Below are 53,319 nucleotides of genomic sequence, written 5' to 3' on the forward strand. Positions count from 1 at the left end.
GATCGAGCAGCGCAACTCGGCTGTCCCGGTGGAGCGGAAGCCGGAGTGGATCAAGGCCAAGGTCCAGATGGGCCCGGAGTTCGTGGGCCTGAAGAACTTGGTGAAGAAGGAAGGCCTGCACACGGTGTGCGAGGAGGCCGGCTGCCCCAACATCTTTGAGTGCTGGGAGGACAAGGAAGCCACGTTCCTGATCGGCGGCTCTGAATGCACGCGGCGGTGTGATTTCTGCCAGATCGATACCGGCAAACCGTCCCCGGTGGACCGGTTCGAACCCACCAAGGTCGCCCGGTCCGTGCAGTCGATGCAGCTGCGCTACGCCACCGTCACCGGCGTGGCCCGCGATGACCTCGAGGACGAGGGCGTGTGGCTGTACGCCGAAACGGTCCGCAAGATCCACGAGCTGAACCCCGGCACCGGCGTCGAACTGCTGATCCCGGACTTCTCGGGCAAACCCGAGCACATCGCCGCGATCTGCGATTCCCGGCCGGAGGTGTTCGCGCACAACGTCGAGACCGTGCCGCGGATTTTCAAGCGGATCCGGCCCGCGTTCCGCTACGAGCGGTCCCTTGATGTGATCACGCAGGGCCGGAACCTGGGCATGGTGACCAAGTCCAACCTGATCTTGGGCATGGGCGAAACCCGCGAGGAAATCTCCGAAGCCCTCCGGGACCTGCACGAGGCCGGCTGTGACCTGATCACCATCACCCAGTACCTGCGCCCGAGTGAGCGGCACCTGCCGGTGGACCGCTGGGTCAAGCCGCAGGAATTCGTGGACCTCCAGGACGAGGCCACCGAGATCGGCTTCCTCGGCGTCATGTCCGGACCCCTGGTCAGGTCCTCCTACCGGGCCGGCCGGCTCTGGGCCACCGCGATGCGGAAGAAAGGCTGGGAAATCCCCGCCGAACTGGCCCACATTGAGTCCTCCGGCACCACCCGCCAGGAAGCCAGCTCACTCCTGGCCGCCACAGCCTAAGTGTCCCCGCAGGCAGCCCAAACCTGCCGCCCGGCGCCCTGATGTTGAAAGAGGACCAATGACGTTCCCCGTCAGAATCGAAATCATCCCTGCCCAGGGAATCATTGAGCGGGTCCAGGCGCTGGTGCCCAGGACCACCCCGCTCAGCGTGACCTGCCTGCCGCACCATGGCATCGAGCGCACCATGCGCGCCGCCGTGGAGCTGTCCGATGCCGGCTTCAAGGTTATCCCGCACCTCGCCGCCCGCGGCATCCGCACCCGTGCCGAACTGACCGAGATTGTCCGCGGCTGCGACGCGGCCGGCATCCGCGAAGTCTTCGTTATCGGGGGAGACCGGAAACAGCCCGCCGGGATTTATGACTCGGCCCTTCCGGTCCTCAAGGACATCACACAGTACAGCAGCGGGATGATGCGGGCGGGTGTTGCCGGCTACCCGGAAGGCCACCCGTCAATCAGCCCCGTGGACCTGCTGGACGGCCTTTTGGCGAAGCAGCACCTGGCCTCCCACATCGTCACCCAGATGTGCTTCGCCGCAGAAAAGATCCATGACTTCGCGGCGCTGCTGCGCCGCGAAGGCGTCCACCTGCCCGTCTGGGCGGGCGTGGCCGGCTCCGTCCCGCGGACCAGGCTCGTGGCACTGTCCACGCAAATCGGCGTCGGAAGTTCCCTGAAGTTCCTCAGTCGCAAGGGTCCGCTGGCCCGCAAACTCCTGAGCGGCGACCGCTACTCGCCGGACAGCCTGATTGCCGGCCTGGCAACCCAGCCCGGCAACATCGCCGGGATCCACCTTTACAGCTTCAACAGCCTTGACTCCCTGCCCCCTGGCTTCCGGTCGGAGCTGGGGCAGGACATGGACACTAAAGCGTCCGTCCGTCATAGGGAGTGACGTTGACGGGGTGAAGAAATGATGGAAAAACCCATCCGGCTTGATCATCTGGCTGGCAATGACGGCTGACAGGAACCCCGGATGTTCCTCGAGGAGGACTATGTACAAGTGGAAGTCGCGGCATAAGGCGCCACAGGCTCGAAGCAGACGGCGCCTGCGGCTGGAAGCGTGGGCGGTAGGTGCCACCTTCCTTGTCCTGATTACGGTCACCGTTGCGCAGTCGCTGTCCTTCGCGCCCTGAGGCGACGCGGACGGGGGACCCCGGCACAAAGGAAGGCGGACGACGGCGGGACGCCGCCACGAAGGAAGCTGTCGACGGCGGACGTTCCGCCGTCGTCCGCCTTGCCTTAAGCGGTCGGCACATTGACCGCCCGCAGGTAACCGGCAACGATGAGGTATGACTGACTTCGCTGATACCGCCGGTGCCCCTTTTGATGACGATGACAGCGTGGAGGAGGTTGATGGCGTGGAAACTGCGGAAAGCATCGCAGAAGAGGTCAAAGACGAGATCCGCCTGGGCCACGTCCAGGACGACGTAAGCCATGTGCTCGAGGAGCGGTTCGATGAGGCCGGCATCGAGCTTCGGCCCGAAGCCGTGGACGAGCTCGCCGAGGAAATCGAAAAGGACGTCTCGAGCTAGCCAATTTTGCGGGCTGTGCGGGCCTGAAACGGTAGGGAACAACCTGGATTAGTGCGCTGGCCGTGTTGGGCGCATGGCTTTTCGAAGTCATACCGGTGATCCAGGTGGCCCGCACTTGACTTGCTGGAAAACGGAAGCGGGCGACGGCGGGTGGAAACCCGCCGTCGCCCGTCCTCGCTTGGATAAGCTGCTAGTCCTCGTAGGTGTTGGCGATGTAAACATCGCAGGGGGCGTTGTGCGCCACGCTGTTGGCGACGCTGCCGAGGAGCCGGCCAATGCCGCGCATTCTGCGGTTGCCCACCACGATCACCCGCGCGTCGAGGCGGATGGCTTCCTTGATCAGGGCATCAGCCGGTTTGCCCCGGGCAGCGGAGTGCGCGATTTCCAGCCCTTGCGCTGAATTGCCCAGGGCCTTCGCGACGTGTTCGGCGCTGTCGGCGTTCGAGACCCTGACCGTGTCCGAGCCGCTGCCGAAGGTCTCGGCGTTCTCCGTCTCGAAAGCGGTCACCACATGAAGCGACGCACCCAGCGAGGCTGCCAGGTCCCGGGCAGCCTCCGCCGCCTTCCTGGCCGACTCGCTGCCGTCCACTCCTACAACGACTACTCCGCTCATCTTTGCTCCTTCGTCCCTTGTTGCGGCTTACGTTTCCCTGGCCAGTCTAGAGAACTTGAGGCTGAAGACCCTACGGCAGGACTTGAGGTTCGGCCTCAGCACCGTCGTCCAGTGTCCGCCCCTCCGGTAGCCTGTTGGGATGGCGCGTGGAGTGACGGATTTGGGCGCAGAGGGCATCCTGCTGGCCGGAGCAGGCCGTGCCATCCTGCTGCAGCTCGCTGACCCTGCGGTGGGCAGGGGCGTTGCCGAGCACAGCAGCTTCACGGACCGTCCCATCGACAGGCTGACGGGCACACTCACGTACGTCTACGCAGTTGTGTACGGCACGGACGACCAGCTCAAAGAGGTCCGCCGCCGGGTGAACCGGGCCCACGTTCCTGTGCGCCGGGCGGCTGATGAAGATTCCCCGGGCTACAACGCCTACAACGCCGAGCTGCAGCTGTGGGTGACGGCGACGCTTTACGACACTGCCCACACCATCATCGAGAAAATCTACGGACCGCTTGACGACGAATCCGCCGATGCGATGTACCGTGACTACGCAAAAATCGGCACGGCCCTGCAGCTTCCGGAGCGGATGTGGCCAGAGGACCGGGCAGCGTTCCGCCGCTACTGGGATGAGCGCATCCGCACACTGCGCGCCGATGAAAACGCCGTGCGGGTGGGCCGCGGCCTCCTCTACCCGGAGCGCGCGGCTCGCTGGCACCGCGCGGGCATGCCGGCCGCCAGGTTCCTCACGGCCGGGCTCCTTCCGCACCAGCTGCGCCAGGACTTTGGACTGCCCTGGAGCGACCGCCACGAGCGCCGCTTCCACCGCACCATGCACGTCCTGGCCCTGACCTACCCGAAGCTGCCGCAGGGCATCCGGCACTGGTTCAAGAACTACTGCTTGAACCAGTTGGCAACCCAGCAATAGATAAGCCCTCCAAGCAAGATAAGCTTGCTTACTAAATTCGGGTAAGCGGCAGGAGGGCTCAGGAAACATGGTTGCAGCGAAGGATCTGCCGGAAGCCGGGGTGAGCGGCGAAGTTCAGCAGGACCGCTTTGTGGGCGGACAGGACCTCACCCGGTGGAATACCAAACCTGGCCGGCTCCTGGCCTCCACGGTTCAGCGGATCAGCGCACTTTTGGGTTCGCATGCCGCATTGGTCCTCATACTTTCCGCCGGGGCAGCCCTGGCCGTTGCGCTGGCCGCCGTGTTCGCTGAGGTGTATGAATCCGTAGTCGAGGCCGACGGCGTCGCGGGACTGGATCATCCGGTCCTGGACAGTGCCAAAACACTGCGGTCCCCGGCCCTGGACGCTATTATCACCGGCTACACGGACGTCGGCGGGACGGTGGGCATGCCCGTGCTGGCGCTGGCCATCATGATCGGGCTGGCGTTGAAGCGGCGGTCCGTGACACCTGTCATCCTGATGCTGGTTGCCGGGCTGGGGTCCCTTCTGATGACCATCGCCGGCAAGGAGCTGGTGGGCCGCACCAGGCCAGACCTTGCCGACGCGGTTCCGCCGTACGAATACTCGGCGTCATTCCCCAGCGGCCACTCATTGAACTCGGTGGTGATCGCCGGAATCGTGGCGTACCTGATCATCCTCCGCCTCAAGTCCGCCCGCGCCCGCGTCCTGACCGGCGTGGCAGCAGGCATCTTCGCGGTCACCATGGGGCTGAGCCGTGTCTACCTCGGGCACCACTGGCTCACTGATGTCCTGGGCGCCTGGGCGCTCGGAGCGGCCTGGCTGGCACTGGTCATCACCGCCCACCGCCTCTACCTCACCAGCCGGGTGCATCCAGCCTGATCTGCCGTGGCAACGCAGCGCCACGATCCGCAACTCGGGTTAATGTGACTGGAAGGGGAAATGTGATGGATGGGAGAAGCACATGCGCCACGGGTTAGTCGCTGCGGCAGCCATTGGAACCGCCGTCCTGCTGGCAGGCTGCACTGCCGCCCCGCCGCCTCCCACGCCCACCTCCAGCGCTTCCCCCGAACCGGCATCTTCTGCTCCGGCGTCCTCTGCACCGGCAAGTGCACCCGCTCCGGCGGCAGCGGCCCGCATCGGCGGCACGCCGCAGCCGGTGGCCACGGACCTTGACGCTCCGTGGTCGGTGGTCTTCCGGGACGGCACGCCACTGGTCAGCGAGCGGAACAGCGGGCGCATCCTCGAGCTTGCACCGGACGGATCGGCGCGGCCCATCGGAACCGTTGAGGGAGTGGCTGCCAGGGGAGAATCGGGCCTGCTGGGCCTTGCCGTGGGCCGTGAGGGCAGCCTGTTCGTCTATTCCACGGGGTCGGACGGCAACCGGGTCCAGCGCTTCGCCGTCACCGGCGAACCAGGCTCATTGTCGCTGGGCCAGGCTGAGACCCTCCTCGATCGCCTGCCGTCGGCGAGCATCCATGATGGCGGCCGGATCGCCTTTGGCCCTGACGGCATGCTGTACGTCACCGCCGGCGACGCGAGCCAGCGGAACAGCGCCCAGGACCGGGACTCGCTGGCCGGGAAAATCCTGCGGATGACTCCGGACGGTGACGTACCCGCCGACAACCCCTTTCCAGGCTCCCTCGTCTATAGCTACGGGCACCGGAATCCGCAGGGCATAGCGTGGGCGGACGACGGAACCATGTTCGCCACGGAGTTCGGCCAGAACACGTGGGACGAACTGAACATCATTCGACCGGGTGCCAACTACGGCTGGCCCACGGTCGAAGGAATTGCGGGACGGGAAGGCTTTGTTGATCCGGTGCAGCAATGGCAGCCCACCGCCGCAAGTCCCAGCGGCATGGCCCATGCAGGCGGGACCCTCTTCATCGCCAACCTCCGCGGCCAGGTCCTGCGGTCCGTTCCCGTTTCCGACCCCTCCACCGCCACAGAACACTTCGGCCGCGAGTACGGCCGGATCCGTGACGTTACGGTGGCCCCGGGCGGGCAGCTGTGGTTCCTGACCAACAACACGGATGGCCGGGGTGACCCCCGGGCCGGGGATGACCGGATCCTGGAAGTGCCGTTGTCCCAGGGGTAACGGGTCCGGGGCAAGCGGCGGGCCCGATGCTAGTTCCGTGCTCCTGCCAGGGCCAAACCAACAATGTTTTCCGTCACGGCCCAGGATGCGAGGAGCTTGAGGGCCTCGTCGGAGGGGCTGCCCGGAGTGGCCGGGTACACCGTCAGGGAGTGCCCCGGATCTTCTTCCAGGCCGAGGACCTGGTAGTTCAGTTCGAGGAGTCCCGCCACCGGGTGCTGGAAGAACTTGGTGCCGGCGTAGTGGCTGCGGACGTTGTGTGCAGCCCAGCGCGTGCGGAATTCGTCGCTGCGCATGGACAGCTCTCCAATAAGCTCGGCAATGCCCTTGTCGTGCGGATTGCGGCCCGCTTCACGCCGCAGTATGGCCACGTTGGCGTTCGCCGCCCGTTCCCAGTCGGTGTAGAAAGCATGGGAACGGGGGTCCAAAAAGATGAACCGGGAGTGGTTCGCCGGCCTGGCAGTGCTCTTATACATGTCGGAGTACAGGGCGTAACCAAGGGTGTTGGCCGCCACGATATCCATCCTGTTGTTACCGATGAACGCAGGCGCCCCGCTGATGGTGTCCAGGAGGTACTGCAGTTCCGGTCGCACCCGTGACGGAACCGGGGCCGCCGAACGTTTTCGGCCGGACATGTTGGCTGCCCGCGCGAGGTCATAGAGATGGTCGTGCTCAGCGCGGTCCAGCTCGAGGGCCCGCGCGATGGAGTCCAGCACGCTGTCGGAGACGCCGGAGAGATTACCGCGCTCCAGGCGGGTGTAGTAGTCCACGCTGACGCCGGCCAGGCGGGCCACTTCTTCCCGGCGGAGCCCTGGCACGCGGCGCCGCCCGCCGTACGGTTCAATGCCTGCCTGCTCCGGGGTGATACGTCCACGGCGGGTGGACAGAAACTGCCTGACCTCGGATCGGTTATCCATAGGCCAACGTTACGACGAAAGGGGAAGCCCTAAGGGGGTTCTGCCATACCCCGTTTCGGCAGGGCCCTCGCTACGGCTGCCGGTCATCTGTTTGATGTTAATCAACCCTGTAGCATTCAGTTATCCCCCCAAAACCCACAGGAGAACCATGACCACCGTCAAGGCCTACGCATCCCCGTCCGCCACCGAGGACCTTTTTGCCACCACCATCGAGCGCCGGGAAGTTGGAGCCCATGACGTCCTGATCGAGATCAAGTTCGCCGGCATCTGCCACTCGGACATCCACACGGTCCGCGGCGACTGGGGCCCGCAGCAGTATCCGCTGGTCCCCGGCCACGAAATCGCCGGCATCGTCACCGAGGTGGGCGCGGAGGTAAGCAAGCACAAGGTTGGTGACCGGGTCGGTGTCGGCTGCATGGTCAACTCCTGCCGCGAATGCGCCAACTGCCTGAAGGGCGAGGAACAATACTGCCTCAAGGGCAACGTGGGAACCTATGGCGCCGTTGACCGGGACGGGACCATCACCCAGGGCGGCTACTCCACCCACGTCGTCGTCACCGAAGACTTTGTGGTGACCATTCCAGAAGGCCTGGACCTCGACGTCGCCGCACCGCTGCTGTGCGCCGGCATCACCACCTACTCCCCGCTGCACCACTGGGGCGCCGGCCCGGGCAAGAAGGTCGCCGTCGTCGGCCTCGGCGGACTTGGCCACATGGCCGTCAAGATCGCCCACGCCATGGGCGCAGAGGTGACGGTCCTGTCGCAGTCGCTGAAGAAGCAGGAAGACGGCCTGCGCCTGGGCGCCGACTCCTACTTCGCCACCAACGACGAGAACACCTTCACGGAGCTTGCCGGCCACTTCGACCTGATCATCAACACGGTCAGTGCTTCGATCGACATCAGCTCCTACCTGCAGCTGCTGACCCTCGACGGCGCACTGGTCAACGTCGGCGCCCCCGCCGAGCCGCTCCCGGTCAACGCGTTCGCCCTGATCGCCGGCCGCCGCTCCTTCGCCGGTTCGATGATCGGCGGTATCCGCGAAACCCAGGAAATGCTGGACTTCTGCGCCGAGCACGGGATTGGAGCGGAGATCGAGGTTATTCCCGCCGACAAGATCAACGATGCCTACGAGCGCGTCCTCGTCTCGGACGTGCGCTACCGCTTCGTGATCGACACTTCCACCTTCTAATAACAAAACGCATTCGACGGCGGCCGGCTCCCCAAGGGGCGGGCCGCCGTCGGGCTTTAAGCCCCGAAAGCCTTTCTGTTACTGGGCACAACGGTTCGGCGCCAAACTGGCAGCCCCCAGGTCCGGAACCTGCCGGCGGTTCCACAATTGGAGGACAAGTTTCCTGGCCTTTGGAGGGTGACATGCGCAGGTCCGGCGGGCTGCTGCCCGCATTGATTCTGGTTTCTGTCGTACTTGCCGGATGCGGTCCGCAGGCAGGGCCGCCCACCGCGACAAGCACCGCACCCGCGACCTCAGTATCGCCCGGTACCGAGCCCACTGCCCCCAGCTCCGTGGCTTCTTCCTCGCCTCCGGCACCCCCACCCGCCACAGCCCCGCTAGCAACGTCCCCTGCGTTGACCACCCCGCCCACAGTCACTGCCACGAAGGGGGCCTGGTCCACGTTTACGACCGCGGACGGGCAGTTGGCCTTCGACTATCCCTCCGCCTGGAGCGTCCAGGACCCGGCCGGGGAGTTGCCTGAAGGCGGCGGCGCGTTTGCTGAGGTCACTAACGAGGCCGGAAGGCCACTGGCCACGCTGAGGACCAACATGGCAACGGGATCCACCTGCATGGAAAAGTATCCCTACTCAGAGTTTGAGTCCCAGGAACTTCCTGCGTTGGCTCAGGATGGCGCAGCGCCGCGGTACGTCTTTGAAACCCGCGGAGACGCCAACGCTCCCGGCCCCGCTGATACGCCGGCGGCCGCCTACGGCATCACATCCGTTCCCGCTCCCACCGGCGATTCAGCCTGCGCCATGTTCCACTTCTTCACCTGGCCGCCCACCGCGGCGATGTTCGGGGCGTTCTATGACCCCGTGAACAACAGGACGCCGGGTGCTGAATCCCTGCCATACCTGGAACAGGCCCGGAAGTACATGGACACCACCGAATACCAAAACATCAGGCGCATGATCACCTCACTCCGGCCGGCGGGGTAGACACCGCGGGACTGCGGCAACAGGGGACGCCGCCACAGCGGCGGGCAGCGGAAGAGGGGGCGCGTCAGTAGAGGAAGATGTCGATCCACTCGCGGTTGCGGGCGTGGATGAGCACCAGGAACAGCACAAAGTCGAACAGCAGGTGGACGCTGACGATGTAGGACAGCGACTTGGTGATGGTGAAGAGCCGTGCCTGGAGCAGGGCGAACGGGAAGATAAAAAACGGCGCCCAGGAGTGGAAGCCCAACTCCCACAGGAAGGACGTGAAAAGCACTGCCTGGAGCAGGTTTGCCTGCCAGTCGGGAAGGTGCCGGCGGAACAGCGTGAAGGCAGTGCAGATGAAGAAAAGTTCGTCCCAGATTCCCAGCACGTTGGTTCCCAGGAAGAGCCGGGCGATGCCTTCGGGGTCACTGACGGCGGGCCAGTTGGTGTAGACGCCGGTCCGGATCATGTAAACAGGCATCAGGGCGTACCCAATCACCAGCACCGCGGGCAGGTACCACTTCTCGGCTCGGGTCCACGGCTGCCCGGTCCTGACCGGGAAGCGGACGGCATGGTCCTTGGTGATGAACCGCGACACCGCGTAGGGGATGCCGACGGCGAGGATCATCGCAGTGCCCATCACGGCCATGTGCCCGGTACTGATATCGGTGGTGATCGGGACCAGGCTCATGGCGGTCAGTCCCACCCCGATCAAGGCCAGGTCAATAACAAGGCGGCGGCTGAGCATTGCGGCCAGGACCAGGGCGGCAGCCAGGAGGAGGAAGCCCGAGATGCGGTCCTGGCGGGCAAACAGCAAGAAGCCCGACGCCGAGACCAGCGCCGCCGGGATAACGTTCAGTGACGGGCGGGGAAGGGCGGCAGGCGCGGCTTCGCGCGTTTGGGCTTGCGCTGATTGCTGTTTCACAGCGTCGCCAGGAGTCCGGCCGCCTCATCGAGGGCGCCGGGGACGAGAGAAAAGTATGCCCAGGTGCCCCGCTTTTCCCGGTGCAGCAGCCCGGCGTCCACCAGGATTTTCAAGTGGTGTGACACCGTGGGCTGGCCGAGGTCCAGCGGTTCGGTGAGGTCGCACACGCAGGCCTCTCCCGATTTTCCGGCCTTAACGATGGACAGCAGGCGAAGCCGGTTGGGATCGGCCAGCGCCTTGAAAACCAGTGCCCTCTGCTGGGCTTCCTTCGCGCTCAGTGCCGGCTTCTGCGCAGGATTGCAGCAGGCGGGGTCCACCTCGGGCTCGAGGGTTTGCAGGGCTGTCATGCTCCCCATTATGCAACGGATTGACGGCTGTCGATATAGCCCGCCAAGCGCAGCGGGAACCTGTAAACACGCAACGCCCGAACACTCGATGGCCAGCCTGGGCGGCACTGAAAACGGGCGACGGCGGGACATGCCGCCGTCGCCCGTGTTGCTGAGTCGGTGGAACCTAAGCGGAAGCCAGCGCGAGGTCCTCGCGAACGCTCAGGGTAAAGGTGTTCGGTCCGCTGCAGGTGACGGCGATGCGGCACGTGGTGGTGTTGTGGCGTGCTGAGAGGTCGCTCACTGCGGTGTCCAGCGTGTGGTGGAGGGCAGACCTGTCCCAGATCTTCAGGGTCACGGAGTTATTGGTATCGAACGTCATTATTCAACTTCCATTTCGCGGTTCGGCAGCCCGGAGTCATCATTGCCCGGACTGTGTCCTCGTCTATGAGGACGGACTGCAGTGGGAAAGCGCATTCCCGTATTTTCAATGGTGCAGGTTGCCGCGAGGATTGGCAACCTTTGCGGGGGTGGATGTGACCAATTACACGGCTCCTTGAGGGGGTGCCAGGGAAGGTCACCACCCTGCATTTCCATAGTGCCCAGAGCGCGGGAGGCGACTCAACCAATGCGCGTTTTGTTGCAGGTGAGTCTCATCACGTCGCCAAAAGGGGGGCGGCCCATTTGCAGATCAGCGGACACCCGGTGAGGCAGCGGGATCCACCAGCCCTGCCCCTGCCGGCGTGATGGATCCGCCCCAGATGAACCAAGGTAGGGTGGGGAGATCGTTTGGAAGTGGGCGTTATGGAACCGCACACCAAAAACTGAAGCGGTTAAACCCCAACTTCAGGAATGTGCAATGGACGCCTCACCCAATATCGCTGTCGATTCACCCGGCACTGCTGATGCCATCCCTTATTCGGCTGCCTTTCAGGGCGGGATCGCCTCCCGTCTGCAGGACCTCGTCCTGCAGAATGCTGACGCCCAGGACTTTTTCGAGGAACTCGCAGTTTTCTCAGCCTCCCTCCTTGCCCCGCCCGGTGGTGAGGTCATCTGCAACGTCACGGTGGCCCGCCGAAAGAAGCCCCTGACTGTCGCCTCCAGTACGCCGCGAGCGTGCGAAATGGATGAGTTGCAGTATTCCTTCCAGGACGGTCCCTGCCTCCACGCCATGCGAACAGGTGAAACCACCTACGTGGGTGACGTCAGCAGCGAGCGCCGCTGGCCGGAATATGCACGGGCGGTTGCAGCCCACGGCGTCTGCTCACTCCTCTCCGTTCCGCTGGAACTTGAAGGGGACTCCTCCGCTGCCCTGAACATCTACTCCTCGGCCGTGCTTGGTTTCTCGCCAGAGGACATCGCGCGGGCTGAACTGTTTGGGGAACAGTCCGCCAAAACACTCCGGCTGGAGCTGCGCCTGACCCAGTTGAGGGATGCGAAGGAGGACCTGGAGGCGGCAATGAAGTCCAGGACGGCCATCGATGTGGCCGTTGGCGTCATCATGGCGCAAAACCGCTGCAGCCAGGCCAAAGCCATGTCCATCCTGAGGAAAGCGTCGAACAGCCGCAACATCAAACTGAGGGATGTGGCGGTAGGCGTTATCCGGTCCATCACACCGGACCCGCAGTTGCGCACCCACTTTGACGAATAGCAGGCCGGAACGTGGGGGAGGGCTGCCAGTGGACACGCGGACGGCCAGCGCGTAAGTTCTAAGTGGCGGGTGTCACATCATTGTGATGCTCCCCCTCCGGGTCTTGTGCAGGGCCGTCAGGAGAAACCGCTGTAGCAAGACGGCGGACGGATGCACGCCAGCGAAAGAGAGCCATCATGGCTGCCTCGCATTTTTCAACCTTTCTTGCCGAATCCACCATTCCCGATTTTGACACTGACTGCCCCCTGTCCGCAGACTGCCTTTACGGCCTGTATGTCAGCTGGTGCTTCATTCACGGCCTGGAGGCAAAACCGGATGTTGCCTTCCGCGCGGGCATGCACCGGGGGGGAATTGACGTCCACGACAGCAGGCTGCGAATGGTGGGCCCGGCAGCGGCTGACTACATCCTGTCCAGCTACCCGTCAGCTGCCTGATCATGTCCATCCATCCGGAGGGACCGGACCATCGCATCCAGGGGAAGCGGACTGACGGCCGCCCGCTTTGGTGCACGGGGTGCGGCACCGACCTCGACCTGGCCCTGCACTCCATCGCCGCCCTGGACCCGCCCGCGGGCGCGTTTGTGGAAGTTGGTTACTCCTGTGGCTCATGCCGGCGCCACTACCTCCACCGGGCTGACGTCGCTGCTGTTGCCGCAGCGCTGAGCCGGCTCGCGAGCTCCGAGGACGTGCTTGCCTTCGGCGGGCAGTACGTCCATTGTGGTCGCCCGATGCAGAAAACCGGCTCCGAACTCCGCCGGCTCACTGCACCTGCCTTCACTGACCAGGCTATCGAGGACGCGCTTGACGTCTATCTCACAACGCAGGTTTTGCATTGTCCCTGCGGCTTCCAAATGGAGGTGCCCGAATAGCAGGCGGCTCCCATCCCAGTGAATCCATTGGAGGTAATTGGAAGTATCCTGGCCCGGCCATTCCTGGTTCATGTCCGTCCAACCGCTTCCCACTACAGCAGGGACATAGGATAGGCCCATGTGGAATTCATCCGGGAGCGACCCCCTTGAACAGCTTCAGAGCATTCTTGTGGGCACTGAAGATGCCGCCGAGTTCCTCTCCGGACTCTCCAAACTGGCTGCCGCCGCGGTTTCCGAAGCGGCCGGCGACTCAATTGAGTGTGCTGTAACCGTTAAGGTGAGGCGAAAGCCCTCCACTGCCGCGGGCAGCAGCAGCAGGGCAGTCGAGCTGGATCAGCTGGAGCAGGCCGTAGGAGACGGTCCCTGCATCAAAGCGCTGCGGGACATGGCTCCGGTAGTGATTGATGACGTCGCTTCCGATTCGCGGTGGCCGGAGCTGGCTCGGAAATTTGCAGATGCAGGCGTTTACAGTTCCTTGGGAGTGCCCCTGGAAATCAGCAATGGAGCCAGCGCCGCACTGAACTTTTTTGCTTCAAAGCCCAACGTCTTCACGCCGAATGTTTACGACAAAGCCGTTGGCTTTGCTGCTGCCGCCCACAGCACGCTCCTGTTGTCGGTTCGCATCAACTCCGCGGAGGAGCGGGCGGAGGATTTGGAGGCGGCGATGGAAAGCCGCACCGCCATCAATCTGGCATGCGGAGTAATCATGGCACAGAACAGGTGCTCACAGGCGGAAGCGATGGAAATCCTCACCAAGGTCTCCAGTAACCGCAACCGCAAACTTCGGGACGTCGCCACCGAACTGATTGAGCAGCTCTCCGGCAACAGCATCAAGACGCACTTCGACGCGTAGGCCGCCTCCAACAGCCGGTTCTCCTGGTTCAGGTGCACGCTGAGCGGACGGAAACGCGGCATCCTGTTTCGGCCCTGCGGATATCCCAGCAGTTGCCGCTGCCGATTACCTTAAAGTCCCCCCTGCTGCCGTCTGAGAGGACTATTGCTGTGTTTTCATCGACGGCGACAGCCCTGTCCACGAGTCCGGCGGCCACGGCACCCACAGCCCTGCTCAGTGTGCCGGCCTGGGCGGCATGGACGTCCACGGCGAACGGAACAAGCCCCAATCCCGCGCGGATCTCCACGTCATCCAGCTCCTCTGAACACTCCTCCCCGCACACTGCTATGCCCTCAACGCGGTAACCGCCGATGATGCCCCTGGCGGGAGCAATCATGGCCCCTGCGGAAAACCCGAGGTAGGGGACGCCGTCGGCCGCCTTTGCCGCCAGGGCGCCGGCGCATCCGTGCAGCCCTGCCAGGTACTCCGGAGTCAGCCCCCCGCCCACCACCACAGCGTCTGCGTCGCGGAACACTGCGGGATCTGCGGGACTGCCGGCACGGAGCAGGACCGGAGCCACCTCGCAGGACATCAGGGACTGAAGGGGCCCGGCGTAATCCTGCAGCACGCCTTCCGGGTCCCCGCCACGGTGGTGCACCACGATAGCGATCCGGGCCGGCCGTGACTGGCCGCAGCGTCTTCGGATGTCCTCGACGAAGTGCTCAAACACCTCCGGAAAGGAGCGGTAGTCCGGCCCGGCGCCGGCCAGGAAAATACCCATGGGCTACAACATACCCGGTGGCAGGCCGGGCCCCGGGATCAAGGTGCCTGGAGCATTGACACCGGCAACCGTGGAGGACTATCGTACAACCAAATGGTTGTAGATCAGCTCCGTGAAACCGAACTTGACCGTCTTTTCCAGGCGTTCGCTGATTCCACCCGCCGGGACATCGTCCGGCGCGTGACGGTGGGCGAGTACACGGTCTCCGGCCTCGCGGGCCTGTACGCCATGAGTTTCGCCGCAGTCCAGAAGCATGTTGCGGTGTTGGAGCGCGCCTCCCTGGTGACAAAGGAAAAGCGCGGAAGGGAGCAGATCGTGCGGGGAAATCATGAAGGACTGCGGAAAGCCCGGCGGCTGCTCGATGAGTATGAGGCTATCTGGCGGCAGCGCGTCGGCCGGATCGCTGACATTCTGGCTGAAGGATAAGGAAGGGTTCTGCAATGTCGGTTATCAGTTCCACCAAGAATCTTGAGGCGCTCAGCTTCACCCTTGTGGCCGAGTTCGACGCCGGCGTCGAACGTGTCTGGCAGCTTTGGGAGGACCCACGGCAGTTGGAACGCTGGTGGGGACCGCCCACCTGGCCCGCCACTTTCGACACGTTCGACTTCCAGTCCGGCGGAAAGGCCGGCTACTACATGACCGGTCCGGAGGGGGAGAAGGCCGGCGGCTGGTGGCGCTTCACCGCCATCCAGGCGCCTCACAGGCTGGAGTTCGACGACGGTTTCGCCGACGAAAACGGAGCGCCCGTCGATTCCATGGGCATCACCCACGCAACCGTCTCGCTTGAAGAGGCAGGCGCGCGCACCAGGATGACCATTGTCTCCACCTTCGAATCGGAGGAACAGGTGGAACAGATGGTGCAGATGGGCATGGAGGAAGGCATGCGCGAAGCTGTGGGCCAGATCGACGCCATCCTTTCGACGCACGCCAACGCCTGACCGGCTTACCTGCCCAGCGCCACAGCGGCAGCGGACGACGACGGGACTTCCCGCCGTCGTCCGCTCAGGGCATGCGCGGCGTGCTGCCCGCGGGCATCACCAGCAGGGAACTGGTGGCGGTAGCGAGCAGTTCCCCGGCAGGACCAACGATGCGTCCCTGGGCGAAGATGACGCGCTGGCCTCCTTTGACCACCGAACCCTCTGCCCGTAGGACTCCATGGTTGGCCGTGATGGGGCGAAGGTAGCTGACGGAGAGGTCAATGGAGGTGTAGCCGGATCCCGCAGCAAGGGTGGTGTGGGCCGCGCATCCCGCCACGGTGTCCAGCAGCGTACAGGCAAGCCCGCCGTGCACCATCCCCAGCGGGTTGTAATGCGCTTCACCCGGCCGGCACTCGAACTCGACCTGCCCGGGAGCCACCCCCACAAGAGTCAAATTCATCAGGGCTGCCATGGGCGGACGCGGGATGGTCCCGTCCCGCATGCCGGCGAGAAACTCCAGCCCGGACATGTGCGGGAGGTGCTCCAGCCCGACGCGGGGATCCATCCAGCTGAAGGTTTCCGCCCGTTCTGCTGATCCGCTGGCATCCATGGGTTACTCCTCTTTGATCGACCCGGTGACCAGCTTATGCCTCGCGGGATTTCGCCCGCGGCACTGGCGTTGATCAGGACGGAAAGCTTCTGAATACTGGAAGGAAGGATTGCTCCAAGGGTAAGGCGGTGGCAGGGATGGGCAGCGGCGCGGAGGACTTCCGAAGGCGGCTGGAGCGAGCCGCCGAAGTCCGGTCGTACCGGGGAGCCGGCATCAGTGCGGACGAGGAAGCCGCGCTGGACGCCCGGGATGAGAAAGAACGGGAAAAGCGCCGGAAGGTGGGCGACGCCGCCCGGGCGGAGTACCTGGTCCGGGACGCCATGGCCCACGGGAAGTTCGACAACCTCAAGTACGCGGGCAAACCGATTCCGGGGCTGGGGGAGTCGTACGACCCCGACTGGTGGGTCAAAGGCCTCATCCAGCGGGAAAACATCAGCGGCCTGGGTCCGGCAGCCATCCTGCTCCGCACTGAGGACGCGGAACTCGACGCCAGGCTTGATGGGCAATATACCGAGCAGCAGGTCCGCGACATCCTGCAGGACTTCAACCGCCGCGTGATCGACGCCCGCCGCCAGCTCCAGGGCGGCCCGCCGGTAATCACCAGGACCCGGGACGTGGAGGAGGAAGTGGAACGGTGGCGCGGGCGCCGGGCGGCATCCCATCCTCCGCAGGCGCCACCCGAACCGGAGCAGCCCCGCTCGTGGTGGCAACGGCTGTGGAAAGGGGCGGGCTAGTGGCGCCTGTGCGCTTCGAAAAGCTCACACAGTGAGTTGTAGTACCTCTGGGTCTGTCCGACGTGCGCCATGCCGATGCGCAGGCAGACCTTCTGTGACGCCGTGTTAGCAGGGGCCGTCACTGCCACGACCTTGTCCAGGCCGCCTTCCAGGGCATGGGCGAGGACCGCAGCCGCCGCCTCAGTGGCGTAGCCGTTGCCCCAGTGGCTGGGGTGGAAGTGCCAGCCGATTTCCGTGTCGCCGGACGGCTGGAGCGGAAGGGATTCGCCCGACGCCGGGATGGACTTCAGGAGGAGGGTTCCGGCGAGCGGCCCCGGCGTTCCCGTCCCCTTCAACTGCCCCGGGCCTTTGAGCTGTACCGCCCAGATGCCGTGGCTGGTGTGGGCCATGGGCTGCTGATGGATGTTCCGCCAGGTGTGGATGCGCTCCTCAGCCTCCGCCAAGTCCCTCATCACCTGCGGATGGTTCCCGATGAAGCGCTGGACCTCCCAGCGGGAATAAAGGTCAAGCACAAAGCCGGCGTCCTCCAGCTCCCACTGCCGGAGGACCAGCCGCTCTGTCTCGAGGCTTTTCACCCGCCCATCCTGCCAGAGCATGGGGAGTCGGGGCAGGATTTCCGGCCCGGCCGTTCAAACCCTGCCGAAAGGCTAGCGGCCGGGCGTGGGCGGCGGGTTGGGGTCCGACATGGACGGCGGGGGCCCCGGGAACGGCGCCGCCGGGTAGAGCGGGGCCACATTCACCATGTAGTTCGCCCACTGCGGCCCGGCGATCATGAAGCCGTCCAGGCGGGGATAGAAGATGCCGTTGATCGTAACGTTCTGCCCCGCCCTTTGCTGGCTTTCCAGTGCGTCCCCGAAGAAGGAAGCGGTGGAAAGGCCAGTGGTGTAGCCAACCACCCAGGTGGCGCCGTTGTTGTTGGAGGTGCCGGTCTTTGCCGCCACCGGAACCTTCTCATGGACCTTGGGATTGATCCAGACCCCGGAACCGACCTTCATCACGTCCTGCAGCACCGAGTTGACGCCGCGGGCCACATCGGGCTTCACCGCGTCCCGGCACTCACTTGCCTGGACGGGAAGCTTCCCGCCGGCGGCGTCGGTGACTTCCTGCAGCGCGATCGGTGTGCAGTAACGCCCGTCATTGGCAAAGGTGGCGAAGGCGTTCGCCATGTGGAGCGGAGCCACATTGGTGGCGCCCAGGAGGTTGCCCAGTTGGTGCATGTTGATGGGCGAACCGTCGTGGCCGTTGTGAAGGCCCACGGCATCCACCATCTTTTGGATGCCGCAGAAGTCGAGCTGGGTAGCGGAAGCGAAGGTCGCAGTGTTGATGGAGTTGTAGAGGCCGTAGTTGATGGGCATCTTCCGGTAGAAGCCCTCCTCTGCGTTCTGGAGGTCATCTGCCGCGCCCAGCTCAGGGTTCTTCTGGGCTGTACTGTAGGCGCCCAGCACCTTTCCACAGCTCGACCGCCAGGGGAAACCCACGGGGTAAACGCGTTTCGACGCATCCACCTCTGCGTTGAGCCGCTTGCCCTCATTCAGCCACTGGGCGAACGTGAACGGCTTCATCGTGGATCCGGTCTGGAAGCCGCCGGCTCCGTTCAGGTTGTTGCCCTGCGGGTCCTTTGCGTCGACATTGAAATTCAAGTGGGTATCGAACTTGCCCGGCTCCGCCAGGAAGACCGTGTTCTGGGCCATCGCCAAAATCTTGCCGGTTCCGGGCTGGACGGTCACCAGCGCAGCCCCCCAGCGGTCCGGGTTAGGCCCCGCCGTGCCGTCCACCTGGGACTGGGCGGCTGCCTGGATCCTGCTGTCCAGTGTTGTGGTGATGGTCAGGCCGCCCCGGTAGAGCTTCCTCTCCCGTTCCTCCACGGTGGGTCCGTACGCCGGGTTGTTCAGGATCAGGTGTGAAATGTAGTCGCAGAAGTACGGGGCCATGGTGGCGTTGGCGCAGCCCTGCCGCTCCGGATTGACTTTCAGGTCGATGGGGGCCGCAACGGCCTCGTCGTGCTGTTCCTGCGTGATCTTACCGAGGCGGAGCATCTCGCCGAGTACCTGGTTGCGGCGGGTCACCGACTTGTCCGGGTTGATGGCGGGATTGTAGAAAGTGGGGCTGTTCACGAGCCCGGCCAACAACGCGGACTGGGGAAGGTTCAAGTCCTTCGCGCTGGTGCTGAAGAAGTACCGGGCTGCCGCTTCCACTCCGTAAGCGTCACTGTTGAAGAACACGATATTCAGGTAGCCCTCAAGGATCTGCTCCTTGCTGAACTTCTTCTCCAGCGCAACAGCCAGTTTCATCTCACGCAGCTTGTCGCCGATGTCCTTCTGGCCGCTGAGAACCACCTCCTCCGGCCGGTCCTGGGACAGTTTTGCCTCGTTAAGGACGTTGGTGACGTACTGCTGGGTGATGGTGGACGCGCCCTGCTGGTCGCCCTTGGTCAAGTTCGCAACCACCGCCCGAAGAATGCCCTGCGGGTCCAGGCCGGCATGTTCGTAGAACCGGCTGTCCTCGATGGCGATGACGGCGTCCTTGATGAACGGCGAGATCTGGTCCAGCGGAATCCTGACGCGGTTCTCCGCGTAGAACGTGGCGATAGGTTGGCCATCCGAAGTGAGGACCTTGGTGGATTGCGACGGCGGCTGGACAGTGAGCTCTTCCGGCAGGCTTTCAAAGAAACCGATGGAGGTGCTGACGCCGTACCCGGCGGCCGCAACAGACGGCACAACCAGGCTGGCAGCCAACACCCCGCACATGGCGCTCGCTGCGATAAATCCCAGGAGCCGTCCCCACGCGGAACCGCTGCGCCTGCGCTTCTTTTTCGTCGCCATGTTTCAGCCCTCAAGCTCGGAGAGTGCCAAAAGAATACGCCGGCCCCCAAGGGCGATCCAGAGGAAGGAAGGTCATGATTTGATGAATTCTTTTCCTTGACCAGCGATAGTTAACGACATATCGTTAACTATCGCTGAAGGAACAGCGAACCAACACACGAAAGGATGATGCCACGATGAAGGGCATTTCTCATGACGATATTTCAGGCCCGCACTCCGGCAGGAGCCGGTTCGAGCGCGGCCGTGGCAGGCGCGGACCGCACGGACACCGCGGTGGCGGCTTCGGACCCGGCTTCGGCCCAGGTTTTGGCCCTGGGTTTGGGCGGGGCCCACGCAGGGCAAGCAGGGGTGACGTGCGCTCCGCCATTCTCTCGCTCCTGGCCGAAGCTCCCTCAAATGGTTACGGGCTGATTAAGGCGATTGCCGAGAAGACCAATGGGGCGTGGCGTCCGAGCCCCGGATCGATCTACCCCACGCTTCAGCAGCTGGTGGACGAGGAACTTATTGCGGCCCTCAGCGAAGGCCGCGGGACGGAGTTCACGCTGACTGATGCGGGAAGGTCCTGGGTGGGGGAGCATGCCGAGGACCTGGAAAACGCCTGGAATTCCGGGCCGGACAACCCGGACAGGGACTTCCACCAGAGCATCGGAAAGCTGATGGCCGCCGTCCACCAGTTCCGCAGCGGTGTCACGGACGAACAGCGGGCAGCAGCCATCGTGAAGCTCGATGAAACCCGGCGGGCCCTGTACCAGATCCTGGCCGATTGATTTTCACCAGGGTCAACAGCTAGGCGAGTGAGTCTTCCCGGGCCCGTGGGCCGGCAATGTCCTGGATCGCGGGGAAGGACGAGGACGCGGGGAACTGCGGTGACGCGATGCGTGAAGGGTGAAAACCTGCCCCCGTTTCCCCGAAGGCATAGGCGGTCTCGGCGTGTTCGGCCAGATCAACGCCCGCGGTCTCGGCCTCGTGGCTCACCCTGAATCCGATGGTCCTGTTGATGGCGCGGCCAATGACCAGGGTTCCGGCGCCTGACAGCAGCAACGTCACCACCACCGCCACGGATTGTGCCACAAGCTGCTGGAAACCGCCGCCGTAGAACAGTCCGCCACCCTGTCCGTCCACGGGCAGGGCAATAAAACCGAGTGACAAGGTTCCGATAAGTCCCGCTCCCAGGTGGACTCCTACTACGTCAAGGGAATCATCCAGCCCAAACCGGTACTTGAGGTCCACAAAGACGGCGCAGGCCGCTCCGGCCACAAGGCCCAGGCCGATGGCGGCCACGGGGCTGACGTTGGCGCAGGAAGGCGTGATGGCAACCAGCCCGGCCACCACGCCGGACGCGGCTCCGAGCGAGGTGGGGTGTCCGTGGCGGATCTTTTCCGTGACAAGCCAGCTGAGCATCGCGGCTGCCGGTGCCACCAGGGTGTTGACCCAGATCAGCCCGGCCTGTTCCGCGGTGGTCGCCGCGCCGCCGTTGAAGCCGAACCAGCCGAACCAGAGAATGGCGGCGCCCAGCATAATGAACGGGACGTTGTGCGGCCGGTGGTTGGGGTCCTTCGCGAATCCGTGCCGCTGGCCCACTATCAGGGCCAGGACCAAGGCAGCAGTGCCGGAACTGATTTCAACCACCGCGCCGCCGGCGAAGTCGATGACCTGGCCGAAAACGGCGGTGATGGCTCCCTCGGCGCTCATCAGGCCACCGCCCCAGATCATGTAGGCGAGGGGGCAGTAAACCACGGTAACCCACACGGGAACGAACACCGCCCAGGCAGCGAACTTTGCGCGGTCGGCAATGGCACCGCTGATCAGTGCCACGGTGATGATGGCGAAGGTGGCGCTGTACCCTGCCTTGATCAGGTCGGGCGAACCCATCAGGTTCCGGAGCCCGAAGCTGGCGAAGGGATTTCCAAAGATGCCCAGTACGCCGTCGCCGGTAGTCATGGAGTAGCCCCAAAGAACCCAGACCACCCCAACGGTCCCGGCGGAAATGAAGCTCATCATGATCATGTTCAGGGCGGCCTTGGCGCGTGTCATGCCGCCGTAGAAGAGGCCCAGCCCTGGCGTCATCAGCAGTACCATCGCGGCTGACACCATCAGCCAGACATGTTGGGCAGTGATCTCCACCTGCGGGTCCCTTCGCATCGAGCCTCGTAGCGGGGACACTTGCCGGCCCTCGCACTTCCCCCGGCGTCCATCTTTCGGGTTCCGTGTTTCGGGGAAGGGCCGGCAAAGTTGCGCTCGCGTTACAGAAACTGGTGCTCCATGAAGGCCGTGTGTCGGAGGTGTTTCAGTCGTGTAAATGGCTCCCATCCGGAGGGAGATCGGGGAGGAGCATGAACGATCTGAAAGGCGGAAAACGACGACGGCGCCCCGCACTGGGAAGGCGGCGCGCCGTCGTCGTGGCTTCTTTCGCCGGGGGAGACCCGGCGGGGCGGCAGGCTTTTAGGAAAGGTTCAGAACGGGCGGGCGTTGGCCAGTACCGGGAGCTTGGCGCGCACCTCGTCCACCACTGAGGGATCGATGTCCACGACTGCGAGTTCCGGTTGACCGCCCAGCGCGGCCACCACTGAGCCCAGCGGGGTAACGACGGCGCTGTGGCCGATGCCCGTGGGTGCGGTTCCGGCCGGGCCAGCGCCGATGGTCTCTGGATCACCCTGGCCGCAGGCCACCACGAAGGTGGTGCTGTCCAGTGCCCTCGCACGGACCAGAAGGTCCCACTGTTCCGCTTTGCCTTCGCCGGCGCCCCAGGAGGCGCACACAATGTTGACCCGGGCGCCGGCCCGGGCGTTGGCGGTGAACAGGGAGGGGAAGCGGACGTCGTAACACGTTGCGAGGCCAAAAACAGTGCCCTCGATTTCAAAGGTGACAGGACTGGTACCCGCGTCCACGGTTTTGGACTCGGCGAAGCCGAAAGCATCAAAAAGGTGCACTTTGTCGTAAGAGGTATCCACTCCGGGGCCGGCGACCAGCAGGGTGTTGCGCACCCGGCCGTCCGTTCCGGGAGTGAACATTCCCGCGACGATGGCAATGTCCAGTTCCAGGGCCAGTGCACGGACCTTTTCCGCCCATGGGCCGTCCAGGGGTTCCGCGATGTCTGTCAGGGAGTGCCCGAACGCGCGCATGGTCGCCTCGGGGAACACCACCAGCCTGGCGCCGGCGGCTTTTGCCTGGGTGGCGTAGTCCCGAATGAGCTCCAGGTTGGCGGCAGGGTCTGCACTGCTGATGATTTGGGCGACTGCCAGGCGCATTGGAAGGCTCCGATCTGTTTTACACAAAATGCATGGGAGGTTCAGGCGCGCGGGTTCGCCCAGTACACGTGGAGCAGATGACTGAACCGATCGGCTGACTTCCGCTGAACGAGGGTAGGGGGCTACTGCTTGTAGCCCTCTACTTCGCTGACCGGCCGGGCTTCAGCCTCGTTGGGGTTTTCGCCGGATTCCGCTTTGGCCCTGCGCTGACGGAGCAGGTCCCAAGCCTGGTCCAGCCTTTCCTCCACCTGCTTGAGCCTGTCCTGGTCCGGCGCCTGGCCGTCGCCGGCACCGTCACGGAGGGTGTGTTCCTCCTCCACGAGGCCTTGGATACGGGCCAAAAGATCTTCGTCGTTCATGCCTACCCCTTCCGCGGAAACGTTTCCCCCAGCGTACGCCTGTACCATCAGAATCATGCCCACTGTGCTCGATATGGCAGGTCCAATCCTGGAAATGCTGACTTGGTTGTGCCTGCCTGCCGGGTTGGGATTGCTCTTTTACACAGGCTTCCTGCGCCGCTTCGTGCACCCGTGGGCCATGGCCGAAGCGGTGGTGTATTCGGACAGCACCGGGGTGGGTTTCCGCTGGTTCGACCGGAAGTACCAGGTGCACCATGCGCCCATGTCACCACACGACATCAAGGACCTGGCCGTGGGCGATACGCTCCCCATCTACTACCACCCCAAGCGCCCTACCCAGTGGCAGACGGCGGCTCCGGACGAGGCTGGAAAAACAGCTGCGGTGTTGGGCCGGTGCCTCACCGGAATCGGCGCAGTTGCTCTGCTGGCGGGCTTTGTCCTGCCGATGTTCTAGCCCTTAGGGCCTGGAGCCCTAGCCGGCGAGGACCACGCCGATGCCGAGTCCGCCCAACACAACCCCGGCAAAAGCTGTCCAAAGCACGGCGGTGGTATCGGCGTCGGCCATTTCCCTGGCGATGCCCCGTGAACTGGCGGTGTAGCGGCGACGCTGCGTGAAGTAGATGGCTGCTGCTGCCGCGGCCGAGACGGCAAATAGCAGCAGGATGGGCAGCCCGTGGACAGGAAGCCAGCGGAGGAAGATGGCGCTCACCGTCACCAGTGCCAGCATGGTCCTGCCCCAGGCGAGCGTGGTCCGCTCCGGCTGGAGGCCCGGATCTCCGTGTGCCCCGGCGGAAGGATGTATGTGCGGCACGGTTCAACGCCAGAGGATAAAGACCAGCACGACGGCGGCTGCCAGCGCTCCTGCCACGGCAAGCAGCGGAACAATGAGTGGCAGCGGCAGGGGTGCCTTGTTGCGCATGCTTTGTTCCACCCGCAGCCACCGCACGGCAGAGCCGGCGCTCAGCAGCATGCCCAGCAGGAGCAGCACTACTGCCAGGCCCTTCCGGACGGGCTCCAGGAAAAGGTCGGCGGTGAAAGCCTCGATGGCAATGCCGCCGGCCAGGAGAGCCAGGGAAGTACGGATCCAGGCAAGGAAAGTGCGTTCGTTCGCAAGCGTGAACCGCGGATCCGGCTCCTCGCCGCCGGGCAGCAGCCGTTCGGCAATTCTCCCGCGCGACGGCGGCCTGCCGGCGCCCGCATGCTGCTCACTCTTGGTCACGGTGCCAGTTTAGCCACGGCGCCAGTTGGTCCCTGCGCCTTTCGCAGCCGGCTGGCCCCGTCCCTAAGCTGCTTGCTCAGGCGGGCGGCAGCTGCTTCTCATGCCGTCGGGGAATGTCCCGGTGGCTGCCGCAGTTGGGGCAGGTATGGAGCGCATTGGATTCCTTTCATTCGGCCACTGGGGCCCCGGCCAGGGTTCCCACACCCGGACGGCAGGCGACGCCCTGCTGCAGGCAATCGACCTCGCAGTCGCGGCCGAGGAACTCGGGGTTAACGGAGCATTCTTCCGTGTCCACCACTTTGCCCGGCAGCAGGCCTCGCCGTTTCCCCTGCTGTCCGCCATTGGTGCGAGGACAAACCGGATCGAAATCGGCACCGGGGTGATCGATATGCGCTACGAAAATCCCTTGTATATGGCAGAGGACGCAGCGGCGGCCGACCTCATCAGCGGAGGCCGGCTTCAGCTCGGCATCAGCCGTGGTTCACCCGAGCCGGCGCGGGACGGAGCGGCAGTGTTCGGTTACCGTCCGCAGCCGGGGGAGACGGACGCCGATATGGCCCGCCGGCATGCAGCCATGTTCCGGAAAGCCATCAGCGGCGCCGGCATCGCGGAAGCCGATCCCCGCTACGCCGGCGGTGCCACCGGGCTCCTGCCCGTTCAACCGCAATCACCGGGCCTGTCCGAACGCATCTGGTGGGGAGCCGGCAGCAGGAAGACTGCCGTCTGGGCTGCTGAGCTGGGAATGAACCTGATGAGTTCCACCCTCCTGACCGAGGACACCGGCGTGCCCTTCCATGAACTTCAGGCGGAGCAGATCCGGCTTTTCAGGGACGCCTGGGCTGCGCAGGGCCACCAGCACACGCCGCGTGTTTCGGTCAGCCGCAGCGTGCTTCCCATCGCGGACAGTGAGGACAGCCGCTACTTTGCCGGAAGTGCGCTTCGGGACAGCCGGGACCAGGTGGGCGTCATTGACGGGCTGACCGCCCGCTTCGGGAAAAGCTACGTGGGAGCACCCGATGTCCTGGCCGAGGAACTTGCGGCAGACACAGCGGTGCAGGCCGCCGACACCCTTTTGCTCACCGTCCCCAACCAGCTCGGCGTCGGGTTCAACACCAAGCTCCTGGCAAACGTCACCCGCTACATAGCGCCCGCACTGGGATGGAGGCCTTCCGGCTCCTGACCCAGAAGAGGTGGCGTAACGATCGCGCCCGCCATGTAAAAATATCTCTTGCCGCCCCTGACCGCGGTATACTAAGCATGCTTACTGAATGTGGGGGAACCTTCCGCATACCGCAGCCGTTACTCTTAAAGTGCGGCTTGGGGGCTTAGCGCCCCCACTACAGCGTGACTGCGGAACGGTCATATGACGGAGAGAGAGAAATATGGCCCGCGCCGTTTTAGGCTTGATCGCATGATCCGGCTACGCCAGTTGGCCCAGGCGGCCTCTGTACTCACCACGCCCTTGGCGCCGGAGGACATCTTAGCGCTGTTCAACCCCGTCTACTCTGCGCGGCAGCTTCGTGGTGTGGTCACCCGGGTAGTCCAGGAGACGGCGCAGTCCGCCACCATCTTCTTCCGGCCCGGCCGCGGCTGGCACTCCCACCTTGCCGGCCAATGGGCCCGCATCGGTGTCGAGCTGGACGGGGTCCGCCACTGGCGGTCCTATTCCCTCAGCGCCCCCGCCGGCAAGGACCCCGCCATCACGGTCACCGACGTTGGCGCAGTCTCCGGCACGCTGGTGCGCACCACCCGCCCGGGCGACGTCCTGTTCCTGGCGCCCCCGCAGGGTGACTTCGTGCTCCCGGAGCACCCCCGGCCCCTCCTGATGGTGACGGCTGGAAGCGGCATCACCCCGGTGATGTCCATGATCCGCACGCTTGTTCCGCGGCGTCCTGATGCCGACGTCGTGCTGGTCCACTCGGCCCGCACCCCCGGCGACAGCCTCTTCCGCGAAGAACTCGCCGAGCTCGCTGATCAATTCCCCAACTTCCGCCTCGCCCACTGGTTCACCGGCGAGCAAGGCCGCATGGACCTGACCAACACCGCACAGCTGGACGAGATCTGCCCGGACTGGAAGGAACGCGCCGCCTATGCCTGCGGTCCGGACAGCTTCCTGGACGACGCCGAGGCGCTGTGGAAGCGTGCCGCGCTGACCACGGCGGCGCCGGGTTCGGATGTTGCGGTGGCTGGTGACCCCGGAAACCTCATGATTGAGCGTTTCAACACCACGTTCAACGCGGGGGTGGGGCACGACGGCGGCATGGTCACCTTTGAAACGTCCGACCGGGAAGTGGAAGCCGACGGCGACACCCCCCTGCTGGACGTGGGCGAGGACGCAGGCGTGCTGATGCCCAGCGGCTGCCGCATGGGCATCTGCCACAGCTGCCTTACCCCGCTCCGGGCCGGACAGGTCCGCGACCTCCGTACCGGAGAAATTCATGGCGAACCCGGCCAACTGATCCAAACGTGTGTCTCGGCAGCCGCCGGACCCGTCAACCTCGAAGCCTGAGGAGAACCACGTATGTCTGTAATTACCCCAAGCAAGCACACACCTGCCGAAAGCAGTTCCACCGGAGGGTCAAGGACGCGCCCCGGAAAGCTGGCAGAAACCGGCAGCCCCACCGTCCGGCCACCTGCTGCCGCCCACCTGACCGACGAGCAGGTGGCCGAGCTTGGACGCGAACTCGATGCCATCCGCGACGAGATCCTCGGCAAGCGCGGAGCGGAAGACGCTGCGTACATCCGCCGCATGATCAAAATCCAGCGCGGCCTGGAAATCTCCGGCCGAGCAGCCCTGCTGGTCAGCAAAAACAAGGCCGCCTGGGTTACGGGCACCACCCTGCTGAGCCTGGCCAAGATCCTTGAAAACATGGAACTGGGCCACAACATCCTGCACGGCCAGTGGGACTGGATGCGGGACCCGGACATCCACTCCACCACCTGGGAATGGGACTTCGTCACGCCCTCGCGCTCCTGGCAGCACACCCACAACGACCTCCACCACCGCTGGACCAACGTGGTGGGCAAGGACAACGACGTCGGATACAACCTCCTGCGCATGGACGAGAACCAGCCGTGGAAGCCCATCAACCTGGCCAACCCGCTGTTCAACGCCATCCTTGCTCCCGTCTTCGAGTGGGGCATCGCCATCTATGATCTCGAGCTCACTGAGTTCAAGGAAGGCACGAAGTCCAAGGAGGCCCTGCTCAAGGACCTGAAAGCCCTGGGCAAGAAGGTCGTCACGCAGTTCACCAAGGACTACGCCGCCACGCCGGCGGTCGCGATGCTCACCGGCTCAGGCAAGCAGGCCCTCTACGGCACCCTGGCTGCCAATGCCGTACGCAACGTGTGGGCCCACGCCGTCATCTTCTGCGGCCACTTCCCCGAAGGCACTGACACCTTCACCGAGGAAATGGTGGAGGGTGAAACCCGCGGCGACTGGTACGTCCGCCAAATGATCGGGTCCGCCAACATCTCAGGTTCCAAATTCATGCACCTCATGACCGGCAACCTGTCGCACCAGATCGAGCACCACCTCTTCCCGGACCTGCCGTCCAGCCGGTACGCCGAAGTGGCGCCGAAGGTCCGCGAGATCTGCCAGCGTTACGGTCTGAAGTACACCACCGGCCCGCTGCTCAAGCAGGTGGGCTCCTCCTGGGCCAAGGTCTTCAAGCTGGCCCTGCCGGGCAAGACCGCCAAGGCCTGATCAAAGCACGGCAGCATTAGAACACTGAATGCACCTCCGGTACCGGGAACCAACCCCGGCGCCGGAGGTGCATTTCTGTTCCCCCAGACGCACGCTCTCTCACTTTCCGCAGGTTCCCCCCCGACGCTCTCTCACCTTCTGCAGGCTTTTCCCTAACGCTCTCTCACTTTTCCGGGCGGACGCCGCATAATTGATCCCACAGCCGCCACGGCCTATGGAGGAATCATGCGGATTCTCGGAGCTCTTGTTGTTATCTGGCTGATCATCGGCGGTGTGGCCGCCTGGCAGCGGGGCTACTTCGCGGGAGCACCGGGCACCTGTGCGCAAGCCGGGACTGTAGCGATCACCATTGTCGCCGGCCCCCTGAACTACATGGGCGCCAATCCACAGATCTCCTGCGAGCTTCCGCAGCCCTCGCAGTAGCGCCGGGCACGGCGGTCCAACCTAGAGTAGGGATTGCGTGGGCAAGGGATCTCTCCCGCCCGCACCGATACCACAGTCTCGAAAGGACCTGCCGCGATGGCCTTCATCACCGTTGGAACCGAAAACAGCACTGACATCGAGCTTTACTACGAGGACCACGGCTCGGGTCAGCCCGTCGTGCTGATCCACGGCTATCCCCTGGACGGCGCCTCCTGGGAGAAGCAAACAAGGGCTCTGCTCGACGCCGGCTACCGCGTTATCACCTATGACCGCCGCGGCTTCGGCAAATCGAGCAAGACCACCGAGGGCTACGACTACGACACTTTCGCTGCCGACCTCAACACCATTCTGACCGATCTGGACCTGAACGAGGCAGTACTGGTTGGTTTCTCTATGGGCACCGGCGAAGTGGCCCGCTACCTGAGCACCTATGGCTCCGCCCGGATTTCCAAGGCAGCGTTCCTCGGATCCCTTGAACCTTTCCTGCTGAAAACCGATGACAACCCCGACGGCGTTCCGCAGGAGGTCTTCGACGGACTAACTGAGGCTGTGACTGCGGACAGGTACGCCTTCTTCACTGAATTCTTCAAGAACTTCTACAACAGCGATACCTTCCTGGGCACGCCCCGCCTCAGCCAGGAGGCGGTCACTGCCAGCTGGAACACCGCCGCCGGCGCCGGAGCCACGGCATCTGTTGCAGCCCAACCCACCTGGCTCACGGACTTCCGGGAGGACATCCCCAAGATCGACGTTCCCGCACTGATCCTCCATGGCACTGCGGACAACATCCTCCCCATCGACTCCACAGGACGGCTGTTTGCCAAAGCGCTGCCCGATGCCGAATATCTGGAAGTTGAGGGTGCCCCGCACGGCCTGCTGTTGACCCACGCTGCCGAGGTCAACGAAGCATTGCTGCGTTTCCTCGCGAAGTAGCCCTCGCACAAGGCAAGAACTTCCGACGGCGGCGGGGAACCGCCGTCGGAAGTCACCGAGCGCTGGCATCATTCTGCGTGAGGTGAGAGAGCGTGTCTGGAAACCTTGCATCAAGTGAGAGAGCGTGTCTGGAAACCTTGCATCAGGTGAGAGAGCGTGGCTGGTTTCGACGACGGCAGATGTCGGCCGGGCAGGCAGGCTAGCGGAGGGACTTGCCGGACACGCGGGGCGCCTGCGAAAGAGGCTGCGGGGAAGAATCTTCCGGAGTAAGGGGCGCGGGGCAGAGTTGGTTCGCCAAGGCCTGGAGTTCCTTTGGGTGGAAGGGCTTGGTGAGATACGCGGCGGCGCCGGAGGCCATTCCGGCAAGGACGTCATCATTTTCGGACCGGGCCGTGAGGAACAGCAGGGGGGCCTTGCTCAGCGCCCGGACAGCGCGGGCCACCACATGTCCGTCCATGTCCGGCAGACCCAGGTCCAGTGTTACCAGTGTGACGGCAGGGTCCGCCGCGGCCGCGATACCCTCTGCGCCGGTGGCAACTGCCCTGACAGTGAAACCTGCACGGGTCAGGACCACAGTGATCAGTCCGCGGATATCGTCGTTGTCTTCAACGACGAGGCAGACACGCTTGTTTTTCATTGGAGCCCCCCGGCAAGAGTTGGCCCCAGTCTACCCCCGGGCCCGGGCCAGGGAAGCAACTATGACAGGCAGGCCGGCGACGGCAACACACGTCGGTCGCCGGTGGTGCCAGAAGCCCTCTGCTACCCGTCGTAGTGGGTGCGTGCCGGGCCCTGGCCCAGGGACTTGACCACTGCCGTGGCAACGTCGTGCAATTTCGAATTGCGGGTGCTGGACGCTGTCTTTAGGATTTCGAAGGCGTCCTGCTGGCTGCACCTGTTTTGGGCCATGATGATGCCCACGGCCATGTCGATCACTGTCCGGGACTCAAGTGTGGCGCGCAGGTTTGCCGCGGTCTCGCTGTGATGCGCAAATCGGACTGCCAGCCGGAGTGCGAGGGAGGTCTGGCTGACGAAATCCTGGGCGAATTTGAGCACCCGGGCCTCAAACCTGTTCGGGCGTCCCGAGTACAGCAGCAACGCAGCTTTGGTCTCGCCTTCGAGCTGGAAGGGCAGCGCGAGGACGGAGCGGACGCCCTCGCCCACCAGTGCTGCGGAGTAGTCGGGCCACTGGCCGTCATGGCGGATGTCCGGCACCTGGACGGTTTCCTGGGTGGTGGAGGCCGTCAGGCTGGGAGTCTGGTTGAACTCGTACTCAAGCCGCGCAACCGCCTCGGCGGCAGGACTGCTGCTGACCACAGTTGCGGCCTTTCGCCGGCGCAGCAGCGTGATGGCGCTCAGAACCTCGTCGCCCGGCTCGGAAAGACTGCGGGCCGATACTTGGGCCAGTTCCATAAGGAAGTCCTCAACATCGGAGCTGTTGAGGACAAGTTCGTGCAGGTGCTCGGTAATGGATGTATCAATTTTTGCAGTTGACTCGCTGGCCACGGATTCTTTCAAGCCATTCGCTCAGGTCTAAGCGAGCACGTAGCGTTCTGGCCGCCCCGAAGGGGAAGGCCGCAGTGCTCGCTGGATCGACGAACTTTCCAACGGCCTGCTGCTAAACCGATATCCAGAAGTATATACATCCCCAGAGGCCCGGAAACGTCGGTTCACGCTGCGCAGGCCCGCTGATACTGGCGCGGGAACGGGCATTACCGGCAGAATGGGGCACGCGCCGGTGCTGCCGGCGGCGGACCCGGAAAGCCAGCGCCAGTTGCGCCATGGAGGGACAGACACATGACCAGGTTGCTCATCATCGGTCCGCCCGGCTCCGGCAAGGGAACGCAGGCAGAACACCTGGCGCGGCATTTCGGTATCCCGGCCGTTTCCACGGGTGAGATCTTCCGAAGCAACGTCAGCAGCGGGACTGAACTGGGCAATGAAGCCGCAAGGTACCTCGACGACGGCGAGTTCGTGCCGGACGACCTCACCAATGCCCTGGTCAAGGACCGGCTCCGGGACGCCGACGTCCAGGGCGGCTTCCTTCTGGACGGCTATCCGCGCACGGCAGCCCAAGTAACCGAACTCGACAATATGCTGTCCTCCCAGGGACACGGCATCGATGCGGTGATCGAGCTCCGGGCCCCTGACGCCGAGCTGGAACGGCGGATGCTGCGGCGTGCCGAGGACGGAGGCCGCGGGGACGATACGGTGGACGTGTTCCGGCGCCGCCTTGACCTCTATCACCGCGAGACACACGAGGTCGTGTCCGTCTACTCGGGCCGGAGCCTGCTGGTGCCAGTTAACGGCAGTGGCGACCCCGGCGACATCACGGAACTCGCGATCGCCGCCGTCGAACGCTTCATCAAGGAAAAAGGAGAACGCGCATGAGGGTGGCAGTAACGGGAGGAAGCGGAAAGCTGGGACGGCACGTGGTGCGCAGGCTGACCGGCGACGGGCACCAGGTGCTGAACCTGGACCGGGCAGGGGAGCGGAACCCCGGTCTGGTGGTGGTGGATCTGCGGAACTATGGCCAGGTGGTGGATGTCCTGCTCGGGCTGGACGACCGGCACGCCGGGTTCGACGCCGTGGTCCACCTGGGTGCCGTTCCCGCGCCCGGCATTATCCCGGACGCGGCCACGTTCGAAAACAACATGCTCGCCACCTACAACGTGTTCCAGGCGGCCCGGCGCGCCGGCATCAAGAAGGTGGTGTACGCCTCAAGCGAGACGGTCCTGGGACTGCCGTTCGACGTCGACCCGCCCTACATTCCGGTGGACGAAGAGTACCCGGCGCGGCCGGAGAGCACTTACTCGCTGGTGAAGCACCTAGAGGAGCAGATGGCCGTGGAGCTGACCCGGTGGGACCCGGAACTGAGCATCTCCGGGCTCCGGTTCTCCAACGTCATGGACGTGGAAGACTACGCCGGGTTCCCTGCATTCGACGCCGATGCCACGCTGCGGAAATGGAACCTCTGGAGCTACATCGATGGCCGCGACGGCGCGCAGGCCGTGGTCCGCGCGCTGGAAAACGCAAAGCCGGGCTTCGAGGCGTACATCATCGCCAACGCGGATACGGTGATGAGCCGGTCCAGTGCGGAACTGGCTGCGGAAGTGTTCCCCGCCGTCAAGGTCACCAAGGACCTGGGCGAGCACGAAACCATGCTGTCCATTGACAAGGCACGGCGCCTGCTGGGTTTTGAGCCGGAATACTCGTGGCGGAACCACCGGTTGAGTGTCCCCGCGGGCGCCTCGATCTGAGCTTTGGCGCAGAGCCGCAGAAATCCCAAAGGGTTGGCACAGGATCCTGCAAGGAGCCGGGTCCAGTGCGGAAACGGGTCCTAGTCTTTTGGCAGGGCGGGACGATTCACCTGCCCGCGCAGCCCGCAACGCCGAAGCAAGGACCCCAAAATTCGTACTCCATCCTTTGTGCTGCCCGCCGCAGCAGTGCTGGTTTCCGCCGTCGCCCTTTCCGCCGCTTCCCTGCCGGCATCAGCAGCGCCGCCGGCGCCGGTAGAAGCGACGGGCCGCTACATTGTCCAGTACGCAGCCAATGCCGATGTTGCCGCAGAGGCAGCAGCAATGCGGGGGCAGGGACTGGCGGTGGGCCGCACCTTCGCCCACGCCATCCGCGGCGCAGTGGTAACCGCCAATCCTGCACAGGCCGCTGCCCTGGCGCGGTCCGGGCGCGTGGTCTCGATGGAAGCGGATGCGCCCGTCAGTCTTTCCGCTTCCCAGCAGCCCGCACCCTGGGGCCTGGACCGCGTAGACCAGAGGCCCCTGCCCCTCTCCGGGTCCTACTCCTGGACGGCGTCCGGAACAGGGGTGAACGCCTATGTGCTGGACACGGGGGTCCTTGCCTCCCACGCCGATTTCGGCGGCCGGGTTGCAGGCGGCTGGTCTGCCGTCGCTGACGGCCTGGGCTCCAGCGACTGCAACGGGCACGGCACCCACGTGGCCGGATCGGTTGCCGGGTCCACTTACGGGGTGGCCAAGGGCGCCACCGTGGTGCCGGTGCGGGTTCTGGACTGCAACGGCTCCGGCTACAACTCCGACGTCATAGCCGGCCTGGACTGGATCGTCGCCCACCATCCTGCCGGAACGCCCGCTGTGGCAAACCTCAGCCTCGGCGGCGCCGCCAGTTCCTCAGTGGACGCCGCCATCACGGCTGTAATGAACGACGGCGTCGCTGCAGTGGTTGCCGCCGGCAACTCCGCCGTTGATGCCTGCGGTGGTTCCCCCGCCCGCGTCCCGGGGGCAGTCACTGTCGCCGCCAGCGACTCCGCTGACCGGCAGGCGTCCTTCTCCAACTTCGGCTCCTGCGTGGACCTCTACGCGCCCGGCGTCAGCATTACCTCCACCCACCACACTTCCGCCACCGCCACGGCGTCCATGTCCGGAACCTCCATGGCCGCTCCCCATGCGGCAGGGGCAGCTGCAGTGCTGCTTTCCCAGGACCCGGCACTTTCGCCGGCTCAGGTAGCGGGCGCGCTGGTGTCCAACGCCACCGCCGGAGTGATCACCGGAGCCACCAGCGGCACGCCCAACCGGCTGCTGTTTGCCGGCGCTGTGGCTCCCGCACCCGCGCCGGCTCCTGCGCCCGCACCCTCGCCGGTTCCTGCTCCGGCTCCTGCGCCCACCGTCACCGCCGCGACGCCGGCAGCAGACGCGTCGGCGGTGGCAAACGGAACCAACGTGACCGCCACCTTCAGCGCCGCCGTCCAGGGAGTCACCACCGGAACATTCGTGCTTAGGAACGCTGCCGGCAGCACCGTTCCCGCCAGCGTCACCTACAACACCACCACCCGCACCGCCACCCTGGACCCGGCCGCCGCGCTGGCCGCGGACACCCGCTACACAGCCACCCTGGCGGGCGGCACGTCAGCCATCCGCGACAGTGCAGGAACCCCGCTGGCTTCCACCAGCTGGAGCTTTGTTACCGGACCCGGCCCCGTACTCACCGGCTACACCCCCGGCAGCAGTGCAACGCTGGTACGACGCACCAACAACATCAGCGTTACGTTCAGTGAGGCTGTCCAGGGCGTTACCGGGACCACTTTCACGGTGAAGAATGCTGCCACCGGCGCAGTGGTACCGGCGGCTGTATACCGGAACGGCACCACCAACCAGTGGATCCTGGACCCCCAGCAGGCCCTGGCTGCGAAGACCAGGTACACCGTGACGGTGACCGGTGGCAGCGCCGGAGTACGGGACCTTGCCGGAAACCCGTTCGCCGGCAGGAGCTGGCAGTTCACCACGGGATCGTTCTAGCCCACACAGCAGGAACTACGGCATCTCCAGCAGGAACTCGGCCCGGCCATGCACGGTTCCGTTGATCTGCAGCTCCAACGCATGCACGCCCGGATGGTAAACCCTGGTGGTCATCTGCCTGAAAGCATGGCGCCTGGACAGGCTCCGGCTTTCACCCGGGGCCAGGGTGAGGGTTGAAATCTTGAAGACCTTCGCGGACAGGCCGCCGTTGGCCTTGCGGTAGTGCACCAGGTAGTCCACGGCGAGGCGCACGTCCTCGGTGCCGGTGTTGGCGACCTCAAAGGCAAACGTCAACTCACCCGGCAATGAAAGGACGTCCCGGTCAAGGCGCGGGCCTGTAACAGCCACTGACGCCGGAGGAAAGCCCAGCAGGGCCAGAGCGCCGGGATGGCCCTTCTTGATGAGGGTCCGGAGCCCGTGGCGGACCACCCATTCGGTGTTGCCGTCCGCCGCGGAAAGCCAGTGGCGGGCGGTGTCCACAACAGCGTCGGGGGCATGCCGGGCGAGATCGTTGAGGTGGTTCGCCACCGAACGCCGGACGTACTCGGACGGGTCGCGGTAGAGGGCAGTAAGGATGGGAAGGGTGGCGCCGGGCCGCTGAAGGAGGGCCGGGACGCGCACCGCCCACGGCAGGTAGGGGCGCGTGCCCTCGCTGGCCAGACGGCGGACGTGCTCATCGGTGCTGGCCGTCCAACCCAGGATTGCTGCCAGGGCCCGCTCCGGATTATTTGCCAGGAGGCGGCGGACTGCGAACTCCCCGGTGAGCCTTGGCGTCAGTTGCGCCAGCAGGCCGAGGCAGTTGTCGAAGTCATCAGCTGAACCTGATGCAAGAGCCAGGGTGACGGCCGCCTCCGATACGGGCCAGAGGACCCAGCCGGTGAAATCCGGAACTGCCAGTGCCGCCCGGAAGGCGGCAGACGCCGTCGTATATGCCGGGGCTGGACCTGAGCCGGCGTCAGCGGCGAGGGCGTCTGCTACCAGATCAGTCCTGGCCCGCAGGTTCAGGTCACCGAGCAGCGACGCGGTGGCAGCCGTTTGTGTCCACTGCACAGCTGGTGCGCTGTCGCGGAGGATCCGGGTAAGCGCTTCTATGCCCCGCGGATTGATCAGTTCATTCATAACGCCCATCCAGTCAGGCTACCGCCAGGGTACGGCGTATAAGCGGCCTTAGGCTCTGGGGCGGAAGTGCCGTTCCCGGCTACTGATCCGGCTACTGATCAAAGCAGGGCAGACGGGATAATCTTCACCCTAAGCATTTCTCACCTAGGGATGGGCATGACAGGACACCAGGGATCAGCAGGATCCGGAGCTATTGGAAAGAGCGCCGGCAAATGGCGGGCCTTCCACGACAAGTTCGTAGTGGAGGAGCGTTATCTGGAGCCGGAGGACCGGCGCGGCCTGTACCGCGCAGCCGCCATCCTCGCCGTGGTGGGGGTGGCGCTCTTCATTACCACCCTGGTCAGCGTCCTGCAGGCCGATGGCCTGTCCGCAGCCGACGGTCCCGCCCGGGACTGGCTGCTCGGGCTGAGGTCCGAAGCCCTTACCGTCGCAATGATCGTCCTGGCGGTGGTCTTCGGGCCCATTGCCCTCCCCATCATCGTGCTGGTGGTGGTTGTGGCTTGGGGGTTCTCTGCGAAGCATGCCTGGCGCCCAATGCTGCTGGCCGCCGCAATGCTTACCGGCGTGATCATTTCGCAGATCATCCTCCATATTGTGAGGCGGTCCCGACCCCCCGTGGATCAAATGCTTTTTGGCATTGACCACACCTTCTCGTTCCCGTCCGGGCACGTCCTGGGAGCATGCGACTTCCTGCTGGTGGGTGCCTTTTTGATCTACTCCCGGCGCAGTAACCGGCGGGCTGCCTTATTGGGGTTTGTTGGCGCAGGGATTGGCATTGTGCTCGCAGCGCTGAGCCGGCTGTACCTGGGATACCACTGGCTCAGCGATGCCCTGGCGTCACTTTCGCTGTCCCTGGTCATTTTGGGTGGCGTTATTGCCCTCGATACCTGGCGGACAGCGCGGATTCCGGGCGAGCGGATTACCGGCGAACTGTCGAAGGCGGATGCGCCGCGCGACTGAGGTGGCGCGGCCGGCAGGCATGTGGGCCCGGCGGCGCTTTGTCTTGCCCCGGCTGCAGGCTCCTGGGCTTTGTCAGGCAGGCGGCCGGGACCTGGCACGCTTGAGCGCCCGGTGAAGCTTGATGTTGGCTTCCTCCAGTTCCAGGACCTTTGCCACTCCGGCGAGGTTCAGTCCCTGTTCCAGGAGTTCCCCGATCCGCAGCAGCACCGCAATGTCCGCGTCGCTGTACTGCCGCGTGCCGCCGGAAGTGCGCGACGGCGTCAGCAGCCCGCGCGTCTCATAGAGACGGATGTTCTGCTGGCCCGTGCCTGCCAGTTTCGCCGCAACTGAAATGGCATAGAGGGCACGTCCCTTTGCGGGCACTGGGTCCCGCCCTGCTTTCTGCTCCGCCATCAGTTCTCCAAAAAACTTTGATGAGTCTTGCCTCAGTGTCCCACGGGTGCTATAAAAAATCTATATCCATCACCATAGATCATGGAGTTGGATACCGCACCGATCCAACATCTAACAAGCTGAAGGAGTGGGAAATGATGTTGATGCGCACCGATCCGTTCCGTGAGCTGGACCGGCTCACGCAGCAGGTCCTGGGAACCGCCGCCCGCCCGGCCGCCATGCCCATGGATGCCTGGCAGGAAGACGGTGAGTTCGTGGTGGCCTTTGATCTACCGGGCGTCAAGCTCGATTCACTGGACCTGAACGTTGAACGCAACGTCCTTACGGTCCGGGCGGAACGGCAGGACCCCACCCAGCCCAATGTAGAGCTGGTGGCTTCCGAGCGTCCCCGCGGCGTCTTCAGCCGGCAGCTGATCCTGGGCGACACCTTGAACACGGACAACATCAAGGCCAGCTACGACAACGGCGTCCTGACCCTGCGTATCCCCGTGGCGGAAAAGGCCAAGCCCCGCAAGATCGAGATTGAGACGCAGCAGGGCCAGATGCAGCAGATCGGAACCTAAAGCAGGTGGTGGCGTCGGCGCAGGGTTGCCTTGGCCGCCCTGCGCCGCGCGTCCGGCACAGCAGCTGACCGGAAGAGTGACATGAGCAAAACCCCGGACTACTACGCCGCGCTGCACGTCCCGCGGGACGCCACCCAGCAGCAGATTTCGCGCGCCTACCGGGCCCTGATGCGCAGCCACCATCCGGACATGGAGGGGGGCCGGGCTGCCGCAGCCGGGCAGCAGGGTGTGCAGCACGGCGGGCAGAGGACTGACCCAGGTGGAGGCACACTGCCGCCTGAGGCGGAACTGTTGCGGATCATGCAGGCCTTTGCGGTCCTCCACGATCCTGCCCGGCGGGCGGCGTATGACCGTGAAGCCGCGGCAGGGCCGGCAGCCCGTACAGCACCGGCGTCCCGGACCGGTACCGACATCCCGGTCCGCAAGGTCCGGGACCCGGCCGGCTCGCACGGGGATGCTATTCGTGTCACCCCCGTGCGCTGGGAAAGCGGCCCCTGGGCCTAGGTGCCCGGCGCCCCTTGCGTTTCGACGTCGAAGCTGTCCGGGACCGTCCCCGGGAGCACCACCTTGAGGAGGCAGAGAACTGTATGAGTGACTGGCGCCGCTACGATTCACACCTGATGCCGGTGTTCCACGAGCGCTTTGAGCAGCGGTGGGGCAAAGGCACCGCGCCGTTTCTGGATCCGGAAGCCCACGAGGAACCCCTACCCCGAGCCCAGTGGATCAACCCCGCAACGGGCGCGGCGCTCGCCGTAGTGCCGGTTTGGACGAACGACGAAAGGCAGCAGCGGTCCTTCGGTGTGTTCTATCTTCCCCCCGCCGGTGACATCTGGGTCCTGCGGCCCGGTTACACCGGGTACCTGGAACCGGCCGACGGCGACACCGAGCACCTCGTTACACTCCGGAACGATGCCTTCCGCAAGGCCGTGGCACACGCGAAGGAATTCCTATTCGGTGAACAGTAAGCCTCTGGGCCAGTGGTGCCCGGGCGGCCAGGAGGTCCCGGAAGCCCTTGCCCGGCGTAGGTGAGGTCAAGCGGTGCCGGCGGCACCGCTGCCCAGCAGGCTCCGGGTCAGGGATTCGGCGTCGCCCAGAAGTTCTTCGGTGGCCGCAGCCAGGTGGGTGTCGGAGACCGGCACGTCCTCGAGGGCTGCAGCAACGACTGCCCGGCGCACCAGTTCACGGGCGAACGATGCAGTGGTTCCGCGGGTACGTTCGGCGGCGGCAGCCACGGCGTCAGGACTGAAACCGGCACCTCGGCCATAGAGGCGGATCAGCTCAATCCGCTCGCCCGGCGCAGGTAACGGGATCTCCACGGCCAGGTCCACCCGGCCGGGCCGCTGTGCCAGCGCCCGCTCCAGCATGTCCGGCCGGTTGGTGGTGAGCACAAAGGCGACGTCAGCGTCGTTATCCAGGCCGTCCATGGCATCCAGGACCTCAAAAAGCAGCGGCTGCGGCCCGTGGCCGAAACTCCTGTCCTCCGCAATTAGGTCGCAGTCCTCCAGCACCACCATCGAGGGCTGCAAAGCCCGGGCCATCCGTGCCGCCTCCGAAATGCGGGCAAGGGAGCCGCCGCTGAGCAGGATGGCAGTGGTGCCCTGACTCTGTCCAAGAAGGTACCGAACGGTGTGCGTTTTGCCTGTACCGGGCGGGCCGTAGAGCAAAATGCCGCGCTTGAGGTGCTGGCCGTGGCGCTTCAAGGTCTCGCGGTGGCCGGCAATACCGACGGCGTGGCCCGCTACCTTCTGCAGAAGGCCCGCCGGAAGGATGACGTCCTGCCCCGGCAGGTTTGGCCGGTGATGGAAGGTCACCCCGCCGCTGCCAGGCCCGAACTCACCCATGGTCAGGGAAATGACCTGGCCCTTGAAGACGCTCTGGCTGTCCATCCGTCGCCGGTACCCGGCGAGGAACGCCGCCCCCGTTCCGGTGTTTTCCGCCACCACCTCGAGGGCAGCTGTCTGCCGGCCGGAGCGCGGATCCGCCGCGCGCTGCAACACAGCCAGCCGGCCGCCGTCGTACGTCAAAAGGCGCAGCCCGAAAGCCACTGCCTGGCGTTGGGAGTCCGGCCCTAAGGGCAGGTTGACGTAGTCGGGCTGGGCAATCGGAAACTGGGGGAAGGCCTGTGACTGCTGAAGCATGTCGCTCAACGACTGGTGGTGCCGCTGGCCGCCGCCGCCGATTCCCACCAGCCGGCTTTCAGGATCCAGCGCCGCGATTTCCGCCGTCACGATGTCTGCATCCACGAATCTGTGCGGCGGTATTTGTTCCTCCACCACGGCGAGGTCCTCAGCAGCCCGGCCCACGTGCGCCGTTATCGTATCCAGCAGCTGGACTCCGGCCTCGCGCCGATGGCTGCGGGCCTGGGCCAGCTGCACCAAATCAGCAAAATTGTCGATGAACTTCCCCAGTTTTTCATCCATTCCCAGACCCTAGCAGCACGCTCACCAGCAGCCATGGAATCATGCGAGGATATGGTCCTGACCTCGCGCGGGCTCAAGGACCCTCGCAGGTACCGTCCTGTCCGTAGTAAGGGTTTACTCAATGCATATTTCCGCCAAGGACCTCGCGGCCCTCGTCCCGCCGGGGTTCACGCTCGGGGTAGCCACTGCCGCCTTCCAGATTGAGGGCGCGCTGGAGGAGGACGGCCGGGGACCTGCCGGGTGGGATGTGTTTGCTGCCAAGCCGGGCGCCATTGTGGAGGACCACAGCCCGGTGGTGGCCTGCGACCACTACCACCGCATGCCCCAGGATGTGGCGCTCATGAAGCAGCTGGGCGTGGACTCGTACCGGTTCTCGTTCGCCTGGCCCCGCATCCAGCCCACCGGCAGCGGCCCTGCCAACCGCGCCGGCCTGGCCTTCTACGACCGGCTCCTGGACGAACTCCTCGCCAACGAAATCTCGCCCATGGCCACGATCTACCACTGGGACACACCCCTGGCCTTGGACGAGGCAGGGGGCTGGATGAACCGCGATACTGCCTACCGGCTGGGGGAGTACGCCGGCATCCTGGCCGAGGCGTTCGGCGACAGGGTGGCGAGGTGGGTGACCATCAACGAGCCCGCCACCGTGAGTACCAACGGGTATTCCCTCGGCCTGCACTCGCCGGGGAAGGAGCTGGTCCTGAATGCCTTCCCCACCGTCCACCACCAGCTGCTGGGCCACGGCCTGGCTGTGCAGGCCCTGCGGGCCGCGAAGGTTCCCGGCGAGATCGGCATGACAAACGTCTACTCGCCCATGGTGCCCAACACCATCAACCCGCTGGACTACATCAGCGCTGGCCTGATGGACCTGGCGCAGAACCGGCTTTATGCGGACCCCGTGCTCACCGGGAAGTATCCGGACCTGATCCGCGCAGCCAAGTTCTTCAGTTCCTTTGAGCACCCGCCCGAAGACATGGAACTCATCTCCCAGCCGCTTGATTTCTACGGGCTGAATTACTACATGCCCACCAAGGTGGCTGTGGGGCCGGGCGGCGGCGCCGTGCCGGCAAGCATGGCCGAGGCGATGGGCAGCGACCTCAGTGCTGCGGGCAGCGGCGGAACGCCCTTCCATGTGGAGACCTGGCCGGAAGCGGACATCACGGCTTACGGCTGGCCGGTAAAGCCTGAGTACATGGCGGTGGCCCTGAAGGAGATGGCGGAGCGTTATCCAAACCTGCCGCCGGTAATCCTCACGGAGGGCGGGGCCAGCTTCGAGGACATCCTCGTCCGGGACAAGTCCACCAATACGCGGTTCATCCCCGACGAGCGCCGCCTGAAATACCTCTCGGACCACCTGGAGGCAGCGCTGCGGGCCACTGCTCCGGGCGGTGACGCCGAATCCATCGATCTGCGCGGCTATTACGTCTGGTCCCTCATGGACAACTTTGAGTGGTCCGCCGGCTACAACCAGCCTTTCGGGCTGCTCCACGTGGACCGCGAAACCCTGGAGCGTACGCCCAAGGCCTCCTATTTTTGGTTCCAGGAACTGATCGAGGAGCGGGACCTTGCCCTCGCCGCGGAGGTTGCCATCGCGCAGGCGGCAGTGTCCGGGGACCTTGATGCCGGGGTTCTGGATCCGGAGGTGCTCGATACCGAAGCGCCCGACGACGGCGTGGCGCCCTTGGGTGCCAGCGCCTAGGGAGTTGCCCCAGCGGCAGGCTATGGGCCGTGAAACGTGGTTAGCCGCGGTTCCCGGCCCGGCTTGTCAGAGGACGTCCAGTGTGGCGAGCTGCTTGGCCATGCCGGCACCGTCCGGCGAGTAGATCCACGGTACCTGGGAGGTGGTGTGGTCCCCGTCCTCGGAGTGGCCGCCGGCGAACACCGACTCACTGACGGACAGCTGCCGGATGGCGATGGCCGCGACCCGGTTCGGGTTCTCCTGTGCGAATTCTGAGTAAATCGCTTCATCGTGCTGGCCGTTGTCACCAATCAGGAGCCACTGCATGTCCGGGAACTCACTGGCCAGGCGCGCCAGGTTGCGGAGCTTGTGGTCCTGGCCGCTGCGGAACCAGCGGTCCTGCGTCAGTCCCCAGTCCGTGAGGAGCAGGGCGCCAGACGGATACATGTTGCGGGTCAGGAACCGGGCCAGCGTGGGGGCGGCATTCCATGGCCCCGTGGACAGGTAGATCACCGGCGCGTCCGGGTGCTCCACCGTGAGCCGGTCCAGCAGGACAGCCATGCCGGGAGTGGCCATGCGCGCCCGCTCGCTGAGGACGAAGGTGTTCCAGAGGGCCAGGAACGGCCGGGGCAGGGCCGTCACCATCACGGTGTCATCGATGTCCGAAACGATCCCGAACTTCACGTCCGGTGCGACGACCCGGATCCGGGCCTCCACAGGATCCGTTCCCTCCGCCCGAAGGACGGCGGTGTGCCAGCCCGGTGAAAGCTGGACGTTGACCTCGGTGTCAACCAGCCCGCCCCGGTCCGCCCGGACGTGGGTGATAACGTCGCCGATAGTGATTTCGACGTCGGTGAATTGCAGCGGCACGCTGGTGAAAGCCCGCCAGCCGCGGACGTTCTGGTTGCCGTTCTGCGCCGCGTGCTCCGCTTTGCTCCCGGGCAGCGGTTTCTGCGTCAGCAGGACCCGTCCGAGGACGCGGACCTGGGTGGTGGAGCCGTAACCCTGATAGGCAATCGTTTGGGGGACAAACTTCCAGCGCTTGGCCAACCGGATGCGCACCGAGTTTACGGTGTCCGAGATCCTGTGTGCCAGCCGGAACACCTGGTTTCCCGAGAGCGCTTCCGGCAGTCTGGCTTGCGCTGTTTTCTCTGACGAATTATTCGGAGCCGTGTCCATGGTTCCACTCTGCCACAGGGCGGCGCCCGTGGATGGGAACGCTGGGCTGCGGGGACCTGTGTGACGTCATCCTTCTCCCAGGATCGCCCGCAGGGTCTCGGCGTTCCGCACGGCGTGGCCGTCGCCGTCGTTATTGAAATACGCGTAAACATCCAGCCCCCGGCCGGACCACTCCCTGATCCGGTCCGCCCACCACTGCAGGTCCGCGTCGGAATAGGAGCCGGCATACAGGTGCTGGTGGTCCGGTCCGTGAAGCCGGACATAGGTGAAGGGCGCTGTGGTGCGCAGGAGGCAGGGAAGGTTGGCGCCGCTCATGATGCAGTAGGCGGCCTGGTGGCGCTCCAGCAGGGCGAATACTTCGGGGCAGTCCCAGCTGGAGTGGCGGAACTCCACGGTGACGCGGATCCAGTCCGGGACGGCGGCCAGGAAGTAGTCCAGCCTGGCATCGTCCCGTTCCATGCCGGGCGGCAGCTGCACCAGGAGGACGGCCCGCTTATCGCCCAGCTCGTGCCAGCACCGCGTGATGCGCTCGAGCCACACCTCCGGTTCGTAGAGTTTCCTGGCGTGTGTCAGGCCCCGGGGAGCCTTGACGGACATGTTGAAGCCGGGCGGCAACCGCCGGTTCCAGCCGGCAAACGTCGTGTCCCGGGGCCAGCGGTAGAAGCTGGCGTTCAGTTCGACGGTATGAAAACGGGCCACATAGTGCTGGAGCCGGTCCTTCACCGGCAGCTTGGGAGGATAAAGGACGTTTTCCCAGTGGTTGTAGCTCCATCCGGAGGTGCCGATGTGGATTGCCATGAATGCCTCCGGTGACTGCTGCTTTGTTTTGAGGCTACACCCCTCCACCCGGTCCACTGAGGCTCCGGCTGTGGCAGGGTAAGGGCATGGCGCGAATTGAAGATTATGCGGTTGTCGGCGACCTCCACACCGGGGCGCTGGTCAATAAGGAAGGCTCCATCGACTGGCTCTGCCTTCCCCGGTTTGATTCCCCCGCGTGCTTCAACGCACTGCTGGACACGCCCGACGCCGGCCGCTGGCTCCTGGCGCCTGCCGCCGGGGGCCCTTGCACGCGCCGGGGCTACCGGGACGGGAGCCTCATCCTGGAAACGGAGTGGGAAACCCCCGAAGGAACTGTACGTGTCATCGACTTCATGCCTCCCCGGGACTCGGTGGCGGACATTGTCCGGATAGTCGAAGGCGTCAGCGGAAGCGTCAGGATGCACGGGGAACTGACCCTCCGTTTCGACTATGGCCACATCATCCCCTGGGTGCGGCGGGACGAATACGGCCTGCACGCGATTGCCGGCCCCGATGCCGTCTACTTTGTCACCCCCGCCCCGCTGCACGGCGAGAACATGCACACCGTCAGCGACTTCACCGTCAATGCAGGGGAACGGGTCCCCTTTGTCCTCACGTGGGCGCCCAGCCACGTGGGGCGGCCGCATACCGTCGATGCCGAGGAAGTACTGGGCACCACCTATGCGTTCTGGCGGGGCTGGGCCTCGCAGTGCACCGTCGAGGGCAGATACCGGGAGGCAGTGATCCGGTCCCTCGTGACCCTGAAGGCCCTAACGTACGCCCCCACCGGCGGTATCGTGGCGGCAGTGACCACCTCACTGCCCGAGCAGCTCGGCGGCCCCCGCAACTGGGACTACCGCTACTGCTGGCTTCGCGATGCCACCATGACGCTCCAGGCTCTGCTGGCCGCCGGTTACACCGCCGAAGCGGCCGCCTGGCGGGACTGGCTGTTGCGGGCCGTGGCCGGTGATCCGGCGGACCTGCAGATCATGTACGGGATCCATGGCGAACGGCGCCTGCCCGAGATGGAGCTGCCCTGGCTGAAGGGCTACGAAAACTCGTCCCCGGTGCGCATCGGCAACGGGGCGGCAGAACAGCTCCAGCTCGACGTTTGGGGGGAGGTGCTGGACTGCCTTGCGCTCACGCGCAACTCCCTGCTCGCGCACTCCGATGAGGCCTGGGATGTACAGGTGGCGCTGATGGAGCATCTCGAGACCATCTGGGACCAGCCGGATAACGGGCTGTGGGAAATGCGCGGGCCACGCCGCCATTTCACGCATTCGAAGGTCATGGCGTGGGTTGCCGCGGACCGGATGGTGAAGGGTGTCCGCGAGTCCGGACTGCCCGGGCCGGTGGAGCGCTGGGAAACACTCCGCGACACCATTCACCGGGATGTGATGGACAACGGATTTGATGCCCGCCGGAACACGTTTGTGCAGTCCTATGGGCGCCCGGAGCTTGACGCAAGCCTGCTCCTGATCCCGCGGGTGGGGTTCCTGCCGCCTGACGATCCCCGCGTTGTCGGAACCATTGAAGCCATCCAGCGGGAGTTGACCGAGGACGGGTTCGTGCTCCGGTACCGTCCAGCCGAGAGCGACGACGGCCTGCCGGGGGATGAGGGCGTCTTCCTCGCCTGTTCCTTCTGGCTTGTGGAGGCGCTGCTGGGCGCGGGCCGCCACGAGGAATCGAGGAAACTCTTCGAGCGCCTCCTGGGCCTGCGCAACGATGTGGGGCTGCTGAGTGAGGAATGGGGCGTCCGGGCGGGCCGCCAGCTGGGCAACACGCCCCAGGCCTTCAGCCACTTCGCGCTTGTTACAAGCGCCTTGGAGCTGCATCAGGATACGGTTCGGCGAAGTGACACCCCTATCCCGCCGGAAACGGCGCCAACGCGCTGAGGCGCGGCGTCCAGGGCGGCACTTCTCCTTCACGGAACAGATAAGTATACTTACTAACACCTCATGGAGTGCTCCCAGTAAGCACATTGCCGTGACTGACGGAGGAGTGATTGCAAATGGCCGGGTATTTTGAGCTCGTGGATGCGCCTGACGGCGGCTACAGAATTCGCATGATGGACGGGACCGGGAACCTGATGGCCATCTCGGTAACCTTTCCTACCAAAAGGGCAGCGGTCGCCGGAGTGGCAATGGCGCGGGAAATCGCCGGGACCGGCCTTATCCGGGATAAGAGCCACGACGGCGCCGGCACGGTGATCCGGGAGCGCGTGCGTCCTGTAAGCACGGCCAAGGATGACGCCGCCCGGGCCAGGAAAACTTCCGGAGCCAGGCGGGCAGCGGTCGGTTAATGGCCGCGCAGAACTCTGGATCCCCTGGCAGCCGGCGCCGGCAGGGGATCCTCTTTGATATCGACGGCACCCTGATCGACTCGTCCTACATCCACACCATTTCCTGGTGGGGCGCCTTCCGACAGCACGGTTACGACATCCCGATGGCCTCCATCCACCACTACGTGGGAATGGGCGGCGACCGGTTGGTGGACAACCTCCTGCCGGCAGGCCGTGAGCGGTCCCTTGATCCTGACATCATGGCCAGCCACGCCGCGCTGTACGCCTCGCACTGGCCGAGCCTTCGTACCTTCGACGGCGTCCAGGAGCTGCTGGCGCAATGCCACGAGGCGGGGCTCGCGGTGGCTCTTGCCTCCTCGGCGCGCAAGCAGGATCTGCAGGTCATGAAGGCCCACCTGGATTCGGATGCCTTCATCGATGCAGCCACCAGCGCCGACGACGCCAAGGAAAGCAAGCCATCCCCGGACATCCTTGTGGCGGCGTTGGAGGCACTTGGCGTGGAGGCCTCGGACGCCGTGTACGTGGGGGACGCCGTGTGGGACATGAAGGCCGCTGTCGCGCTGGGGATGCCGGCTATTGCGGTGACCTGTGGCGGCGTCAGCGCCGGCGAACTGCTGGAGGCGGGCGCTGTAGAGGTTTATGAGGGACCGCGGGACCTGCTGGACAACCTCACCACAAGTGCCATCGGCAGGCTCCTCTCGCTGGCGCCCAACGCCTGACGCGGCGCGCGTCAGAGAGTCTGGCCGCCGGCTACCGTGTCCTCGTCACCCGCGTTGGCCGGCTTGGCCCAGGAAACCGCGACACGCACCCCGCCGTCGTCGCTGCGGTCGATATCCGTCACCACATCGGATGGGCTGGCGCCCATCTCCACGATCCTCTCGCGGTAGTTTTCCACAAGCAGTTCCAGGCTTTCCTCCGTCCACTCCCCCGGGCGCATGCGGGTGGAGATCTCGACCGGTTCGGGCTGGTAAAGCGACATGTTGTTCCTCTTTTCACTGGTGAGTCCTGTGGGTATGCCTCTTCCTACGCTAGAAGCTGCAGGCCGTGACAACAAGGATTTTAGTCAGCCTGCTTACTTTTTGTTGCAGGAGCCGATAGCGTCGAAGGATGCGCGGCGAGTCCGGCTGCAGCGAATAACTTCCAGGAAAGGTGAATTGTGAAAGCACTGACATGGCAGGGAAAGCGCTCCGTGAGTGTGGCAGAAGTACCTGACCCGGTGATCCAGGACCCCACGGATGCCATAGTCCGGATTACTTCCACCGCAATCTGCGGATCGGACCTGCACCTGTACGAAGTCCTGGGTCCCTACATGCACAAGGGCGACGTCATCGGCCACGAACCGATGGGTATCGTCGAAGAGGTGGGAAGCTCCGTCACCAACCTTCGCAAGGGGGACCGGGTGGTGGTTCCCTTCAACATCTCCTGCGGCCGGTGCTACATGTGCGCCCAGGGCCTGCAGTCCCAGTGCGAAACCACACAGGTCAAGGACAAGGGCTCCGGCGCCGCACTGTTTGGCTACTCTGAGCTTTACGGTTCCGTTCCCGGCGGGCAGGCCGAGTACCTGCGCGTACCCCACGCCGACTACGGCCCGGTTAAGGTGGGTACCGAGCTGCCGGACGAACGGTACTTGTTCCTCTCTGACATCCTTCCCACCGCCTGGCAGGCAGTGGAGTACGCCGACACCCCCGCCGGCGGAACACTGGCAGTGTTCGGGCTGGGGCCCGTGGGACAGTTTTCGGGCCGCATCGGGGTGCAGCGCGGCCTGCGCGTCATTGGCATTGATCCGGTTCCCGAGCGGCGTGACATGGCAGCCCGGCACGGGATTGAAACGCTTGACTACACAAAAGACATCGCAGACCAGTTGCGGGAGATGACCGCCGGACGCGGACCTGACGCGGTGGTGGACGCCGTCGGTATGGAGGCCCACGGATCGCCGGTGGCGGGTTTCGCGCACCAGGCGCTGGGCCTCCTGCCGGATAAGTTGGCCCAGAAGGCGATGGAGACATCAGGCGTGGACCGGCTCGCTGCCCTGCATGCGTCCATCGACGCGGTGCGGCGCGGCGGAACCGTCTCCTTGAGCGGGGTCTATGGCGGGCAGGCCAGCCCCATGCCGCTGCTGACCATGTTCGACAAGCAGATCCAGCTCCGGATGGGGCAGTGCAACGTGAAGCGCTGGATAGATGACCTTCTTCCCCTTGTGGAGGACGACGCCGATCCGTTGGGTGTCATGGACCTGGTCACCCACCGCTCGGGGCTGGAAGGCGCACCGGCACTGTACGAAAAGTTCCAGAAGAAGGAGGACGGCTGCATCAAGGTGGTCCTCAACCCGGGCGCCTGAGCCCTGACCCTGATGCCTTGCCCCACTGGCCCGCAGTGAGCGTCCCTAAACCCTGCATGGCGGCGCTGGCTGCGGGTCAGGTCGGCCCGCACAAACTGTTCATGGCTTCCTGGGCCACGTCCTGCAGTTCGAGGACCAGCGGGTTGGATTCCAGGGTCGGTGGGGCCGGTGGGTAGGTGAGGGCCATGGTGAGCTGCCTGCTGCCGTCCTCGCTGGTCATGGACACCATGCCGTAGCCGTCCGTGTCACCGGGTAGGCCGTAGTAGAAGCGGTTGTTGCAGGTGTTGTTCCACCGACGCAGGGCAAAGCCGTAATACTGGGAGTAGCCGCCCTTCATGGCTGTCACGCTTTCGGGCGTCAGCAGCCTTCCCTGCAGCAGCGCGGCGTAGAAACGGGACACTTCCTCCACGGTGGACACGGCTCCAGTGGCAGGCCTCCCGGTATGGGAGGCCAGCATGGTTGTGTCCCTGCGGGCGCCCTCCACAGTGACGTAACCATGAACTATGTCCTTGGGCGCCGGCCCGCCCAGCCGAGTTGACTTCAGGCCCAGGGTCCCGGCGAGGTCCTCAGCCAGGACCTGTCCGATCCGCTGGCCGCGGAGCCGCTCAACGATCAGCGCGAGGGCTGCGTAGTTTGAGCGGGAATAGTCGAAGATCCGCGTCAGCCGGCCGTCCCAGGGCACGGTGGCGGCCAGAGCGAGTTGCTGTTCCAGGCTGAGCGGCCGGTTCATTGTCTCCTCCCATGGTCCGGAGGCCAGGAGGGGGACGGTGAAGTCGGGGAGGCCGGATTCGTGCGTCAGAAGCTGGCGGACTGTGACCGGCCCGGGCGGGTGGAGCACGGTCCCAAACTCGGGCAGATAGCGGCTGACCTGTGCCTCCAGGTAAAGCTTTCCCTCCTCCACCAGCCTCATCACGGAGACTGCAACGAAGGTTTCGGTGACGGTGCCTACGTGGACGGGATCGGCAACCGTGGCAGGTTCACGGGAATCGAGGCTCCGGACGCCGGCTGCATGTGTCCAGGTCTGGCCCCGGTCCCGGACGGAGATCAGGACTGCGGGGGCACCTTCCTCCAGCATGCGGGCGCTGAAATCTTCCAGAAGGGCGAAGGCGGCGGGCTTGTCCGGCTCCGGGGCTGGCGGTTCCTCAATGCAGCCCGCCGAGGCGGCCAGCAGCAGGACGGAGAACAGGGTCGCTGCAATCGCCTTCCACCCGCCCCGGTTTGTGCCCATAACCAATCTTGCCCCCGCCAGGTAGCGCAAAGTGCGGTTTTGGGATTCCAATACGACACTTAGCGCTGCCTGGTTGGGGGAGGGCGCTTAGGTGAGGCGGACCTGGCGGTTCATATCCTTGTACAGGAGGTACCGGAACTCACCGGGGCCGCCGGCATAGCAGGCCTGCGGGCAGAAGGCACGGAGCCACATGAAGTCGCCGGCCTCCACCTCCACCCAGTCATTGTTGAGCAGGTACATGGCCTTGCCCTCCAGGACGTACAGGCCGTGTTCCATCACGTGGGTTTCCGGGAACGGGATAACGCCGCCCGGCTGGAAGGTCACGATGTTGACCTGCATGTCGTGGGCCAGGTCGCTGGAGTCCGTGAAACGGGTGGTCTTCCAGACGTCGTTAGTGTCCGGCATCGACGTCGGCTCCACGTCCTTCTCGTTGGTAACGAAGGACTTGGCCTCATAGCCCTCGAGGCGTTCGTAGGCCTTGCGGATCCAGTGGAAGGAGACGACGTCGTCGGAGACGTTCTCCAGGCCCCACTCCGAGCCGGCGGCCAGGTAGGCGTAGCCGCCTTCCTCCAGTTGGTGCAGTTCGCCGTCCAGGGTGAGGTTGACCTTGCCCCGCGTCACAAAAACGACGCCTTCCACGCCGGCTTCGAACTCGGCCTTGGGAGCGCCGCCGCCGGGGCCAATCTCCACGATCAGCTGCGAGAACGTGGTGGCGAAGCCCGAAATGGGACGGGCAATAATCCAGGAACGGGTGTGGCTGAAACCGGGCAGGTTGCTGGTCACGATGTCTGTCATGACACCTTTGGGGATCACCGTGTAGGCCTCGGTGACGATGGCCCGTTCGGTGGTGAGGTGGGTCTGCGGCGGCAACCCGCCGGTGGGGGAGTAGTACTTACCCATGAAGGAGGTCCTTTGCTGGAGAATTGGAGGTGGCTGCGAGCCGCGGGTGGGCCAGCGCAGTAAGTTGGGCGATTCCGACGCCGGCGAGTGCCTGGACTTCATCGGCACCTACTGCTCCGCACTGGACGCCGCGGAGCACAAACGCTGCCAGGGCACGGGCGGTGGCGGGCTCGTCCATGACCCCGCCTTCAGTCTGCTCCACGTAGTTCCGCAGCCGCGCCGCAGCGGCCGGAAGCCCCTGCCGGTAAAAGGCGTAGGTGGCGGCGAAGCGGCTGGGCAGCTGCGCGGGATGCAGGTCCCAGCCCTGGTAGTACCCGCGTTCGAGGGACCGCCGCACCAGTCGCCCGTGCAGCTGCCAGGCGTTCTCCACGTTGTCACCCACCGGAATGATGTTGGTGGAGCCGTCGGAGAGCCGGATCCCGGTACCGGCCACGGCCAGCTGCATGACTTCCTTGGCGAAGTCCGCCACCGGGTGTTCCATCGACTGGTATTCGGCGGCAACCTGCAGCGACGCCGAGTAGTCGTACGTGCCATAGTGCAGGCCGCTGATCCGCCCCGGAACCGCGTGCGGCAGCTGCGCCACCGGAGACGTTCCCTCCGGCCCGAGAATGAGTTGCGGGGTTTCCACCTGGACCTCGAAGCGGAGCCGGCCGGAAGGCAGTGAGTGCACTTCCTCCAGGCGGGAGACCGCGTAGTCCATCGCCCGGACCTGGGCGACGGTGGTGACCTTGGGCAGGGTCAGGACCAGCCCCTCCGGCAGTTCACCTGCGGCAGCAAGTCCCGAAACGAACAGGTCCAGCGTGCGGAGCCCGCGGGCCCGGGTGGCAGCCTCGAAGCACTTGAAGCGGATACCGATGAACGGTGGAGCAGAGCCGGCAGTAACGGCGGCGGCCACTGCGGACGCCGCGGCGACGGCGGCGGTGTCCTCGGCGTCGTCGCCCCTGTCCCCAAAGCCGTCCTCAAAGTCCAGCCGCAGGTCCTCGATTGGTTCACCGGCAAGCTTGGCCTCGACGCGGGAGGCAACCGCCTCCGCCAGCGCGGCGTCCTGGCCGAGCAGCGCGCCCAGCTTGTGGAGGCCCCCGTGCGCCTCGGCCGTCGCCAGCGCCTCTGCACCCCAGCTGGCAGCGAACGACGGCGTAAAGCGGTCCGCGGGCACGTACACCGTGTGCACGGGCTGGCGGGAGCCGTCGTCGCCGGGGTAGTTGCGCTCCAGCAGGCGGTCCGTGGCGGCCAGTTGCCCGTCAATATCTGCCAGGTCCGTTGGCGACAGTGACACTTTGGGTCCTGCCATGCCTCAGCCCACCAGTTCGTAGGCCGGGGTGGTGAGGAAGTCCGTGTAGTCCTCGGAGAGGCAAATGCCTGCAATCAGGTCGCTGGCCGGCTTGTAGTAGCGGCGGAAGGCTTCATCGCCGAATTCAGTGCGCAGCCGTTCGGTTTCCTCCCCGAGGATCCGCTCCACCAGCTCCCGGGTAACAGTGTTGCCGGTGTCCGCAAGCACGGACTTGTTGCGGATCTGCTGCCACACCTGCGAGCGGGAAATTTCCGCGGTGGCGGCGTCCTCCATCAGGTTGTGGATGGCCACAGCACCGTTGCCCGAAAGCCACACGGCAGTGTAGGCAACGGCCACGTAGAGGTTCAGCCGCAGGCCCGCCTCCGTCACCTGGCCGCCGGCTGAGGCGATATCCAGCAGCTGCCCGGCCGTGACGGACACCTCGGGCCGCTGCTTGTCCAGCTGGTTCGGCCTGTCACCGAGCACGGAATCAAACACCTCACGGCACGTCGGGACCAGGTCCGGGTGGGCCACCCAGGAACCGTCGAAGCCGTCGTTCGCCTCGCGGGTCTTGTCCGCGCGGACCTTGGCGAAGGCCGCCTCGGTAACCTCGGGGTGGCGCCGGTTGGGGATGACGGCTGCCATGCCTCCCATCGCGAAGGCGCCCCGCTTGTGGCAGGTCTTGACCAGCAGTTCGGTGTACGCACGCATGAACGGCGCAGTCATCAGGACAGAGGCACGGTCCGGGAGCACAAATTCCTCGCCGGCGTCCCGGAAGTACTTGATGATGCTGAAGAGGTAATCCCAGCGGCCGGCGTTCAGGCCGGAAGCGTGGTCCCGCAGTTCGTAAAGGATCTCGTCCATTTCGAAGGCGGCCGGAATGGTTTCGATCAGAACAGTGGCACGGACGGTCCCCTGGTTCAGTCCCAGCTGATCCTGCGCGAAGACAAAGACGTCATTCCAGAGCCGGGCCTCGAGGTGGCTCTCCATCTTGGGCAGGTAGTAGTAGGGGCCCTGTCCGTTGAGGACCAGCTGCCTGGCCACGTGGAAGAAGTGCAGGCCGAAGTCCACCAGCGCGCCCACGGCCGGTTCGCCGTCGATGAGCAGGTGCTTTTCCTGCATGTGCCAGCCGCGCGGGCGGGCCACCACGACGGCGAGCGGCGCGTCGGTGCGGAGCTTGTATTCCTTGCCCTCCGCGGAGGTATGGCTGAGGGTGCCCCTGGCGGCATCGCGAAGGTTCAGGATGGCGTCGATGACGTTGCCCCAGGTGGGCGTGCTGGCATCTTCAAGGTCCGCGAGCCATACCTTGGCACCGGAGTTCAGCGCGTTGATGGCCATCTTCGCCGGCGACGCGGGAC

60 protein-coding genes (1 of these 60 only partly in view) are annotated in these 53,319 nt (G+C 65.0%); 34 read left to right on the forward strand and 26 right to left on the reverse strand.

Annotated elements, in window-relative coordinates; translation table 11 throughout:
• The first annotated feature begins 1 nt into the window (after position 1).
• The 3 genes from lipA (at position 2) to AC5RTE_RS10585 (ending at position 2,499) form a co-directional block, all read left to right on the forward strand.
• Positions 2 to 973, forward strand: coding sequence for a lipoyl synthase (lipA, locus tag AC5RTE_RS10575; protein ID WP_494041356.1), 972 nt, complete (start codon positions 2 to 4; stop codon positions 971 to 973).
• 58 nt (positions 974 to 1,031) lie between these two features.
• Positions 1,032 to 1,859 carry a methylenetetrahydrofolate reductase gene (locus AC5RTE_RS10580; RefSeq protein ID WP_494041357.1) on the forward strand — a complete coding sequence of 276 codons (828 nt, stop codon included), beginning with the start codon at positions 1,032 to 1,034 and terminating at the stop codon, positions 1,857 to 1,859.
• A 397-nt stretch (positions 1,860 to 2,256) separates the two neighbouring features.
• Entirely contained in the window at positions 2,257 to 2,499 is a 243-nt protein-coding gene (locus tag AC5RTE_RS10585; protein ID WP_494041358.1) for a hypothetical protein, read from the forward strand.
• Between the two features lie 190 nt (positions 2,500 to 2,689).
• Here the strand turns inward: AC5RTE_RS10585 and AC5RTE_RS10590 are convergent, their stop codons facing one another.
• The gene (locus AC5RTE_RS10590) at positions 2,690 to 3,112 is read right to left on the reverse strand and encodes a universal stress protein (protein WP_494041359.1); all 423 of its coding nucleotides are present in this window, start codon (positions 3,110 to 3,112) and stop codon (positions 2,690 to 2,692) included.
• 139 nt (positions 3,113 to 3,251) lie between these two features.
• Between AC5RTE_RS10590 and AC5RTE_RS10595 the strand changes: the two genes are divergently transcribed.
• The 3 genes from AC5RTE_RS10595 to AC5RTE_RS10605 all read left to right on the forward strand — a co-directional run bounded on the left by AC5RTE_RS10595 (position 3,252) and on the right by AC5RTE_RS10605 (position 6,127).
• Positions 3,252 to 4,028, forward strand: a complete 777-nt coding sequence (locus tag AC5RTE_RS10595; protein WP_494041360.1) for an oxygenase MpaB family protein — start codon at positions 3,252 to 3,254, stop codon at positions 4,026 to 4,028.
• A 67-nt stretch (positions 4,029 to 4,095) separates the two neighbouring features.
• Positions 4,096 to 4,908 carry a phosphatase PAP2 family protein gene (locus AC5RTE_RS10600; RefSeq protein ID WP_494041361.1) on the forward strand — a complete coding sequence of 271 codons (813 nt, stop codon included), beginning with the start codon at positions 4,096 to 4,098 and terminating at the stop codon, positions 4,906 to 4,908.
• A gap of 82 nt (positions 4,909 to 4,990) precedes the next feature.
• On the forward strand, positions 4,991 to 6,127 hold the full coding sequence (locus tag AC5RTE_RS10605) for a PQQ-dependent sugar dehydrogenase (protein WP_494041362.1): 1,137 nt from the start codon (positions 4,991 to 4,993) through the stop codon (positions 6,125 to 6,127).
• A gap of 29 nt (positions 6,128 to 6,156) precedes the next feature.
• On the opposite strand, the gene AC5RTE_RS10610 is transcribed toward AC5RTE_RS10605, so the two are convergent.
• The gene (locus AC5RTE_RS10610) at positions 6,157 to 7,041 is read right to left on the reverse strand and encodes a helix-turn-helix transcriptional regulator (protein WP_494041363.1); all 885 of its coding nucleotides are present in this window, start codon (positions 7,039 to 7,041) and stop codon (positions 6,157 to 6,159) included.
• 148 nt (positions 7,042 to 7,189) lie between these two features.
• On the opposite strand from AC5RTE_RS10610, the gene AC5RTE_RS10615 reads away from it, so the two are divergent.
• Together AC5RTE_RS10615 and AC5RTE_RS10620 are read left to right on the forward strand one after the other, a co-directional pair.
• Positions 7,190 to 8,230, forward strand: coding sequence for an NAD(P)-dependent alcohol dehydrogenase (locus AC5RTE_RS10615; RefSeq protein ID WP_494041364.1), 1,041 nt, complete (start codon positions 7,190 to 7,192; stop codon positions 8,228 to 8,230).
• Between the two features lie 395 nt (positions 8,231 to 8,625).
• Positions 8,626 to 9,210 (forward strand): hypothetical protein, encoded by a 585-nt coding sequence (locus tag AC5RTE_RS10620; protein ID WP_494041365.1) that lies wholly within the window; start codon positions 8,626 to 8,628, stop codon positions 9,208 to 9,210.
• Between the two features lie 64 nt (positions 9,211 to 9,274).
• On the opposite strand, the gene AC5RTE_RS10625 is transcribed toward AC5RTE_RS10620, so the two are convergent.
• The 3 genes from AC5RTE_RS10625 to AC5RTE_RS10635 all read right to left on the reverse strand — a co-directional run bounded on the left by AC5RTE_RS10625 (position 9,275) and on the right by AC5RTE_RS10635 (position 10,825).
• On the reverse strand, positions 9,275 to 10,117 hold the full coding sequence (locus AC5RTE_RS10625; protein ID WP_494041366.1) for a CPBP family glutamic-type intramembrane protease: 843 nt from the start codon (positions 10,115 to 10,117) through the stop codon (positions 9,275 to 9,277).
• Entirely contained in the window at positions 10,114 to 10,464 is a 351-nt protein-coding gene (locus AC5RTE_RS10630; protein WP_494041367.1) for an ArsR/SmtB family transcription factor, read from the reverse strand. Before AC5RTE_RS10630 ends, AC5RTE_RS10625 begins: the two co-directional genes overlap by 4 nt.
• Before the next feature lie 166 nt (positions 10,465 to 10,630).
• Positions 10,631 to 10,825 (reverse strand): hypothetical protein, encoded by a 195-nt coding sequence (locus tag AC5RTE_RS10635; RefSeq protein ID WP_494041368.1) that lies wholly within the window; start codon positions 10,823 to 10,825, stop codon positions 10,631 to 10,633.
• 477 nt (positions 10,826 to 11,302) lie between these two features.
• Between AC5RTE_RS10635 and AC5RTE_RS10640 the strand changes: the two genes are divergently transcribed.
• The 4 genes from AC5RTE_RS10640 to AC5RTE_RS10655 all read left to right on the forward strand — a co-directional run bounded on the left by AC5RTE_RS10640 (position 11,303) and on the right by AC5RTE_RS10655 (position 13,815).
• Entirely contained in the window at positions 11,303 to 12,094 is a 792-nt protein-coding gene (locus AC5RTE_RS10640; protein WP_494041369.1) for an ANTAR domain-containing protein, read from the forward strand.
• A gap of 176 nt (positions 12,095 to 12,270) precedes the next feature.
• Positions 12,271 to 12,528 (forward strand): hypothetical protein, encoded by a 258-nt coding sequence (locus AC5RTE_RS10645; RefSeq protein WP_494041370.1) that lies wholly within the window; start codon positions 12,271 to 12,273, stop codon positions 12,526 to 12,528.
• A gap of 2 nt (positions 12,529 to 12,530) precedes the next feature.
• Positions 12,531 to 12,962 carry a hypothetical protein gene (locus AC5RTE_RS10650; protein ID WP_494041371.1) on the forward strand — a complete coding sequence of 144 codons (432 nt, stop codon included), beginning with the start codon at positions 12,531 to 12,533 and terminating at the stop codon, positions 12,960 to 12,962.
• A 118-nt stretch (positions 12,963 to 13,080) separates the two neighbouring features.
• The gene (locus AC5RTE_RS10655) at positions 13,081 to 13,815 is read left to right on the forward strand and encodes a GAF and ANTAR domain-containing protein (RefSeq protein ID WP_494041372.1); all 735 of its coding nucleotides are present in this window, start codon (positions 13,081 to 13,083) and stop codon (positions 13,813 to 13,815) included.
• 28 nt (positions 13,816 to 13,843) lie between these two features.
• On the opposite strand, the gene AC5RTE_RS10660 is transcribed toward AC5RTE_RS10655, so the two are convergent.
• Complete coding sequence (locus tag AC5RTE_RS10660) at positions 13,844 to 14,575, reverse strand: Type 1 glutamine amidotransferase-like domain-containing protein (RefSeq protein ID WP_494041373.1); 732 nt, start codon at positions 14,573 to 14,575, stop codon at positions 13,844 to 13,846.
• 93 nt (positions 14,576 to 14,668) lie between these two features.
• Between AC5RTE_RS10660 and AC5RTE_RS10665 the strand changes: the two genes are divergently transcribed.
• On the forward strand, positions 14,669 to 15,001 hold the full coding sequence (locus AC5RTE_RS10665; RefSeq protein WP_494041374.1) for an ArsR/SmtB family transcription factor: 333 nt from the start codon (positions 14,669 to 14,671) through the stop codon (positions 14,999 to 15,001).
• A gap of 14 nt (positions 15,002 to 15,015) precedes the next feature.
• Positions 15,016 to 15,513, forward strand: coding sequence for an SRPBCC family protein (locus tag AC5RTE_RS10670; RefSeq protein WP_494041375.1), 498 nt, complete (start codon positions 15,016 to 15,018; stop codon positions 15,511 to 15,513).
• Positions 15,514 to 15,577: 64 nt separating this feature from the next.
• Here the strand turns inward: AC5RTE_RS10670 and AC5RTE_RS10675 are convergent, their stop codons facing one another.
• Positions 15,578 to 16,102 (reverse strand): PaaI family thioesterase, encoded by a 525-nt coding sequence (locus AC5RTE_RS10675; RefSeq protein WP_494041376.1) that lies wholly within the window; start codon positions 16,100 to 16,102, stop codon positions 15,578 to 15,580.
• A gap of 137 nt (positions 16,103 to 16,239) precedes the next feature.
• On the opposite strand from AC5RTE_RS10675, the gene AC5RTE_RS10680 reads away from it, so the two are divergent.
• A complete protein-coding gene (locus AC5RTE_RS10680) occupies positions 16,240 to 16,836 on the forward strand; it encodes a DnaJ family domain-containing protein (protein WP_494041733.1) in 597 nt (198 codons plus the stop codon).
• Here AC5RTE_RS10680 and AC5RTE_RS10685 read toward each other — a convergent pair.
• Both AC5RTE_RS10685 and AC5RTE_RS10690 read right to left on the reverse strand, forming a co-directional pair.
• Positions 16,833 to 17,411, reverse strand: a complete 579-nt coding sequence (locus tag AC5RTE_RS10685; protein WP_494041377.1) for a GNAT family N-acetyltransferase — start codon at positions 17,409 to 17,411, stop codon at positions 16,833 to 16,835. The genes AC5RTE_RS10680 and AC5RTE_RS10685 overlap by 4 nt on opposite strands.
• A gap of 72 nt (positions 17,412 to 17,483) precedes the next feature.
• Complete coding sequence (locus tag AC5RTE_RS10690) at positions 17,484 to 19,658, reverse strand: transglycosylase domain-containing protein (protein WP_494041378.1); 2,175 nt, start codon at positions 19,656 to 19,658, stop codon at positions 17,484 to 17,486.
• A 176-nt stretch (positions 19,659 to 19,834) separates the two neighbouring features.
• Here AC5RTE_RS10690 and AC5RTE_RS10695 point away from each other — a divergent pair, with 176 nt between their 5' ends.
• Entirely contained in the window at positions 19,835 to 20,425 is a 591-nt protein-coding gene (locus AC5RTE_RS10695) for a PadR family transcriptional regulator (RefSeq protein ID WP_494041379.1), read from the forward strand.
• Positions 20,426 to 20,444: 19 nt separating this feature from the next.
• Here AC5RTE_RS10695 and AC5RTE_RS10700 read toward each other — a convergent pair whose 3' ends face one another.
• From AC5RTE_RS10700 to AC5RTE_RS10710, 3 genes are all read right to left on the reverse strand, one after another.
• The gene (locus AC5RTE_RS10700; RefSeq protein WP_494041380.1) at positions 20,445 to 21,782 is read right to left on the reverse strand and encodes an ammonium transporter; all 1,338 of its coding nucleotides are present in this window, start codon (positions 21,780 to 21,782) and stop codon (positions 20,445 to 20,447) included.
• A 329-nt stretch (positions 21,783 to 22,111) separates the two neighbouring features.
• A complete protein-coding gene (locus AC5RTE_RS10705; protein WP_494041381.1) occupies positions 22,112 to 22,906 on the reverse strand; it encodes a carbon-nitrogen hydrolase family protein in 795 nt (264 codons plus the stop codon).
• Between the two features lie 122 nt (positions 22,907 to 23,028).
• Positions 23,029 to 23,265, reverse strand: coding sequence for a DUF2630 family protein (locus AC5RTE_RS10710; RefSeq protein ID WP_494041382.1), 237 nt, complete (start codon positions 23,263 to 23,265; stop codon positions 23,029 to 23,031).
• Positions 23,266 to 23,320: 55 nt separating this feature from the next.
• Between AC5RTE_RS10710 and AC5RTE_RS10715 the strand changes: the two genes are divergently transcribed.
• Positions 23,321 to 23,719, forward strand: a complete 399-nt coding sequence (locus tag AC5RTE_RS10715; protein WP_494041383.1) for a hypothetical protein — start codon at positions 23,321 to 23,323, stop codon at positions 23,717 to 23,719.
• A gap of 18 nt (positions 23,720 to 23,737) precedes the next feature.
• On the opposite strand, the gene AC5RTE_RS10720 is transcribed toward AC5RTE_RS10715, so the two are convergent.
• Positions 23,738 to 24,076, reverse strand: coding sequence for a DUF202 domain-containing protein (locus tag AC5RTE_RS10720; RefSeq protein WP_494041384.1), 339 nt, complete (start codon positions 24,074 to 24,076; stop codon positions 23,738 to 23,740).
• A 3-nt stretch (positions 24,077 to 24,079) separates the two neighbouring features.
• Positions 24,080 to 24,484 carry a YidH family protein gene (locus AC5RTE_RS10725; RefSeq protein WP_494041385.1) on the reverse strand — a complete coding sequence of 135 codons (405 nt, stop codon included), beginning with the start codon at positions 24,482 to 24,484 and terminating at the stop codon, positions 24,080 to 24,082.
• 145 nt (positions 24,485 to 24,629) lie between these two features.
• Between AC5RTE_RS10725 and AC5RTE_RS10730 the strand changes: the two genes are divergently transcribed.
• From AC5RTE_RS10730 to AC5RTE_RS10750, 5 genes are all read left to right on the forward strand, one after another.
• Positions 24,630 to 25,664 (forward strand): LLM class flavin-dependent oxidoreductase, encoded by a 1,035-nt coding sequence (locus AC5RTE_RS10730; protein ID WP_494041734.1) that lies wholly within the window; start codon positions 24,630 to 24,632, stop codon positions 25,662 to 25,664.
• A 231-nt stretch (positions 25,665 to 25,895) separates the two neighbouring features.
• A complete protein-coding gene (locus tag AC5RTE_RS10735) occupies positions 25,896 to 26,993 on the forward strand; it encodes a ferredoxin reductase (protein WP_494041386.1) in 1,098 nt (365 codons plus the stop codon).
• A 12-nt stretch (positions 26,994 to 27,005) separates the two neighbouring features.
• The gene (locus tag AC5RTE_RS10740) at positions 27,006 to 28,190 is read left to right on the forward strand and encodes a fatty acid desaturase family protein (RefSeq protein WP_494041387.1); all 1,185 of its coding nucleotides are present in this window, start codon (positions 27,006 to 27,008) and stop codon (positions 28,188 to 28,190) included.
• 225 nt (positions 28,191 to 28,415) lie between these two features.
• Entirely contained in the window at positions 28,416 to 28,613 is a 198-nt protein-coding gene (locus tag AC5RTE_RS10745; protein WP_494041388.1) for a hypothetical protein, read from the forward strand.
• Positions 28,614 to 28,709: 96 nt separating this feature from the next.
• Positions 28,710 to 29,546, forward strand: coding sequence for an alpha/beta fold hydrolase (locus AC5RTE_RS10750; RefSeq protein WP_494041389.1), 837 nt, complete (start codon positions 28,710 to 28,712; stop codon positions 29,544 to 29,546).
• A 199-nt stretch (positions 29,547 to 29,745) separates the two neighbouring features.
• Here the strand turns inward: AC5RTE_RS10750 and AC5RTE_RS10755 are convergent, their stop codons facing one another.
• Positions 29,746 to 30,183 (reverse strand): response regulator transcription factor, encoded by a 438-nt coding sequence (locus tag AC5RTE_RS10755; RefSeq protein WP_494041390.1) that lies wholly within the window; start codon positions 30,181 to 30,183, stop codon positions 29,746 to 29,748.
• 122 nt (positions 30,184 to 30,305) lie between these two features.
• Entirely contained in the window at positions 30,306 to 31,049 is a 744-nt protein-coding gene (locus AC5RTE_RS10760) for a GAF and ANTAR domain-containing protein (RefSeq protein WP_494041391.1), read from the reverse strand.
• A 291-nt stretch (positions 31,050 to 31,340) separates the two neighbouring features.
• On the opposite strand from AC5RTE_RS10760, the gene AC5RTE_RS10765 reads away from it, so the two are divergent.
• The 3 genes from AC5RTE_RS10765 (at position 31,341) to AC5RTE_RS10775 (ending at position 34,813) form a co-directional block, all read left to right on the forward strand.
• A complete protein-coding gene (locus tag AC5RTE_RS10765; protein ID WP_494041392.1) occupies positions 31,341 to 31,934 on the forward strand; it encodes an adenylate kinase in 594 nt (197 codons plus the stop codon).
• Positions 31,931 to 32,803, forward strand: a complete 873-nt coding sequence (locus AC5RTE_RS10770; protein WP_494041393.1) for an NAD-dependent epimerase/dehydratase family protein — start codon at positions 31,931 to 31,933, stop codon at positions 32,801 to 32,803. Before AC5RTE_RS10765 ends, AC5RTE_RS10770 begins: the two co-directional genes overlap by 4 nt.
• Before the next feature lie 168 nt (positions 32,804 to 32,971).
• Positions 32,972 to 34,813 carry a S8 family serine peptidase gene (locus tag AC5RTE_RS10775; protein ID WP_494041394.1) on the forward strand — a complete coding sequence of 614 codons (1,842 nt, stop codon included), beginning with the start codon at positions 32,972 to 32,974 and terminating at the stop codon, positions 34,811 to 34,813.
• Between the two features lie 15 nt (positions 34,814 to 34,828).
• Here the strand turns inward: AC5RTE_RS10775 and AC5RTE_RS10780 are convergent, their stop codons facing one another.
• Positions 34,829 to 35,941: a DNA alkylation repair protein gene (locus AC5RTE_RS10780; RefSeq protein WP_494041395.1), complete on the reverse strand. Its 1,113-nt coding sequence runs from the start codon at positions 35,939 to 35,941 to the stop codon at positions 34,829 to 34,831.
• A 147-nt stretch (positions 35,942 to 36,088) separates the two neighbouring features.
• On the opposite strand from AC5RTE_RS10780, the gene AC5RTE_RS10785 reads away from it, so the two are divergent.
• The gene (locus AC5RTE_RS10785; protein ID WP_494041396.1) at positions 36,089 to 36,892 is read left to right on the forward strand and encodes a phosphatase PAP2 family protein; all 804 of its coding nucleotides are present in this window, start codon (positions 36,089 to 36,091) and stop codon (positions 36,890 to 36,892) included.
• 72 nt (positions 36,893 to 36,964) lie between these two features.
• On the opposite strand, the gene AC5RTE_RS10790 is transcribed toward AC5RTE_RS10785, so the two are convergent.
• Positions 36,965 to 37,285 (reverse strand): MerR family transcriptional regulator, encoded by a 321-nt coding sequence (locus AC5RTE_RS10790; RefSeq protein ID WP_494041397.1) that lies wholly within the window; start codon positions 37,283 to 37,285, stop codon positions 36,965 to 36,967.
• Positions 37,286 to 37,422: 137 nt separating this feature from the next.
• On the opposite strand from AC5RTE_RS10790, the gene AC5RTE_RS10795 reads away from it, so the two are divergent.
• The 3 genes from AC5RTE_RS10795 to AC5RTE_RS10805 all read left to right on the forward strand — a co-directional run bounded on the left by AC5RTE_RS10795 (position 37,423) and on the right by AC5RTE_RS10805 (position 38,813).
• Positions 37,423 to 37,848 carry an Hsp20/alpha crystallin family protein gene (locus tag AC5RTE_RS10795; protein ID WP_494041735.1) on the forward strand — a complete coding sequence of 142 codons (426 nt, stop codon included), beginning with the start codon at positions 37,423 to 37,425 and terminating at the stop codon, positions 37,846 to 37,848.
• Positions 37,849 to 37,929: 81 nt separating this feature from the next.
• A complete protein-coding gene (locus AC5RTE_RS10800) occupies positions 37,930 to 38,352 on the forward strand; it encodes a J domain-containing protein (RefSeq protein WP_494041398.1) in 423 nt (140 codons plus the stop codon).
• Between the two features lie 83 nt (positions 38,353 to 38,435).
• The gene (locus AC5RTE_RS10805; RefSeq protein WP_494041399.1) at positions 38,436 to 38,813 is read left to right on the forward strand and encodes a hypothetical protein; all 378 of its coding nucleotides are present in this window, start codon (positions 38,436 to 38,438) and stop codon (positions 38,811 to 38,813) included.
• A gap of 66 nt (positions 38,814 to 38,879) precedes the next feature.
• On the opposite strand, the gene AC5RTE_RS10810 is transcribed toward AC5RTE_RS10805, so the two are convergent.
• A complete protein-coding gene (locus AC5RTE_RS10810) occupies positions 38,880 to 40,268 on the reverse strand; it encodes an AAA family ATPase (RefSeq protein WP_494041400.1) in 1,389 nt (462 codons plus the stop codon).
• A gap of 121 nt (positions 40,269 to 40,389) precedes the next feature.
• On the opposite strand from AC5RTE_RS10810, the gene AC5RTE_RS10815 reads away from it, so the two are divergent.
• Positions 40,390 to 41,967, forward strand: a complete 1,578-nt coding sequence (locus AC5RTE_RS10815; protein ID WP_494041401.1) for a glycoside hydrolase family 1 protein — start codon at positions 40,390 to 40,392, stop codon at positions 41,965 to 41,967.
• Positions 41,968 to 42,033: 66 nt separating this feature from the next.
• On the opposite strand, the gene AC5RTE_RS10820 is transcribed toward AC5RTE_RS10815, so the two are convergent.
• Both AC5RTE_RS10820 and AC5RTE_RS10825 read right to left on the reverse strand, forming a co-directional pair.
• A complete protein-coding gene (locus AC5RTE_RS10820) occupies positions 42,034 to 43,125 on the reverse strand; it encodes an App1 family protein phosphatidate phosphatase (RefSeq protein WP_494041402.1) in 1,092 nt (363 codons plus the stop codon).
• Between the two features lie 66 nt (positions 43,126 to 43,191).
• Entirely contained in the window at positions 43,192 to 43,923 is a 732-nt protein-coding gene (locus tag AC5RTE_RS10825; RefSeq protein WP_494041403.1) for a DUF72 domain-containing protein, read from the reverse strand.
• An 86-nt stretch (positions 43,924 to 44,009) separates the two neighbouring features.
• On the opposite strand from AC5RTE_RS10825, the gene AC5RTE_RS10830 reads away from it, so the two are divergent.
• The 3 genes from AC5RTE_RS10830 to AC5RTE_RS10840 all read left to right on the forward strand — a co-directional run bounded on the left by AC5RTE_RS10830 (position 44,010) and on the right by AC5RTE_RS10840 (position 46,944).
• On the forward strand, positions 44,010 to 45,818 hold the full coding sequence (locus tag AC5RTE_RS10830; RefSeq protein ID WP_494041404.1) for a glycoside hydrolase family 15 protein: 1,809 nt from the start codon (positions 44,010 to 44,012) through the stop codon (positions 45,816 to 45,818).
• Positions 45,819 to 45,934: 116 nt separating this feature from the next.
• Positions 45,935 to 46,225 carry a hypothetical protein gene (locus AC5RTE_RS10835; RefSeq protein WP_494041405.1) on the forward strand — a complete coding sequence of 97 codons (291 nt, stop codon included), beginning with the start codon at positions 45,935 to 45,937 and terminating at the stop codon, positions 46,223 to 46,225.
• Entirely contained in the window at positions 46,225 to 46,944 is a 720-nt protein-coding gene (locus AC5RTE_RS10840) for an HAD family hydrolase (RefSeq protein ID WP_494041406.1), read from the forward strand. Before AC5RTE_RS10835 ends, AC5RTE_RS10840 begins: the two co-directional genes overlap by 1 nt.
• 11 nt (positions 46,945 to 46,955) lie before the next feature.
• Here the strand turns inward: AC5RTE_RS10840 and AC5RTE_RS10845 are convergent, their stop codons facing one another.
• Positions 46,956 to 47,204 (reverse strand): hypothetical protein, encoded by a 249-nt coding sequence (locus AC5RTE_RS10845; protein ID WP_494041407.1) that lies wholly within the window; start codon positions 47,202 to 47,204, stop codon positions 46,956 to 46,958.
• A gap of 177 nt (positions 47,205 to 47,381) precedes the next feature.
• Between AC5RTE_RS10845 and AC5RTE_RS10850 the strand changes: the two genes are divergently transcribed.
• Positions 47,382 to 48,563, forward strand: coding sequence for a zinc-dependent alcohol dehydrogenase (locus AC5RTE_RS10850; RefSeq protein WP_494041408.1), 1,182 nt, complete (start codon positions 47,382 to 47,384; stop codon positions 48,561 to 48,563).
• A gap of 76 nt (positions 48,564 to 48,639) precedes the next feature.
• Here the strand turns inward: AC5RTE_RS10850 and AC5RTE_RS10855 are convergent, their stop codons facing one another.
• From AC5RTE_RS10855 to aceB, 4 genes are all read right to left on the reverse strand, one after another.
• Positions 48,640 to 49,791, reverse strand: coding sequence for a serine hydrolase domain-containing protein (locus AC5RTE_RS10855; RefSeq protein WP_494041409.1), 1,152 nt, complete (start codon positions 49,789 to 49,791; stop codon positions 48,640 to 48,642).
• 87 nt (positions 49,792 to 49,878) lie between these two features.
• Positions 49,879 to 50,691 (reverse strand): bifunctional allantoicase/(S)-ureidoglycine aminohydrolase, encoded by an 813-nt coding sequence (locus tag AC5RTE_RS10860; RefSeq protein WP_494041410.1) that lies wholly within the window; start codon positions 50,689 to 50,691, stop codon positions 49,879 to 49,881.
• A complete protein-coding gene (locus AC5RTE_RS10865) occupies positions 50,684 to 51,982 on the reverse strand; it encodes a DUF6986 family protein (RefSeq protein WP_494041411.1) in 1,299 nt (432 codons plus the stop codon). The genes AC5RTE_RS10860 and AC5RTE_RS10865 overlap by 8 nt, the downstream gene beginning before the upstream one ends.
• Before the next feature lie 3 nt (positions 51,983 to 51,985).
• Positions 51,986 to 53,319: the 3' portion of a malate synthase A gene (aceB, locus tag AC5RTE_RS10870; RefSeq protein ID WP_494041412.1), read on the reverse strand. The gene runs 265 nt beyond the window's last position; 1,334 of the gene's 1,599 nt are visible here — the last part of the coding sequence; the start codon falls outside the window, past its right edge; its stop codon occupies positions 51,986 to 51,988.

The sequence above is a fragment of the Arthrobacter sp. K41 genome, from assembly GCF_059089645.1.

Coding starts and splice junctions, on each gene's coding strand:
- AC5RTE_RS10650 (WP_494041371.1), top strand. CDS start 12,531: ATGTCCATCCATCCGGAGGGACCGGACCATCGCATCCAGGGGAAGCGG.
- AC5RTE_RS10815 (WP_494041401.1), top strand. CDS start 40,390: ATGCATATTTCCGCCAAGGACCTCGCGGCCCTCGTCCCGCCGGGGTTC.
- AC5RTE_RS10730 (WP_494041734.1), top strand. CDS start 24,630: ATGGAGCGCATTGGATTCCTTTCATTCGGCCACTGGGGCCCCGGCCAG.
- AC5RTE_RS10715 (WP_494041383.1), top strand. CDS start 23,321: ATGCCCACTGTGCTCGATATGGCAGGTCCAATCCTGGAAATGCTGACT.
- AC5RTE_RS10765 (WP_494041392.1), top strand. CDS start 31,341: ATGACCAGGTTGCTCATCATCGGTCCGCCCGGCTCCGGCAAGGGAACG.
- AC5RTE_RS10790 (WP_494041397.1), bottom strand. CDS start 37,285: ATGGCGGAGCAGAAAGCAGGGCGGGACCCAGTGCCCGCAAAGGGACGT.
- AC5RTE_RS10590 (WP_494041359.1), bottom strand. CDS start 3,112: ATGAGCGGAGTAGTCGTTGTAGGAGTGGACGGCAGCGAGTCGGCCAGG.
- AC5RTE_RS10710 (WP_494041382.1), bottom strand. CDS start 23,265: ATGAACGACGAAGATCTTTTGGCCCGTATCCAAGGCCTCGTGGAGGAG.
- AC5RTE_RS10750 (WP_494041389.1), top strand. CDS start 28,710: ATGGCCTTCATCACCGTTGGAACCGAAAACAGCACTGACATCGAGCTT.
- AC5RTE_RS10680 (WP_494041733.1), top strand. CDS start 16,240: ATGGGCAGCGGCGCGGAGGACTTCCGAAGGCGGCTGGAGCGAGCCGCC.
- AC5RTE_RS10800 (WP_494041398.1), top strand. CDS start 37,930: ATGAGCAAAACCCCGGACTACTACGCCGCGCTGCACGTCCCGCGGGAC.
- AC5RTE_RS10675 (WP_494041376.1), bottom strand. CDS start 16,102: ATGGATGCCAGCGGATCAGCAGAACGGGCGGAAACCTTCAGCTGGATG.
- AC5RTE_RS10705 (WP_494041381.1), bottom strand. CDS start 22,906: ATGCGCCTGGCAGTCGCCCAAATCATCAGCAGTGCAGACCCTGCCGCC.
- AC5RTE_RS10785 (WP_494041396.1), top strand. CDS start 36,089: ATGACAGGACACCAGGGATCAGCAGGATCCGGAGCTATTGGAAAGAGC.
- AC5RTE_RS10645 (WP_494041370.1), top strand. CDS start 12,271: ATGGCTGCCTCGCATTTTTCAACCTTTCTTGCCGAATCCACCATTCCC.
- AC5RTE_RS10805 (WP_494041399.1), top strand. CDS start 38,436: ATGAGTGACTGGCGCCGCTACGATTCACACCTGATGCCGGTGTTCCAC.
- AC5RTE_RS10845 (WP_494041407.1), bottom strand. CDS start 47,204: ATGTCGCTTTACCAGCCCGAACCGGTCGAGATCTCCACCCGCATGCGC.
- AC5RTE_RS10830 (WP_494041404.1), top strand. CDS start 44,010: ATGGCGCGAATTGAAGATTATGCGGTTGTCGGCGACCTCCACACCGGG.
- AC5RTE_RS10690 (WP_494041378.1), bottom strand. CDS start 19,658: ATGGCGACGAAAAAGAAGCGCAGGCGCAGCGGTTCCGCGTGGGGACGG.
- AC5RTE_RS10605 (WP_494041362.1), top strand. CDS start 4,991: ATGCGCCACGGGTTAGTCGCTGCGGCAGCCATTGGAACCGCCGTCCTG.
- AC5RTE_RS10780 (WP_494041395.1), bottom strand. CDS start 35,941: ATGGGCGTTATGAATGAACTGATCAATCCGCGGGGCATAGAAGCGCTT.
- AC5RTE_RS10640 (WP_494041369.1), top strand. CDS start 11,303: ATGGACGCCTCACCCAATATCGCTGTCGATTCACCCGGCACTGCTGAT.
- AC5RTE_RS10855 (WP_494041409.1), bottom strand. CDS start 49,791: ATGGGCACAAACCGGGGCGGGTGGAAGGCGATTGCAGCGACCCTGTTC.
- AC5RTE_RS10825 (WP_494041403.1), bottom strand. CDS start 43,923: ATGGCAATCCACATCGGCACCTCCGGATGGAGCTACAACCACTGGGAA.
- AC5RTE_RS10600 (WP_494041361.1), top strand. CDS start 4,096: ATGGTTGCAGCGAAGGATCTGCCGGAAGCCGGGGTGAGCGGCGAAGTT.
- AC5RTE_RS10770 (WP_494041393.1), top strand. CDS start 31,931: ATGAGGGTGGCAGTAACGGGAGGAAGCGGAAAGCTGGGACGGCACGTG.
- AC5RTE_RS10630 (WP_494041367.1), bottom strand. CDS start 10,464: ATGACAGCCCTGCAAACCCTCGAGCCCGAGGTGGACCCCGCCTGCTGC.
- AC5RTE_RS10610 (WP_494041363.1), bottom strand. CDS start 7,041: ATGGATAACCGATCCGAGGTCAGGCAGTTTCTGTCCACCCGCCGTGGA.
- AC5RTE_RS10820 (WP_494041402.1), bottom strand. CDS start 43,125: ATGGACACGGCTCCGAATAATTCGTCAGAGAAAACAGCGCAAGCCAGA.
- AC5RTE_RS10695 (WP_494041379.1), top strand. CDS start 19,835: ATGAAGGGCATTTCTCATGACGATATTTCAGGCCCGCACTCCGGCAGG.
- AC5RTE_RS10865 (WP_494041411.1), bottom strand. CDS start 51,982: ATGGCAGGACCCAAAGTGTCACTGTCGCCAACGGACCTGGCAGATATT.
- AC5RTE_RS10585 (WP_494041358.1), top strand. CDS start 2,257: ATGACTGACTTCGCTGATACCGCCGGTGCCCCTTTTGATGACGATGAC.
- AC5RTE_RS10670 (WP_494041375.1), top strand. CDS start 15,016: ATGTCGGTTATCAGTTCCACCAAGAATCTTGAGGCGCTCAGCTTCACC.
- AC5RTE_RS10810 (WP_494041400.1), bottom strand. CDS start 40,268: ATGGATGAAAAACTGGGGAAGTTCATCGACAATTTTGCTGATTTGGTG.
- AC5RTE_RS10840 (WP_494041406.1), top strand. CDS start 46,225: ATGGCCGCGCAGAACTCTGGATCCCCTGGCAGCCGGCGCCGGCAGGGG.
- AC5RTE_RS10580 (WP_494041357.1), top strand. CDS start 1,032: ATGACGTTCCCCGTCAGAATCGAAATCATCCCTGCCCAGGGAATCATT.
- AC5RTE_RS10635 (WP_494041368.1), bottom strand. CDS start 10,825: ATGACGTTCGATACCAATAACTCCGTGACCCTGAAGATCTGGGACAGG.
- AC5RTE_RS10660 (WP_494041373.1), bottom strand. CDS start 14,575: ATGGGTATTTTCCTGGCCGGCGCCGGGCCGGACTACCGCTCCTTTCCG.
- AC5RTE_RS10595 (WP_494041360.1), top strand. CDS start 3,252: ATGGCGCGTGGAGTGACGGATTTGGGCGCAGAGGGCATCCTGCTGGCC.
- AC5RTE_RS10655 (WP_494041372.1), top strand. CDS start 13,081: ATGTGGAATTCATCCGGGAGCGACCCCCTTGAACAGCTTCAGAGCATT.
- AC5RTE_RS10665 (WP_494041374.1), top strand. CDS start 14,669: ATGGTTGTAGATCAGCTCCGTGAAACCGAACTTGACCGTCTTTTCCAG.
- AC5RTE_RS10755 (WP_494041390.1), bottom strand. CDS start 30,183: ATGAAAAACAAGCGTGTCTGCCTCGTCGTTGAAGACAACGACGATATC.
- AC5RTE_RS10795 (WP_494041735.1), top strand. CDS start 37,423: ATGTTGATGCGCACCGATCCGTTCCGTGAGCTGGACCGGCTCACGCAG.
- AC5RTE_RS10835 (WP_494041405.1), top strand. CDS start 45,935: ATGGCCGGGTATTTTGAGCTCGTGGATGCGCCTGACGGCGGCTACAGA.
- AC5RTE_RS10615 (WP_494041364.1), top strand. CDS start 7,190: ATGACCACCGTCAAGGCCTACGCATCCCCGTCCGCCACCGAGGACCTT.
- AC5RTE_RS10735 (WP_494041386.1), top strand. CDS start 25,896: ATGATCCGGCTACGCCAGTTGGCCCAGGCGGCCTCTGTACTCACCACG.
- AC5RTE_RS10740 (WP_494041387.1), top strand. CDS start 27,006: ATGTCTGTAATTACCCCAAGCAAGCACACACCTGCCGAAAGCAGTTCC.
- AC5RTE_RS10745 (WP_494041388.1), top strand. CDS start 28,416: ATGCGGATTCTCGGAGCTCTTGTTGTTATCTGGCTGATCATCGGCGGT.
- AC5RTE_RS10860 (WP_494041410.1), bottom strand. CDS start 50,691: ATGGGTAAGTACTACTCCCCCACCGGCGGGTTGCCGCCGCAGACCCAC.